This window comes from Acidisoma sp. S159 (assembly GCF_009766125.1).
GTDB lineage: Bacteria > Pseudomonadota > Alphaproteobacteria > Acetobacterales > Acetobacteraceae > Acidisoma.
The window spans coordinates 1-55,794 of the sequence record NZ_LMUG01000002.1; the positions used below are offsets into that span (position 1 = coordinate 1).

The following is a 55,794-nucleotide window of genomic DNA, read 5'->3' on the forward strand; positions in this document are numbered from 1 at the left end:
CGGTTCTCTCGGGTCCACATCCCGAGCTTGAATCATCCCTCCCCGAGCCGCCACAAGCATTTTCAAACGGTCTCTAAGGAGCGCCAACAACATAGAGTTTTCCGGCCAAGCTTCACATATGTTGGACTACCCAGGTCGTCAATCACTCAACGCCGTAGTCGGCGAGACCGCTGACCCGAGCGTACAAAAGAGAATCGAACGACTTGGGGCAGGTCTATCGGGAAAGGAGATGGGCCACTTTGACCTTTACTTCGGAAGAACAGGTCAAGAACCCGCGATTCAGATGATGCGATACATTTCAGAGCATCCGGAATCGAGGACGATTGACAACCGTAAACTCGTACCGCACCTGAAGGCCCTCGGAGAGAAAATTGGCGACAATAATATACACAAGATTCTCGCGGCAGTGCCTGAATTCTTTGAATTATCCGAGGGCAAAAAATTAACGGTCAAAGACGTGCTCATGCCTGATCACGCTTTTCGGCTCCGCGGGCAACCTTTAGCGTTGCCTTCTTTGGGACCAACGGCCAATCAGATTTCGAATGTCGCGCCGAACGATCCCATCATCATTGCGAAGCGGCGATTAGGCAGTCTCAATCTGCCGCCGGCGAAGCATTCGGCTTCGTACACGCCAAGGACGACCACCGAGCTGTTCGAAAACCCACAACCAACGACCTTAGAGACTAACCAAAGCCCCTCGCTCGTCGTTAGACCGATACCTTTGTACCATGGGAATTGGCCCAGCCGAACTGCGGAACCTGGGAATGGCCTATTGCCAATGGCTACTTCTGGGTCCACCGGCAACTCTGCTGCGAACTACTTCCCTGTGGCCAACTCCGAAACTGTCAGTACACCGGGGGCTCTGCCTCCTCCACGGATCAGCTCGATATACCAGCCCACGCTCTTCCCACCACCGATCCCGACCGCCCTGCCATTGCCGGTGCCGGTGCGGATTGCCGAAGCATCCATTCCGGTCGGGCAATCGGCTTCACCCGCGATGTTTAATCAAAGTGCTCGGCCTTTCTCGCCACCACTGCCAGCGGCCGCACCGAACGCGCCGCTCGCACCGCCAGACATACCGAAGGCGCCTGGCACAATGCAGTCCTCGACTGACGCGGTTCTCGCCGTTGCGTCGGCCATCGTCCAGCCACCTGTATCAGTCGATCCAACCGCAGCTGCGCCCGTAGTATTTCATCGACCATGGGAGTGATCCCTCACTGACCCCCCACAGTCTCCCGCACCATCCGCCAGCTTGCCTCATCGGGCGTCGCGATGATGCCGTGCGTCGTTTCGGTCGGCGTGTATTGCCGCCCGTCGAGGCGGGCGGAATAGCCGCCCGCTTCCGCATGGATGAGCAAGCCAGGCGCGTGGTCCCACGGCATCATCCGAGCAAACACCGCGACATGCGCGTGGCCCTGAGCCAACAGCCGATATTCGTGCGCGGCGTTGCGATAATCCCAGGTCGAGGCCATGCGCGGCAGCATCGCCAGAGTGTTCGTCCGGAACGGCTCGTCGAAATATCGCCAGTTGATCGCGCCGATCATTTCCTCGAGCGGCACCGGGGCGGCGACCTTCAAGTCGTGGCGCTTGCCTGAGGGCGTCTCCATCCACGCGCCCTCGCCACGCAACGCGAGCGCCGCGTCGTCGCCGATCGGATCGTGGATGACCGCCGCGATGGTCTCCCCGCGCGAAATCGCCGCCACCATCACGCCGAACAATGGCAGGCCCGCCGCGAAATTCGCGGTGCCATCGACTGGATCGACCACGAAAGCGAGATCCGCATCGCCCAGCCGGCCGAGCAAAGACGGATCCGCGGCCGTCGCCTCCTCGCCCACCACCACCGCACCGGGAAACAGCCGCGCGATGCCGGCGGTGATGAAACGCTCCGCCGCCTCGTCGGCATCCGTCACCAAATCCAGCGGGCCACTCTTGGTCCGGACGCCATCGCGGCCGAGCTTGCGGAAGCGAGGCAGAATCTCGGCTTCGGCGGCCTGCCGCATCAGCATCCAGAGGTCGTGCAGCTGCGCGGCGGTTAGTCGGCTCATGATGCGTTTCCTGAGGCCATGCCCTCGAAACGGGCACGGTCGGCGGCCAGCAGCCGCACAGTGAGGTGGATGGTCTCGTCGCCATCGGTGCGGCTGAGCACCTCGCCATGACGATAGAGCCAGGCGAGGCGCGCGCCATCCGATGGGGCAAGGTCGAAACTCGCCACATGCCGGCTTTCGGCGAGCCGCGCATCAATGGCGCGGCTCAGCACATCAAGACCCTCGCCGGTCAGCGCGGAGATGGGAATCGCCTCGTCGCCCTCGACCTGTCCGGGGACCTGGCCGATGCCGCCGAGGAGATCGGCCTTGTTGAGAACATCGATGCAGCGCTTCGGCCAATCGGCATCGAGGCTGCCATCCTTGACCATGCCGTTCAGCACGCCCAGCACATCGGCTTTCTGCGCCGTCGTATCGGGATGGGCGATGTCACGCACATGCAGAATGATATCGGCCTGCGCCACCTCCTCCAGCGTCGCCCGGAAGGCGGCGACGAGCTGGGTCGGCAGGTCGCTGATGAACCCGACTGTGTCCGACAGAATCGCCGGCGTGCCCGATGCCAGGGCGATGCCGCGCATGGTGGGATCGAGCGTCGCGAAGAGTTGATCCTCGGCCTGTACCGTGGCGCCGGTCAGCGCGTTGAACAGCGTCGACTTGCCGGCATTGGTGTAGCCCACCAGCGCGATCACCGGATGCGGCGTGCGTTTGCGCGCCGTGCGATGCAGGCCACGGGTGCGGCGAACCTCGGCGATCTCGCCCTTCAGCCGCGCCATGCGGGTCGCGATGAGGCGGCGATCCGCCTCGATCTGCGTTTCGCCAGGGCCGCCGAGGAAGCCGAAGCCGCCGCGCTGCCGCTCCAGATGGGTCCAGGACCGCACGAGGCGGGAGCGTTGGTAGTCGAGATGGGCGAGTTCCACCTGCAGCGCGCCTTCCCGCGTCCGCGCCCGCTCCCCGAAAATGTCGAGGATGAGGCCGGTGCGGTCGATTACCTTGCACTCCCAGGCGCGTTCCAGGTTGCGCTGCTGGACCGGCGACAGCGCCGTATCCATCACCACGACCGCCACCTCATGCGCCACGAGATCCGCTTTGATGGTCTCCATCTGACCCGATCCGAGCAGCGTCGAGGGCCGCCGCTGGCGCAACGGAACGATCGCCGAATGCGTGAGGATCAGGCCAATCGAGGCGGCCAGTCCCACCGCCTCGGCCAGCCTCGCTTCGGCGGAACGCTTGCTGTCAGAAGCCTCGGCACGCTCCCAAGGCAGGATGACGGCGGCCCGTGTGCCGGGGCCGGCGGCCTCCTCGTTCACGCACCGCTGACCGATAGCGTCTCCCGCGTTGGCGTGGCGGCCGTGCCCTCGACCTTGGCGGCGTCGAAGAGCTGGATCGGCGCCCCCGGCATCACCGTGCTGATGGCGTGCTTATAGACGAGCTGAGTATGTCCATCCCGCCGGAGCAGTACGGAGAAGTTGTCGAACCAGGTGATGATGCCCTGGAGCTTGACGCCATTGACGAGAAACACCGTCACGGGCGTCTTATTTTTACGCACATGGTTCAGGAACACGTCCTGGACATTCTGCGTCTTTTCAGTGGCCACGGTTCTATCCTTTTTGTTGTTGCGGTTTCCGCATAATCCCTCGCGCTATTCAATGCGTGGCAGCGCGGAGAAGCCTCTGTTTATATCAGTCGTCCCTGGGATCAACAGAGCCGGGGCCGCCGGCTCTGCACGGCACGGCTAGCCGCCCCGCGCCCGGCGCCGCTCGGCGAGAAGGATTCCCAGAATTGCCGGGTCTTCCAGAAGGTAGCGCCGGGCCAGCCGCCGAGGCTCCCGGTAGAGGCGATGCAGCCATTCGAGACCGAGCCGCCGCAGCAGCCTCGGCGCCCGAGGCTGCACGCCGGTGAGGAAGTCGAGCGCCGCGCCGATGCAGAGGCCATAGCCACTGACACCCCCGATGCCAGTGATCGCGGCGGCGAGCCGCTCCTGGGCCGGCGAACCCAGTGCGATCAGAGTAAAGCGAGCGGGATGCGCGAGTGCGAATCGCAACGCCAGATCGAAGGCGGCCGGGTCCCGCGCGAAACCCCGCGGCGGCGCGTGATGGGCGATGTGAACCGCGCCAAGCATGGCGCCTAACGCGGGCAAGGCCGCCGGGGCGAGACCAATGATCGTCAGTCGGTCACCCGCTTGAAGATGGCGGGTCAGGAGCGCCTCAACGATATCGGCTCCGGTCGCGACACGCGGCGGGCACAAGCGCAGAAGCCTGGCCAATCGGAAGACAACCACAGAATCGAGGCAGCAGAGCGTTGCCGCCTCGTAGGCCGGCCGCAACTCGGGGGAATGGAGGAGCCGTATGAGGTGATCCGCATTTGGAGTGACGAGGTATCCGAAACACGCATTCTCAGGTCGGCGCGCGATCAGGCCGGCGGCGGCCTCGGCATCCAGATCCGCGAAGCGGAGACCGAGAAAGGCCGTGTCAGACGCGCTCTCGGTCATATCCCCACCGTCATGCCGAGCAGCACCACATCCTCGCCATAGGTGCCGCCCACTCCGCCAGCATGGTCCGAAAGCTCGACCTTCGCTGACATCCGGACATTGCGATCGACCAGCCAGAGCAGGGACAGCCGGCCGGTGGTGATGGTCTGCGTCGTGCCTCCGCTGTAATTGGCGTTTTCGAAGTCGATCCCAGCGTGAAGGATGAGGTTGCGCTTGACCTCATGATCCGCGGCGACCCCGGCGATGGTCGCGACGTAACTGCCTTCGCCCTCGTCGGAGGCGTCCTCGATGCGGCGGATGAGGGCGGCGTGCCAAGTCGTCCGCTCCGTGGGCTGCCAGGTCAGCGCGGCCTCGGCCAGGGGGGCGATCCGGCTGTTATACGCCGAGCTGCTGAAGCTGCGGCCTCCAGCGCCCACAGCGACCCGCCAACCCCAAATGCCGTCGAGGTCATGCGCGGTGCCGACCAACACCGACCCGCCGGTGGAATCCCGCGAAGGCTCGGCCGTGCCACCCGGCCCCGCCGTCGGATCCGTGTACGAGGTGTCAGTGCCTCGCAGGATGAGGAGCGCGCGATCAGGATCGCCGACGCTCGTCAGGCCTGTGGAGGCGGTTAGGCCTGCCTCATAGACGTTGCGGTCTCGGAAAGATTGCGGCGCTGCGATGCCGTCGATGCTTGTGCTGCCGAAAGCGTAGCGCGTGACGTCGAAACTTGGGGTCAGGTCGAAACGCCCTGCGGGCAGCGCTCCGCCAAGCCGCAGGGTATCGACCGTGAAGGGCAGCGGCTCCGCGAAAGCTGCGGCATCCAGATCCGTATCCGTCTCGTGCAGCGAGAGATGCGCAACGGCGACAGTCATCTGCCCGAAGGACAACGGGATTGCGCTGCCAACCGCCGCCGTCCAATCAGTTTGCGACTGGGAAGGATCGCCGGTGAGTTGCTGGTGGTTGAGCGACAGGTTAGCGACGTAACCCTGATCACCCGCGAAATCAGAGAGCGAAAGCGTGCCGGAAGTATCGAGCGTGGCGCTGCCGCGTTGCCCAGCCAGCACGGCGCTGTCATAGCCGAAGCTTTGCGTCAGTTCAGGATGCAGCAAGGCCGAGCCGAGACGGATCGATTGCCAATCGGTGTCGTCATGAATGCGGGATGTGACCGAGACCCCCGGCGCACCCCCGAAACCGGGAACATCCGCCGGATAGACACCTTCGATAAGCTGAGCGGTAGCCGGCAGCGTCGTCGAGACCGCTGCGGCGACAGCCATTGCGGCGAGGCGGCAGCTGCGGCGCGATGGCAATGAGGCGTTGAGCATGCCAAGACGCTATCATTTTCGTTCTTGAAACGATACGTTATTGGTTCCTAAACCGGAACGTAACTCATGTCGCCACCGGCCCCGCTGGTCGCTTCGCCCCTCCTCTCGGTCGTTATCTGCACGCATGACCGCGTATCGTCGCTCGCCGCTTGTCTGCGGTCGCTGCCGCGCCGGGATTGGCTCGACATCATCGTCGTGGACAGCGGCTCCGACGCCAAGACGGCGCGGCAGATCGGCCGCCTCGCCGCCCGCGAGGGCGTCCGATTGCTCCGCCAGACGACACCGGGCCTCAGCATCGCCCGCAATCACGGCCTTGCCGCGGCCCGCGCCGAATGGGTCGCTTTCCTGGATGATGATGTCCGCGCCGCCCTCGGCTGGGCCGAGGCCGTGCTCGACGGCACCTCCGCCCTGCCGCCACTGGCCGCCGCCGCCGGTGGCCCGATCCGGCCGCTGCCCGGGCAGCAAATTCCGGACTGGTGGCCAGCCGAATTGCGGCCTTGCCTCTCCCTGATCGACTGTCAGAGGTCGGGGCGCATCGGAGACAGCGATTTGCCGGCCGATCTCACGGTGTTCGGTGCGAATATCGTCTTCCGCGCGGTCGCCCTTCGTGCCATCGGCGGCTTTCCCGAGCGGCTCGGTCGCAACGGCAGGTCGCTCGCCTCCGGTGAGGAGACTTTCACGCTCCACAGGCTGCTGCATTGCGGGCAGCAGATTCACTTCCTGCCACGGGCCGCGGTCGCCCATGTGATCGAGCCCGAACGTCTCACGCCGGGCTGGCTGATCGCGCGACAATTTTCCAGCGGCGCCTCGGAGGCTCAGATGCTGGAGCTTCTGGCCGAGGGCGAGCGGGCGCGGTCGAAGGCGCGTCGCCTCGCCTTTCGCGCCATCCTTCTGGCGCCGCTGGCGCTGTGGCCGAGGCGCGGGGCACGGCTTCTCCGCATGCGCTGCCGCCTCGCCTTCGCCTGGGGTTTTCTCAACGGCTACCGCGCCTGACACGCGCCCGCGCCCCAACCCCCTGTCAGCCAGCGCGCGCCGCGCCGACCTTGAACGCGGCAAGATTTTCGCGATTTTGCTCGTGGTGCTCGGGCATCTTGTGGCGCGGCAGGAGCCTGCCGGATTGCAGTGGTACGAACCGCTGCGGGCCGTGCTTTACAGCTTCCACATCGCCTTCCTCTTTTATCTCAGCGGCTACGCGACCGGGCTTTCGGGCAGCGATCGGCGAAGCGGCGGTGCCTATCGCCTGATGGTACGGCGACGCGGGGCAAGGTTGCTGCTGCCCGCTTTGCTTTTTGGCCTCGTCATTCTCACCGGCAAGCTTGTCGCGGCGCGTTTCATCATGGTCGACAATCTGCCAGCGAGCCCATGGAGCGGCGTGATTGATCTAGTTTGGCATACCGACCGCAGCCCGGCGCAATCGGTCTGGTATCTCGTGGTTCTCTTCATCTTTGTGGCCGCGACCCCGCCACTTCGTCTCGCTCTTGGAGACCGAGGCGGTTTCGCCTGCGCCCTCTCCTTGCTCGGCCTCGCCGGTCTGTCGTTGGTCTCGATGCCTCGGCTGCTCTATCTGCATGGCGTCTGCGGCAATGCCGTCTTCTTCGCGGCGGGCATCGCGGCGGCGAGCAAAGACGCGAACTGGACGCCTTGGCTTGACAGTAACCGCCGAGCACTGACCTGCGGCCTGCTCGTCGCGCTCGCCGCTATGCTCTTCCTGGATGTCGCCGCGCCGGGTGGGTTGCCGACATCTCTGCGCCGACTGGCGACGAGCCTCATTGCATTGCCCGCACTGCACGCCCTGATGCGCGGACTGCCGCCGCGCGCCGAAGCCGTACTCGATGCGCTCGCTCCCTACGGCTTCGCGATCTACCTGCTCAATACGATTTGCATCGGCCTCGCCAAGGGCGTGCTGATGCTCGCTTTGCCCTGGACCACCGCGAATTTCCCGCTCTACGCGATCCTGCTGACAATCGCTGGAATCGCCGGACCTGTGATCGCCAAGCGGCTTCTCATTCGTCCGCTGCCATTGCTCGACCGCATGACCGGCTGATCGCCCGACCGCCCGTGAGGATCATCGCCATCACCGGCAGCCAGACGATGCGGGACTGGTAGCGCGCATGCGGACCGGACAGCGCGCCAAGCAACGCGGCATTCGCGAGCAACGCCAAAAGCACCGTCGCACAGAATCCTGCCGCCAAACGATCACGTCGCCAAAACGCCACCAACGCCAGCATGCAGCCGAGGATACAAGCGACGGCGATCGCTTGCTCCGCCGCGCGCCACCAAGCGGGTAAGCCGAGCATCCCCAACGTCTGGCGCGCGGCAGTGTACGTGACCCGATCGAGCGGCAGGTCGCGCGCCACGGCACGCCCGGCGGTTAGTGGCCAGGGTTCGAGCTCGTCGCGCGTTGCCGTGCCAAAGGTCGCGAATTGGCGAAACGCATTGTTCGCCGCCGCCCGGATCACCATCCCCGGTGCCTCTTTCAGGCTCCTGCGGACGATCTCCCCCGCCTCTCGCGTCAGACGCTTCGGCCCACCCGCCGCATAAAGCGGACTATCCGCCCGCCACAGGAAATCATCGGCTGTTGCAGGTAGTGCGGTCCGAAAACGGCAGAGTTGCCATCCTGCTTCCGGGCAATCGCGCCGCAGAGCTAACCGCGCCGGCCCGTCGCCCAACAGCCGGGCGAGGAGAAACACATCGCCATAAGGCGACAACGCCAGCCGGCCATGGCCGATGAGATTGGCGCCGAGCAGCGCGCCAATACCCAGCGCCGGTCCTACCAGAAGTTGCAGCACCGCGCCGCGCTTGTGCGCGACCCGACCGCCGAACAGCCGCCGAATCAGCCACAAGCCGACGCCCAAAAGCGTTGCGATCGGCCAGTTCGCCTGATGGCAGGCGATGGCGCCAGCAATCAGCAATGCGAGTGCCCAGCTCTCGACGCGCCGAAGCCCCCCCGGCCGCACCAGCAACAACCAGAGCGCCGCCGCCATCAGTGCCGTGAGAAAGTCCGGCATGATCTCGGCCGTTACCCAGGGCAAAGCCGTGACCAAGCTGAGCACCGCCGCCAAAACCGGCAGGCTCCAAGCGTCAATCTCCGGCCATAACATCCGCCGCAGCAGATGCAGAATCCAGCCCGTCAGCAGCCCTTGCGCCAAAACCACCGGCCACAGCGAGAAACGCAGCGAAACGAGCATCACCGCCAGCGCATAAAACGGCGGCCGGTCCCAGCCGAGGTGCCGCTCCACGACCTGAGACACATACGTGCCGCTATCCGAGAAGAGCAGCGGATAGCCGTTCCACAGCGCCGGCCAGAGCAGCCAGGGCTGGCACGCCAAGATGGGCATGAGGCTCCGCCTCACGCCACACCCCGCGCCGAAGACGGAAAGCCTATTCCGCGTAACCTTCCGGATGGTCGAGCCGCCAGCGGTAGGCGGTCGCGACGATCTCGTCGAGATCCGTGAAGCGAGGCGCCCAGCCGGTGTCGCGCTGCAGCGCGGCGGCGCTCGCTACCAAAGCCGGTGGATCGCCAGCTCGCCGGCCACCTTCCACCAACGGAACCGCCCGTCCGCTCACCCGCTCCACCGCCGCGATCACCTCCCGCACCGAATGGCCATGGCCGCTGCCGAGGTTGAAGGTGGCGCTGCGCGTCTCCAGCAGATCGAGCACCGCCGAATGCGCCGTAGCGAGGTCGGAGACATGCACGTAGTCGCGGATGCAGGTGCCGTCCGGCGTGTCGTAATCCGAGCCGAAGACGGTGATCGGTGGCCGCCGCCCCAAAGCCGCGTCGATCAGCAGCGGTATGAGATGGGTTTCCGGGTCGTGATCCTCGCCCAGCCGCCCCTCCGGATCCGCCCCCGCCGCATTGAAGTAGCGGAGCGCCGCCGAGCGCAGGCCGAAAATGCGATCCGCCCAGACCAGCGCCCGCTCGATGATGTATTTGCTCTCCCCATAGGGCGAGCCTGGATCGATCGCCTCGCTCTCGTCGATCGGCAGCCGCTCGGGGGCCGCGAAAAGGTTGGCAGTCGAGGACAGCACGAAGCGCATCACCTGATGGCGGCAGGCGGCCTCGATCAGCCGCAGCGCTTGAAGGCTGTTCTCCTCGAGGTAGCGGAACGGCTGCTGCATGCTCTCGCCCACCAGCGAGAGCGAGGCGAAATGGAACACCGCGTCGAAGCGCGTGCGGCTGAAGACTTCCTCGAGCGTCGAAGGATCGCCCGCCTCCCCCACCACCAGCCGGATACCATGCGGGACAGCGGCTGCATGGCCTTGGCGCAGATTGTCCAGCACCACCACCTCCGCCCCCTGATCGGCGAGATGGGCGACGAGATGGCTGCCGACATAGCCGGCGCCCCCCGTGACCAGAAAGGCGCGGCCGTTCATCGCGGCCGGCTCCTGTGGGCCGCCGCTTGCGGACGAAAATACATCGGGTGCTATTCCCTGAAATAGGCAGCGTAGCGCCGGGAATAAACGTCCGATTCTGCCGAGCCCGTCAACGCGGCATCGTGAATCGCGACCCGCGTCAGCACCGAACCGAGCAGCCGCCCGGCCTTATGCGCCGCCGCCTCGGCGAGCAGCGCCGCCGCGCGGGCCACGACATGGCGCGGCGTATCGTGCCACCGCAGGCAGAGCACCACGCCATCGGCAAGCCCCGCGAGCAGCAGCGCATCCGGACCTGCCAGAGCGGGCGGACCGTCCAGGATCACCAGGTCAAAGTTGAGCCGCCAGGTCGCGGCGATCCGCTGGAGCTCGGGCGAGGCGAGGCCGGCCCCGGCGATCTCGCTGACTTGGCCAGCCGATATCACCACGAGCCCGGTATCGGGCTCCCGCGCCATGGCGGTGCCAGGATGCGCCTCGCCGGTGATGAGTTCTGCGAGCCCGACCTCGCTGGCGCCCATCAGCCGCGCCACGGCGGGACGCACCCAATCGCAATCAACCAGCAGAACACGCTCCCCGGCCGCCGCCGCGAGCCGTGCCAGACCGATAGCGAGTGTCGTCTTGCCCTCCTCCGGCCGCGCCGCCGTGATGAGCAGGATGCGTGAATCCGATGCCGCCGCCAGGCGCACTCGCAGCGCGCGGAGCTGCGCGGCAAACAGTGACTGCGGGTAGACCAGGGCGAAGTCCTCGGGCGCGGCCCGGCGCCGCTGCCGGCGAGTAAGTGCCGGAATCGTGCCGAGACATGGCAGGCCGAGCAGCGCCTCCGCCTCTTCCTGACTGCGCACTGTCGTGACCGTCAGCTCGCGCAACCAGCCAAGACCGAGGCCGAGCACAACGGCTGCCGCTACAGACGCGCTCATGAGCAAACCGCGCTTGGGCGAGGATGGCGACAACGGCGGCACTGCCTCGGACAGCACGCGGGCATCCGGCGCCTGAAGCAGGCTGGGCTGTGCCGATTGCTGCAGACGGGTCAGCACCGACTGCAACAGCGCCCGCGTCGCCACGGCATCCTGCTGCATCGCCGCCAAGGCCACATTGGCATGCGCCTCCACAGCACTTTTGTCCCGCAGCGTCCCGAGTTCGGCGCGGAGGGCGGCCACGCGCGCGGCCGAGGCCCGGGCATCGGCGGTGATGCCGGACAGAACGCGCGCGGTCTCGGCTCCGGCGGCGCCACGCAGCGCGTCCCGCTGGTCCCGCAACCCCCGAAGCAGCGGATGATTAGGGCCAAGCCGGGCGGCGGCCGCGTCATAGGACGCTTCGGCATTCGCCGCTGCCTCCCGCAAAATGGCGGCGCTCTGGGCAAGGCTGGCGGCGGCGGTACCGCCGGAGCCATGGAAGATCGCCTGGCGGCGCGCCTCAGCCGTGGCGAAATCATTCTCGGCCTGGATGAGGTCGGCGCTCAGCCGGCTGACCTCCTCGGTCCCAAGCGTCGCCTGCACGCCTTCCAGCAGGCCATGCCGGGCGCGATAGGTGGCGATCCCGGCGTCCTGAGCCTGTGCCCGCGCACTGAGTTCGGCGGCGCGGGTGGCGAGCCAGCCATCGGCCGCCCGCAACGCCACTTCCTTCTGGGCGAGTCCCAAGGCGATGTAACCGTCCATGGCCGAATTAACGATCGCCGCGGCCAGGGCCGGCTTGCGCGCCGTGAACGAGACCTGAAGCACGCGCGAGGAGTTCAGTGGCACGACTTCGAGGCCGCGAAGCAGCGCAAGCTCGACGACGGTCCGGCGGTGTTCGGGATCGGCGGGAGTGCGTTGTTGCAAACCGGCCGAGCGCGCGAAGTCCTGGTCGTTGGCGAGCCCAAGGGTCCGCGCGACGCCTTGCGCGACCGCAAGGCTGCCCAGGATCTCGGCCTGGCTCGCCATGACAGCATCGGTCGTGGGATCGCTGCGCAGGATGCTCTGCAGCACTTCCGGGGCGTAGCCGGACGGGTCGTAGAAAACAGTGCCCGACGCCGTATACATCGCCGGCATGCGCGACACCGCGACCGCGGCGAGCGCGGGGACGATGACCACCGGCGCCACCACAAGCCACAGATGGCGCCGCAATCCGGCCAGCGCGTTGAGCAGCGGCGACCTCGGCAGAAGCCGTTCCGGCCGGGTGTCGTGCTCGATCTCGACCGCGCCGTCGGGCAAAGGGGCGGAGGGCGGGTAGCGGCCAGCCTCCGCAGACATTCAACGCCCCCGACACCGTGTCATTCCGTTCCGGAGTCATCACGAAATCTAGGCGCGAACAAGGGAATTAGTTACTAGACCATTATGTTTTTCCTTACGCTACCGTGGCGCTACTCCACCCTCGCGGCTGCCCTCGCCGTATCACTCGCCGGCTGCGGCATGGCGGGGTCCGATCTGCCGCCGCTGCCGCCGCCTGCGGTCACGCCTTACCGGCTCGGCGCGGGCGACCGCGTCCGCGTGATGGTCTATGGCGACAAGGAACTCTCGGACAGCTTCGCCATCGCGGACGATGGCTCCGTGTCTCTGCCGCTCGCGGGCACGGTGCAGGCATCCGGGCGCAGCACCGCCGCCGTCGCCGCGGGCATCGCCACCGCGCTGAAGAGCCGCGGGATGATGCTCGACCCTTCGGTTGCAGTGGAGGTCGAGAGTTACCGTCCCATCTTCATTCTCGGCGAGGTCACGAAGCCCGGCCAATACCCTTACGAGCCTGGCATGACCGCGATCGCCGCCGTTTCGATCGCGGGCGGCTACACCTACCGCGCCATCGAGGCCTATGTGGGCATCCTACGCAAGGAGGGAACGACCGCGGTCACCGGCCGCGCGCAGCCGGAGGACAAGGTCGCACCCGGCGATGTCATCACCGTCTATGATCGTCGTTTTTAGCGCGTGCTGATCTACTATTCGACCCCGCCCAAGAGATCCGTCATGGCACGCGCAGGCGTGCCATCCACGCCTTCCCTTCGTCACGCAAGCAAAGGCATGGATGCTCGGCCTTCGCCGAGCATGACGATGGTGGAATAAGTGCGCTTCCAACCAGCAACCTGCCGCTCTAGCGTCCCGCGCATGGTTGCGCCCCGAACCGGGCTGAACGAGAAGGCAAGGACCACCAACCCGGAGCCCGTCATGTTCACCCTCGCCGTCTGCGCCGAGATGGTTTTCCGCGATCTTCCCATCACCGAGCGGGTGCGGCGCATCGCGGATCTCGGTTTCGACGTCGAGATCTGGGACTGGACGCGGCATGACATCGATGCGCTGAGCCGCACCGGCGTCACCTTTTCGTCCATGACCGGCTACGTCACCGGCACGCTCGCCGATGATGCTGGCGCCGATGAGCTGCTACGCACCGCCGAGCAATCCCTGCCGGTCGCCGCGAAGCTCGGTATCCCTCGTCTCAACCTGCACGGCACCGGCCTCGACAACCAAGGACTGCCGGTGGTCGTGGCCCATGAGACGACGCCCGCGATGTGGCTGAAGGCCCGGCACACGCTCGACCGTATCGCTGATCTTGGGGAACGCGCGGGGGTCGTGTTCTGCCTGGAGAATCTGAACAATGCCGTCGATCATCCCGGCGTCCCCTTCGCCCGCGCCGCCGATACGCTGGCGCTGGTGGAATCGGTGGGGCGGCCGGGGCTGCGGCTGATGCTCGACCTGTACCATGCGCAGATCGGCGAGGGGAATCTCATCGAGCTGCTACGCCGGGCGGCGCCCTTCATCGGCGAGATCCAGGTCGCCGATGTGCCCGGCCGCTGCGAACCAGGCACCGGCGAGATCAACTACCCGGCAATCGCCCAGGCGCTGGCGGCGATTGGCTATCGCGGCACGATCGGCCTCGAAGCCTGGGCCTCGGGCGATGACGAATTGGCGCTGCGCCGTTTCCGCGAGGCTTTCACGCTGCCAGTCGGGACCTGAGCGATGCGTCTTGCTGGGCTGGCGCCTCTCCTGTTTCTGACTCTCGCCGCAGCGGGTGGCTCACCCGCGCCCGGCCCCTTGCGGATCATCGGCGCGAGCACCGGCTGCATCGCGGGTGCCCATGCGCTGCCGCCCGAAGGCCCCGGCTATATCGTGATCCGCGCCGGGCAGAGCAGCTTCTGGGGCGCGCCCAATACGCTGCGCGGGATTTCACTGCTCGCGGCGGAGGCCCAAGCCGATGGGCTATCGGAACTCTACATCGGCGACATTTCTGGCCCGCGCGGCGGCCCGCTTGCCGGGGGTCACATCGCGCATCAGCGCGGGCTGGACGTGGACATCTACCTCGACACGGATCCCAAGCCACGCCTCGCGCCGTGGCAGATGGAGAACCTGACCCCGCCAGCCCTCGTGGCACCGGGATCGGCGATGGTCGATCCATCGCGATTCTCCGCCGCAACGGTCGAGCTCATCCGGCTGGCGACGGAGTTGCCGGGGCTCGACCGGCTCCTCGTAAACGCGGCGATCAAGCGCGAACTTTGCGAAACTGTCACGGGGGACCGCAGCTGGTTGCGTCGTGTCCGGCCCTGGTGGGGCCATCGGGCGCATATGCATCTGCATTTCGCCTGCCCGCCGGGCCAACCGCTCTGCGTCGATCAGGCGCCGGTGCCGCCGGGGGACGGATGTGGGGCGAGTCTGGCCTGGTGGTTTCCGCCCTCTGGCGGAATACAGCCGCCGCCGCCCGGCGGTGGGGTTCCGCCGGCAATGCCGGTCGCCTGTGACGCCATCATCGGGCGAAGCGCGGCGCCCCCGCCGGGTGCGGAAGCAAACTGAAACGCAAAACAAACGTCGACAGCCACGAGGCGCTTCCGCGCAGCGTGGCTGGTATTTCGGGCTCAGTGAGGCGGGTTAGGCGAAGCTTACTTAATTTTAGCTTCGCGGAACTCGACATGCTTGCGGGCGACCGGGTCGTATTTCTTCATCGCCAGCTTGCCGGTCTGGGCGCGTGTGTTCTTTTTCGTGACGTAGAAATAACCCGTATCCGCTGAGGAGACGAGTTTGATCTGAACGGTATTCGACTTGGCCATGATTCCACTTTCCGCCGCCCGGCCTCATTCCGCCGCGATAGGGCGGCGGAGAACCGGACATGATATGCCCATAACAAGGACGCCACATGGGGCATCACCCCCTGTCAGGTCAAGCTGGATCGGCGCAGAGCCGCCTCCAATCGCCGGCATCGCGTCCGCCAGTGTCTAGGACGGGCTTACTCCCCAGCCAATTCGCGTCGTCTGCGGTCAAGTTCCTCAGTGTAGCGGCGCAAAGCATGCTGCTCGGTGAGGAGCCCGATGACGTGGCGCGACTCCTTCGAATCGACCACCACCAGCGCGTCGCTCTCCGCCTCCTCGAAGATCACGATGGCGGTCTTCACTGTCATCTGCGGAGTCAGCATCTCCTTCTCGAAATGCAGGATATCGCCCACCCGGTCCACGGCGAGGTCGGGGCTATAGGCCTCCGCGGTCTGCACGATCCCGGCATAGCGATCGGCGTCATCCACCACCACCACGCGATGGGTCGAGCCGAGCGGAAAGTCCCGCCGGAAGGCGGCGAGCGTCATATCCGCGTGGATCGTCCGTATATCCCGCCGCATCATCCGCCCGACGCTCAGCGTATTGACCCAGCCGATATCGACGGCGCTGCGGATCGCCTCGCCCCGCAGATGGAAGCGCCAGGTGGCGAAGGAGTAGCCGAAGGTGCGCCGCGCCGTTACCGAGGACACGATGACCGCCGCCAGCACCGCGATGGTCAGCGGAAAGCTGCCGGTGGTTTCCAACGACAGGAAACACATGGTGAGCGGCCCGCCAATGACGGCGACCGCCATGGCGCTCATGCCGATGAGGCCATAGACCACCGGCGGCAGCACCGGTCCCACCGAGAGTAGCGTGAGGACATCCGCGAAACACTTCCCCACCAGCGAGCCCAGGAACAGCGACGCAAAGAATAACCCGCCGCGAAAACCCGAGCCAATCGACACCGCCGAAGCGAGCGACTTCAGCACCAGCGCCGTGCCGACCAGCAAAAAGGGATAGTCGATATCGAGCCCGTCCCGCAGAGCGCCATGGCCCGAGGACAGCACCATCGGCGTCACCATCCCGCAAAGACCGACGATGAGCCCCCCCACCATCGGCCGGGACCACACTGGCAGCGGACTGCGGCGGAACAGATCCTCGGCGATGGTCACGCCGCGCATGATGGCGATGCCGATCAGGGCGCAGATGATGCCGAGCGCCAGGATCGGAATGAACTGCGTCAGCGGAATATCCGTCGGCAGCGGCAGGTCAAAAGGCTGCACGCCCCCCAGCAACCAGCGCTGCACGAAGACCGCCGTCAGCGAGGCAACGACCACGGGGGCGAGGATGCCGACCGAATAGGTGCCGATGACCAGCTCAATGCCATAGAAGGCGCCGGTCAGCGGCGCGTTGAAGGCGGCGCCGATCGCCGCGGCCGCGCCGCATCCCACCATCAGCCGCAGGTCGCTTCGCCGCAGGCGGAAGCTGCGCCCGATGCGGGACGCCAGCGCCGATCCCATCTGCGTGTAGCCCGCTTCCAGACCGACGGAAGCGCCCACGCCGCAGGAAATCAGCGTCTGCCCGCAAACGACCAGGCTGTCGAGCATCGACATGCGCCCGCCATAAAGTGCATTCGCCTCGATCGGATCGATCGCCCGGCGGGGGCGCCAGCGCGCGAGCGCCAAGGCCAGCAGACCCATCACCAGCCCGCCGATTGTCGGCACTAAGAGCAGCCGAGACAGCGGAACAGAGGCCGCCGAACTCAGCCGGCCGCCGCTGGGCAGCTCGAACAAGTTTTCGTGCATCACCTGGATGATACCGTTCATCGCAACGACAACACTGCCGGCGCACACGCCAACGATCGCCGCGAGCACGGTGAGCCAGAGCTCGTCCGCGCGGACGAGGGCCCTGAGAGTTTGCGGCGCATGCAGCACCCAGTCGCCGAAGGGCCGGCGCTGGCGGTTGCTTAGGGTTCGGGTGGACATCGGCAGGCTCTCATCGCCGCGCCGGTTCTATCGCGCGTCGCGGATCCAATAGCGCAAATCTCTGTGGAGAGAATAAGGAGCGGCTGCCCGATCACCGCCTTAGAGTAAAATAATCGCCTTCCAGGTCTCGCCAGACGAAAAAGGGCCCCGCGAAACCGCGGGGCCCTTTCATCTCAGGTCGAATCCTCAGCGGAGTCGCGTCGTCACAAGTTTCGTGCGGCTGTGAACGACATGACCAGGAACACCACAAAAACGACCAGGAAGATGAAGAACAGAATCTTCGCGATGGACGCCGCGCCCGCCGCTATCCCGGTAAACCCGAAGACACCTGCGATGATGGCGATGACCGCGAAGATGAGCGCCCATTTCAGCATGACGAACACCCCATGTTTTCAATGCGGCTCACGTGGGGCGGCCCCTAGCTTTTGTCCAGGTCGCCGAACATCGTTTGGAAGCGCGGCGAATAGGTCCCCGCAGCGGCACCGTGAGGCAGCAGAGCCACCGGCGCGCCGCCCTGCCACTGGCTCGCACAAGCGAAAGCGCGCGTGTTCTGGCCCCCGGTGCCGAACACCGCGCCCCAGCCATCGGCCAGCGTGCCCTCGGGAAGGTCGAGCTTGCGCACCACGGCAATGAGCTTGTCCCGATCAGGGGAACCCGCCAGAGCCAGCGCCTCCAGGCAAAGCCGCGTGCCGGCGTAATGCGCGAGGCTCTCACCCGATCGCGGCGGACCGCCATAAGCCGCCGCATAGGCCTGGGCGACAGCAGCCGCCTGCGGCGCGAAACGCTGATCGACCCGATAGGGCGTGGCACCGATGGTGACCGTGCCATCGAAGGTGCCTCCGACCATCGTCGCGGTTTCACTCGATTGATAGGCGTCACTGGTGCCGATCAGCATGCGCGGCTTCCAATGGATGGTCTCGAGCGCGTTGTAGAACAACACCACCTGATCGACGTCGCCGTGATGGATGACGACATCGGGACGCAATGTTTGCAGGCGCCGCGCGATGCTGCTGAAATCGGCGGTGTCGGCCTGATAGGCGATCGCCTCCGGCGCGGGCATCTTGCGCGCCAGGGCCCCCGCGTTGATGAGCTGCGCCATCGTGCTGCCGTTGGTGTCGTTGCCAAAAACTACCGCTATGCCGATCGGTGTTCTCTGTGGTGGGCCGAAGCTCGGCTGAAACTCGGTCGCGACCTGCAGCGCCCGATCGGCGATCGCATTCGCCGTCTCGCAAACGCGCACCAGATAGCGAAAGCCCCGCGTGGTGATGCCGGGAGCCGTCGCGCTCAGCTCCCAATACGGAATGCCGGAACCCTCGCCGACCTCGGTGGCGCCAAGGCTGAGCGTGCTCGCTCCGGTGCCGAGGATGAGAACCGGCGGACCCTCGGTGATGAGCCGCCGCGCTTCCGCCACCGCGCGATCCGGATCCGCGGCGTTGCCAGTGACCAGTTGCACCGGCCGTCCCAAAACACCGCCAGCCTGGTTGCTGAGGGCTACCGCGAGCCGGACCCCGCGCAGGCATTCGTCACCTTGCGCCGCGAGCGGGCCGGTTGCCGGAAACAGGGCGCCGATCCGCAGCGGCTGCACCCTGCCAGCGGCATTGCGCGGCACCGTCTCGCCAGCGTGAGCCAGCAACGGCGCGGCCACGCCCGGCAGCAGGCCGAGACCCGCCAGGCCAAGACCGGCCAGCACGTCGCGCCGTGGCCTGGACATCGGGTTTCCCTTCGCGTTGAGCGCGGCGACCGAGCCGTCAAACCCGTTCATGCACGACGCCGCTCTTGACGCAACCGGCGCGCTCCGAAATCAAGGTAATGGGTGCGTGGCGAGCCGCGTCACCCGCTGGAGGACGAAGCATGACACTCCCAACCGAAATGCAATTCATTGTGGTCGAACAGCCCGGCGGGCCGGAGGCGATGCTGCTGCGGACCGCGCCCGTTCCGGTTCCCCAGGACGGCGAAGTTCTCATCCGTGTCGAGGCGGCGGGGGTCAACCGGCCGGATATCTCGCAGCGCCAGGGCCATTACCCGCCGCCGCCGGGCGCCAATCCCAATCTGGGCCTCGAAGTCGCGGGCACGGTCGCGGCTATCGGCGCCGCGGTGACGGGCTGGGCCGAGGGCGATCGGGTTTGCGCCCTCGTCAACGGCGGTGGCTATGCCGAATACTGCGTGGCGCCGGTCGGCCAATGCTTGCCCTGGCCGCGCGGGTATGACGCTTTACAGGCCGCCGCATTGCCGGAAAACTATTTCACCGTCTGGGCAAATCTGTTTCAGGCCGGTCCGTTCGGCGCCGGTGACAGCGTGCTCATCCATGGCGGCACAGGCGGCATCGGCATCACCGCCATCCAACTCGCCCAGGCTTTCGGCGCCGTGGTCTTCACTACCGTCGGCAGCGCCGACAAGGCGCGCGCCTGCGAGCGCCTCGGCGCCCATGCCGCGATCAACTACAACGAAGCCGACTTCGCCGAGGAGATCACGCGCCTGACCATGCATCGCGGCGTCGATGTCATTCTCGACATGGTCGGCGCCCCCTATTTCGCACGCAACATCGCGAGCCTCAAGAAGGATGGACGGCTCCAGATCATCGCCTTCATGCAGGGCAGCACGATCGAACGTGTCGATCTGCTGCATATCATGACAAAGCGTCTGGTCGTCACCGGCTCGACGATGCGGCCCCGCAGCGCCGCGGAAAAGGCGGCGGTGGCGCAAGGTCTGCGCGAAAAAGTTTGGCCGCTGCTGGATGAAGGCCGCTGCGCGCCAGTGATCGAAACGAGCTTTCCCTTGGCCGAGGTCGCGGCGGCGCATCGCCTGATGGAGACGCGCGGACATATCGGCAAGATCATGCTGCGCGTCCCATGAGAAGCCGGCAGGGACGGTCGCGCACCCTCGCTGTCCTGGTCGCGATGAGGTCCCGATGCGCCTGAACGCCGTAGCGCTCGGCGGAGACGGGCCGCCGATTGTCCTGCTGCATGGCCTGTTCGGTGCCTCGCGCAATCTTCATTCGCTGCAAAAAGCTCTCGCCACCGATGGCCATCGCGTCGTGGCGCTCGATCTCCGCAACCACGGCGACAGCCCGCATGCGAAGGGCATGAGCTACGACGAGATGGCCGCCGATGTGCGCGAGACGCTGGGCGCCATGAGCGCCCTGCCCTGCGCGCTGCTGGGACACTCGATGGGCGGCAAGGTCGCGATGCGCCTCGCATTGGACCAGCCGACATTGGTGTCGCGTCTGGTCGTCGCCGATATCGCGCCGCGTGGCTATCGGCACGGCAACCGAGAGATCGCGGCCGCCATGCTCGCTCTGCCGCTGCATCCGGGGATGACTCGCGCCGAAGCCAATAAGGCGCTCGCCGATGGTGTGGCCGATCCGGCTACCCGGTCGTTTCTATTGCTCAGCCTGCGCCTCGGCGGTGAGGCGATGCCCGCATGGCGTATCGGTTTGTCCGAGATCGCTGCCGGTATGGCGACCATCGAGGGGTGGGAGAATGGCGAGACATCGCCTTACGTCGGCCCGAGCCTCTTCATTTCCGGTGCTCGCTCCACCTATGTCGCGGAAACCGACCAAGGCGCGATCCGCGTCCTCTTTCCCGCGGCGCAATTCGTGGTGTTGCCGAATGCCGGGCATTGGCTGCATGCGGAGGATCCGGCGGGTTTCCTCGCAGCAGTGGCGCCCTTTCTGAAGGCGCAGCCGGTTAGCTACGGCGCCGCCGGCTTCGGTAGGAGCACGTAAACCTTTCCGCCCGCGTTCATCGCACCCGCGGGGATCGCGGCGGCCGCACCCGTGCCGAAAAAGATATCGACATGCAGCGGACCCTGGATCGCCGCTCCGAGATCCTGCGCGACCATCAGTCGCTGATACGGCGCGTGCGTCGTCGGGTCGGTCGTATCCACCCAGACCGGCGCGCCCAGGGGTAGGTATTTGCGGTCCACCGCGATAGAGCGCCCCGGCGTCAGGCTGACGCCAAGCGCACCCGGCGGTCCGGCGTCGCTCTGCAATTCCGGCGCCGTCTTGAAGAACACATAGGAGGGGTTGCGCTCCATGATGGCACGCGCGCGGTCCGGATGGGCTTCCAGCCAGGCGCGGATGCTCTGCTCCGACACGCCATCGGGGGGCAACAGCTTCTGCTCCACCATCACCCGGCCGATGGGCACATAGGGGCGGCCGTTCTTCCCCGCATAGACCACTCGCATTGTATCGCCGTTCGGCAAGTCGATGCGGCCGGAGCCTTCAATCTGCAGGAAAAAGGCATCGACCGGATCGGCTACCCAGGCAATCGCCAGTTGCTGGCCGTCCAGCGCGCCGTTGTCGATCTGAAATCGGTCGTAGTAGGGCACCACAGTGTCACCAGCGATGCGTCCGACCGCCGTTTTCCCGGCGAGCGACGGCTCGAAGCCGCCAAGGTCGAAGCTGACCAGGTCGGGCGGCAGCCCAAAGAGCGGCGTCTGAAACGAGTCAGTTTGCGTGGTGCTCCCCGCCACTTCAGGCTCGTAGTAGCCGGTGAACCGGGCGGCTGAACTGCCGGTCTCCGCGACTTCATAGGGCTGGAACTGGGCCAGGAAGAAGGCCCGCGCCGCGGCGTCATCCGAGAGCGGCGTGCCACGCGCCGCCGCGCAGACATTGCTCCAGGCCGCCGCATTGCCCCCGAGCGTCGCGGCGGTGCCGCTGCCCCCCAAACTCTGGTCCGGCGGGAAATACTGAATTCGCTGGCAGCTCGTCACGAAGGCCGCCAAAGCGCCGGACGGCTGGGTGGCATTCCAGCCGGGCAGCGCGGCGAAAGCCACGGGCGTCAGGGTCATGCCTGCGCCACTCACCGCGACCGTGCCTTTGGGCGGAACGACGCATCCCGCGAGCGCAAGGGCTACCGACGCGGCTCCCGCCAGGCGTCTCCAAAGAGCGAACGGCAAGCGGAGTTTATGCGCTGCGCGCGGCGGCGAGGCGCCAGACGGGGTCACGCAGCGCGAGGTCACGCTCGAAGGTCCAGAGATCGGCGATCTCGGTCACCGCGTCGGTGCCGGCCTTGGGCTGATTGTCGCGCCCAAGCGTAAGGTTGATTTGATCCGACACGAAGCGAACCGTGATTTCCCCGATCTTCTCGTGCAGCTCGGCATCCTGGATCGACGCGACGGTGACTTCCTTGATCTCGGTGCGCTGCGTCTCGCTCGCCGTCTCGCGCGCCGCGATCGCGGTTTCGAAGGCCCGATAGGTCTCGTCCGTCAGCATGCCGCGCAATGTCACCCGGTCGCCCGCCGCAAAGGCCGAGACGATGGTGCGGAAGGACGTCTCGGCGGTGTCCAGAAATCGCGTTGGATCGAAGCCGCGATCGATGTCCCGCATCATGCGAAGGGTGGTGCCGATAGGGCCAGCGGGATCCGGCATCGGCCGCGCGGGTCGAGCGGGCGGCGGTTCCGCACGCCCTTCGATGACCGGCGCCTCGGGGCGTCCCGCATTGGCACGCCCGGCGGGACGGACAGGAGACGCGGTTTGGCCGCGACCCTCGAAGCCGATTCGCCGGCCGAGGATGCTGCGCAAGCGCAAGATCAGAAAGGCCGCGATCAACCCGAAGAGTATGAGGTCGATCGGAAAGCCGCCGGGGAAGTTCATGAGAGAGGTCCGCTGGGAGCGACGATTCTGGCCGCCACACCCTTCCTTCCAGGCCAGACATAAGGCCATGGCCACTACGCCGCAACAACAGCCGACACGCACCCCTTAACGTGATCACCGCAAACGACGCCCGCACGGGTGTTTTCGTTCCTCACCGTCTTTATACTCGGCGGATGATTCTTCTCCGCCACGGCCAGAGCGAGTTCAACCTGCATTTCAGCGCAACCCGAATCGACCCAGGGATTCCCGACCCCAAGCTCACGCCGCTAGGGCACGAGCAGGCCGCCGCCGCTGCGGAAGCGCTGTCCGGCGTTCCCATCAAACGCATCATCGCCTCGCCCTATACCCGGGCGATGGAGACCGCCGCGCCCTTCGCTAAGCGCCTCGGCCTGCCGGTGACGATCACCCCCCTCATCCGCGAGCGCTACAAATTCGCCTGCGATATCGGCTCGCCGCCCGATGTCCTCGCCGGAGCCTGGCCGCAGCACGACTTCAGCGATCTCGCCGAGACCTGGTGGCCGGCCCATACCGAAACCGAGGAAGCCGTGCTGGAACGCGCGGGGCATTTCCGCCAGGAAATGGCCGGCCGCCCGGATCACGCGGAAACCCTGGTGGTGACGCATTGGGCCTTCATCCTGGCCGTAACAGGAGAGAGCCTGGGCAACTGTGAATGGATCGTGGTCGATCCCGAGGCAGGCGATCCGCCGCTCGAATGAAGACGCGCGGCGCGCTGGCGTGGCCCCGGCCGTAATGCTAACGCAGCGCCGAAGCAGTCCGGAGTTACCCTAGGATGTCCGACCAAGCCCCGCAGACCCCGCCGGAAGCCGCGGCTCCGAGCCAGGGTCCGCTCGTGATCAACGCGCAATACGTGAAGGATTTGTCCTTCGAGGTTCCCGGCGCGCCGCAGATCTACGCGACCCTCCGCACCGCGCCGCAGGTCGCCGTCAACCTAGACGTCCAGGTCAAGCGGTTGCAGGAGGATCAGCTGGTCTTCGAGGTGGCGCTGGTCTGCCGGGTCGAGGCGACCCAGGTGCCCGAGGGGAATAATGGCGCCCAGCAATCCGGTATCGTCTTCCTCGCTGAGCTTACCTATGCCGGCATCTTCACCCTCTCCGGCATCCCCGAGAACCAGATCGAGCCAGTCCTTGTGGTCGAGGGCCCGCGCCTGCTCTTCCCCTTCGCCCGCAATATCCTGGCCGATGTGACGCGCGACGGTGGCTTCCCGCCGGTCATGCTCGGACCGATCGACTTCCTCGCCTTGTGGCAGGCGCGCCGCGCCCAGGCCACGGTGCAGCCCGTCAACTGAGACGGCGGCGGCGTAGCACAGCAACCCGGCACATCGCTCGATGCCAATCCTCACGGGGCATACGCGGCTTGCCGGCGTGCTGGGCTGGCCGGTCAGCCACTCCCGCTCGCCGCGCCTGCACGGCTTTTGGCTCGAACGCTACGGCATCGACGGCGTTTACCTGCCCCTCCCCGTTCGCCCCGAGGATTTTTCGGTGGCCGTGCGCGGGTTGATGGCCGCAGGCTTCGCGGGCGCCAATGTGACACTTCCGCATAAGCAGGCGGCTTTCGCCTGTTGCGATGCGCTGGAAGACGCCGCGCGCGCGACGGGCGCCGTCAATACGCTGAAATTCGAGGGCGGCCGCGTGATCGGCGACAACACGGATGGCGCCGGATTCATCGCCAATCTGGCGGCACACAAGGTTGAGCCGAAGTCCGGCCCCGCGCTGATCCTCGGCGCGGGCGGCGCGGCGAGCGCGATCGGCGCGGCACTTCGTGATAAAGATATAAACATATCGATATGTAATCGAAGCGAGAACCGGGCGGAGGCCTTGGCCAGGCGCATTCCCGGTGCTCGGGTAATTGACTGGGAAGCGCGGCATGATGCGCTCGCCGATCACACATTGCTGGTGAACACGACCTCTCTGGGCATGACAGGGCAGCCGCCGCTCGATCTCGACTTGTCCCATGCCGCGCCCGGCATGGCCGTCGCCGATATCGTCTATGCGCCACTCGAGACGCCGCTGCTGGCCGCCGCCTGCGCAGCCGGTCTGCTGGCGGTCGGGGGCCTTGGCATGCTGCTGCACCAGGCGGCGCCAGGCTTCGCCGCCTGGTTCGGCGTGACGCCGGTGGTGGATGAGGCGCTGTATCGCTTCGTCGCCGCCGATCTTCTGCCCGCGGCACCACTGGCGGGGTGAAGGTCATCGGCCTCACCGGCGGGATTGCCATGGGCAAATCCACCGTCGCCGCCGCCTTCCGCCGCGCCCGCATCCCCGTTTTCGACGCCGACGCCGAAGTCCACCACCTCCAAGCACGCGGAGGCGCCGCGGTCCCGGCCATCGCGGCCGCCTTTCCCGGCACGGTCCGGGAAGGCGCGGTCGATCGCGCCAGGTTACGTGCGTCGCTGCTGGCGGATCCCGCCGGCTGGCCTGTGCTGGAGGCGATCATCCATCCGCGCATCAATACCGCGCGCAAAGCCTTCCTCGCCCGCAATCGCCGGCGTGGTGCGCGTCTCGTTGTCCTGGATATTCCGCTGTTACTGGAAACCGAGCCTCGCCCTGCCGTCGACATGATCGTGGTCGTCTCGGCGCCTCGCGCGGTGCAGCGCGCACGCCTTAAGCGCCGGAGGCGAATGACACCGCCCGAGGCCGCCGCGATCGTCGCGCGGCAGATGCCCGACCGGGAGAAACGACGCCGCGCCGATCGCGTGATTGAAACCGGCCTCTCCCGCCGCTATTCCCAGGCCGCGATCCGCCGGCTGATCCAGGAGATTCGCGGATGACCCGCTCCGTTCTATTCGACACCGAGACCACCGGCCTGGAGCATGGTGACGGCCACCGCATCATCGAGATCGCGGCCCTCGAACTCTTCAACGAATTGCCGACCGGCCGCCAGTTCCACCACCTCATCCATCCCGAACGCGATGTTCCCGAGGACTCCACGCGGATCCACGGCATCACGCTGCTGCACCTCAAGGAAAAGCCGATCTTCCGGATCATCGCCGAGGAACTGATCGCCTTCTTCGGCGCCGACGAGATGTTGGTCGCCCACAACGCGCCATTCGACTTCGGCTTCGTCAATGCGGAGCTCAAGCGGCTCGGCATGCCGCATCTGCCGCCGCATCGCATGGTCGATACGCTGGCGCTCGCCAAGACGCGGTTCCCCGGCATGCCTAATAGCCTGGACGCCCTCTGCCGCCGCTACGGCATCGACCTCTCCGAACGCACCTCGCACAACGCGTTGCTCGACTGCCGTTTGCTGGCCGAGGTCTATATCGAGCTGACCGGCGGCCGTCAGCGCGGCCTATCCTTGGCTGTGGAGGCGGCGGCCGCATCGGTCGCCCGTTACGAGATGCGCGCCGACCGTGCCGTACGGCCAATCCTGGTGTCGGAGGAGGAGGAGGCCCGCCACGCTGCGTTCGTCGCGCAGATCAAGAACCCGATCTGGCAAGCCACGGCCACGGCCAACTAGTTCCTGGCCGCAATGGATAAGATCACACGCCGGGCAGCGATCTTCGTTAAAGATTTGTAGTTGAAGGCCACCGGATCACCGTTGGTCCGGGGCCGAACCCTTGTGACAGCAGAACCTGCCCGGTTCGACCGGCGGTCATACTTGGGGCCATCGACACGGGCGGCTCAACAATGCCCTGAGCCTTCGGCGCCACGCTTGTCGGAAGAAGCTGTCCGAGCGGCAATTGCGCCGTCGTTCCATGAGCACATTGGATTGGGCACACCTGCTTCGCCGGCCGGCCCGGCCTCCGTGTCCCAACGGTCGAAGGAGTCGCCGCAGGTGCCCCAGAACCGCCCAGAGTTTTGATTGCTCTTTGAACCTGGCGAGGGGTCAACGTCGGGTACGGCACTTCGCTCCCAGAGACCAGCGGCTACTGCAGATCTAATCGAGTTGTTCCGGTGATCTTCGGCAAGGCTTCCTCCAACGAGACAAGCGCTTGCCTTATCATCCGTGTCTAAACAAGAGGTTATCAGAAATCCGTGCAGCGACCCTTCTGCTCCCAGTCGCCATAGCGCGTCGGCTCGGGCCCAGCGGGGCCACCTATCTCCTTCGGCATTGGCTTAGTCGCCGGAGTTTCGATCGGCTTCTCGCCAGCTGAGGGTTCGGGCTTCGCGGTAGACTCGCTCATTGGTAATTCCTTCACACGCCGCCAACAATATCTGGCGTCGCCGGGCATAAATCACCCACGCAACCGCGCCGCTGCCATGAGTTTCACGGCGCGGGCGCGCCCCCCTTTGCCGTCTGCGCGATGAAAGCATCCGCCTGCGCCTTGAGCGCTGCAAGCTTGGGGTCCGAACGGATCGCCAGGGCGCGGCCCCAGGCAGCGGAGGCCGCCGGGGCATCGCCGATGCCCGCCTCCGCATTGCCCAGGAGAACGAATCCCTGGCGCGCCTGCTCGCTCTGTGGATCGAGCGTGGCGATCTTGGCGCGTAGTATGTCGAGCATCGCGGCATCCTGGCGGGCCTGTTCCTCCGCCGCCGCGATGCGCGGGGCGAGCGGCGCCCCCGGCAAATTCGGCGCACCCTGCGGCAAATAGAGCGCGATCGCCGCCAGCGGCACCAGCAGGATCATCGCAGGCAGCAGCCAGCCGCCTCGCGCGGCGGGGAGAGCCTCGTCCGGGGAGTCCGCCATGGCCAGCAGCCGGCGCTCGATCTCGAGCTTCGCCTGCGCCTGCTCAGCGGGCAGGATGCGGCCGCGCGCGCCCTCCTGCTCCAGCTCAGCGAGCTGGGCGCGGTAAAGTGTCAGCGCCGCCTCGCGCCGGCCGCGCAGACGGATGCGGCGTTGCGCGAACCATAGCGGCGCCAGCACCACCAGGCAGAGGCCAAGGATCGCCAGCCAGATCATGGGTGGAGGATCGTCTCCAGCCGCTTGCGTTCAGCCGCCGTCAAGGGCGGCGAGGTCTCGGCGCGCTTGCCGTGGCGGCGCCAAGCGGCTCCCACAGCGATGATAAGTCCGAGCGCGATCGCCAGGAACGGCGTTGCCCAAAGCGCGAAGGTCATCGCGTTGAAGGGCGGCTTCAGCAGGATGAAGTTGCCGTAGCGCTGGACCATGTAGCCAACGATCTCGCGGTTACTCCGCCCCGCCACGACCTGCTGGCGGATTATGGTGCGGATGTCGCGGGCCAGGTCGGCGTTGCTGTCCTCGATGCTCTCATTTTGGCAGACGAGGCAGCGCAGCCGGGCGCCGATGGCCTCGGCCCGCGCCTCCTGCGCAGGATTCGACAGCAACTCGGCGGGATCGCTGACGGCCCAGGCCGGAGCGGCTGCGAGCGCCACGAGGACAGCGGCGACGAGGGGCGCGCGGCGCGACATTTATGAAGCGGTCCGCAGCAGCGGCACGAGGTCGCGGTCGATCACCGTGTTCGTGAGCGCCCCAGCGAAACGCCAGCGCACGATGCCCGCCGCGTCGATGAGATAGGTCTCCGGCACGCCATAAACGCCCCAATCGATCGCGACCCGGCCCGGGCGATCGACAGCTATACGAGCGTAAGGATTGCCATGACTGGCGAGATACGCCGCGGTGGCGTCGGGCGCGTCCTTATAGGTTATGCCCCAGAGCGGCAGCCCCTGATGCGCCAGCTGCGCGAGTACCGGCGCTTCCTCGACACAGGGCACGCACCAGGAGGCGAAGAAGTTCACCAGCATCGGGCGGCCGGGTTTCTGGAGTTCGGTGCCAGTGATGCCGCTGGCGAACGACCCGCCGCCAAGGCCGGGAAGCGAGAAGTCGGGGACGTGGCGGCCGATGAGCGGGCTCGGCAGCGTATGCGGGTCGAACTCTCCTTCGCGCATGCGGGCCAGCATGACGCCCCAGCCGGTTGCGGCGACCGCGACGACGCCGAGCGGTAATCCAAGCAGGAGGCGGCGGCGGTTCATTCGGCGGGAACGACAGGCCCGCGCCGGGCCGTGGCGACGCGACGCAGCGGCGCGCCGATCCGCAGGCGGCGGTCGGACAGCGAGAGCCAGCCGCCGATCGCCATGATCAGCGCGCCGAACCAGATCCATGGCGCCAGCGGATTGACGTGTAGCCGCAGCACGACGCCTCCGCCCCGCTCGTCGCCCATCGCCACATAGAGATCGCGCAGGCCGTTGGTCTTGATCGAGACATCGGTGGTCGTCGTTTGCTGCAGCGGGAAGGATCGCTTGCCCGGATGCATGATCGCGACCAGCCGCCCGCTGGCGGCGTCGTTGACCTGGAGGGTCGCGACCCGCCCCATCCAGTTCGGCCCCGGCTGGTCATGCAGCGAGACAAGCATCCAGCGATAGCCGCCCAAAGCCACCGTCTGGCCCGGCTTGACCAGCTGAATCGAATGCACCGCCAGCGACATGCCGACCATGCCGGCAACGGTCACGCCAAGACCTGCGTGGCCGATGGCGGCGCCATAGCTCGCACGCGGCAATTGCCGCAGCCGCGCCCAGCTCACCGAGAGCGGCACGCGGAACAACCGCCCGCGCTCGACCAGCTCGGCGGCGGCGGAGAGCACCATCCAGAGGGCGAAGCCGAAGCCCAATGCCGGAATGGCACCCAAGCCGTGCGCCGCGATCAGGCCGACGACGAGCGCCGCCAAGGCCGCCCACCAAAGCCGGATGAGCGCGGGAGCCAATGCCGCGCGCTTCCAGGACAAGACGGGACCCAGCCCCATCGCTGCCATCACGGGAGCGGCGAGCGGAATCACGGTGGAGTCGAAGAAGGGCTTGCCCACGCTGATTTGCTGGCCGAACAGCAACTGCACGAAGGGCGGATACATCGTGCCCACCAGCACCACCGCCGCGATGGCGCAGAGCAGGATGTTGTTGAGCACCAGCGCGCCCTCGCGCGAGATCGGAGCGAAGATACCCGCCGGCACCAATACCGGCGCACGAAGGGCAAAGAGCAGCAGCGAACCGCCGATCACGATGCCGAGCAACGCGAGAATGAAAATCCCGCGCGTCGGGTCATTGGCGAAGGCATGCACACTGTTCAGCAGCCCCGAGCGCACCAGGAAGGTGCCGGAGAGGCTCAGCGAGAAGGTGATGATCGCGAGCAGCACGGACCAGATCTTCAGCGCCTCCCGCTTCTCCACCACGATGGCGGAATGCAGCAGCGCCGTGCCGGTCAGCCACGGGAGAAGAGACGCGTTCTCGACCGGGTCCCAGAACCAGTAGCCGCCCCAGCCAAGCTCGTAATAGCTCCACCAGGACCCGAGGGCGATGCCGCAGGTCAGGAAACACCAGGCGGCCAGGGTCCATGGCCGGACCCAGCGCCCCCAGGCGGCATCGACCCGGCCCTCGATCAGCGAGGCGACGGCGAAGGCGAAGGCGATCGAGAAGCCGACATAGCCGGCATAGAGAATCGGCGGATGGAAGGCGAGACCGGGATCCTGCAGCAGCGGATTGACCCCCTGCCCGTCCGGCGGCGGCGGCCAGATGCGGTTGAAGGGGTCGGATGCGGTCAGGGTGAAGAGCAGAAACCCGCAGGACACTGCGCCGAGCACGCCGATCACCCGCGCCCGCAAGGCCGAAGGCAGGCCGCGGCCGAACACCGCGATGGTCGCGCCGCAGAGCGACAGGATGAGGCACCAGAGGAGGATGGAACCCTCGTGGTTTCCCCAGGTGCCGGTGATTTTGTAGAGCAGAGGCGTCAGCGCGCTCGAATACTCGGCGACGTTCATCACCGAGAAATCGGAAACGACACCGCTCCAGACCAGCGCCAAGAAGGACAGCCCGACGGCAATGAACTGGCCGAGCGCCAGCGCGGGCGCCGCCGCGATCAGCCGCGCATCGCCGCGATGCGCGCCCCAGATCGACAGCACCGCCTGCGCGGCAGCGATGACGCAGGCGAGCGCGATCGCGAAGTGGCCGAGTTCTGGGATCATGGTGAGGCGCCGCCGCGAGAGGAACCCACCCCCGGCCCCTCCCTTGCAGGGAGAGGAGAAACCTCGGTCGTGTCCATTCTATCCACCGGCCAGCTTCGCCCCAGTGCCATTCCATGCCGCGGCGGGCGGAGGCGCACCGGTCGCCGGGTTCCACATGTGGTTTTTCTTGAGCGCTGCCTCGACCTCGGGCGGCATGTAATCGGCGCTGTGCTTGGCCAGCACCTCAGTGGCGCGGAAGTCGCCATCCGGCGTCATCGCGCCCATGGCGACGACTCCCTGGCCCTCGCGGAACAGATCCGGCAGCACGCCCTGATACTCAGCCGGCACGACATGGCCATGGCCATCGGTCACGCCGAAGACCGCTCCGGGCGCGCCGTCCACCATGGTCTGCTTCAAGGTGCCCTCGGCCACCATGCCGCCCAGGCGGAAAGCGCGGCCGGGTGCCGGGTGCTTCGTCAGCACGTCACCGGGGAGCATGAAGAAGACGATATCGCTAGTGAAGGCCGACAGGGTAAGCGCCGTGGCGCTCCCGAAACCCAGTCCGCACGCCACCAATACCCAGAGCCGGCGCCGCTTGCGGGTCATCGGTCGCCGCCTCGGCCGCCGGTCTCGGCTGCCGGTCGGCGAGATCGGAGGCGGCGAAGTGGCCGGGATGATGGATGGGTTTGCACCTGCCCTCTCTACCGAAAAGCGGACGGTGTTAGAAGTCAGCCTGTGATCGCCGCCAAGAGCGTGACTTACACTTAATGAACACCCCACTGCGGGCTTCGTTTTTGGCGAGAATTTACGTTTCGGAAACATTCTCGCGCTACGAAGAACCGTCGCATTTCCGTAGCTCGATATCCGTTTTCAACAAGTGCTGTCAGCGAGACGGTTCCTTGGGCGATCGGTCAAAAGTCGAGTGACGCGGCACCGCTCACCCAATGATGGAGGAACCGCTATGCCCAATGGCTTCCACTCCGGCGGCTGGCCCGCAAGAGACAGCATCCAGGGCCACACATACGACCCAGTCATACCTTTCACCACCACCCAGCCGACGTTCCTTCAGCATGTGGTCGAGAGCGTCCCTCCCGCTGGAGTGGCCAGCTTCCTCGGCGTCAGCGCTCTCGCATTGTACGCAATTGCCTATCGTAGGCAAATCGCGAACGCCGCCCTTACCTATGTCGCGGGAGGCACCCGAGTATTGGAGCCGCCTGCCCAAGAAATGCAGCAGCAGCAATTGCTTCACGAGATTCTGGTCCCGGCGGACAACAGACAAGCCTTTCTGCCAGCCAGGCCCCTTACCCCTTGATACGGCACACTCTGGCAGCATCGCTGTAACTGCTCTGGAAGTCCCGCTGCGTCTTGCCAGAGTTAGCCACGGCGGCGGCGGCCCGAGGTCGCTTCCAGCACTGCGAGTCGGCGGCGCGCGAGGCGGTGACGACGCCATGCATCCCCTGCCAGACCGAGCACCGCGATTGCCGCCAGACCGTAAGATGCCGCGATATAGGCGAGGTTGGTCACGCCGACACCTCCGCCTGCCGCGCCCTGGCGCTGAGCAGTGAGCGTATCCGCCGCTCCATCACTGCCGACCGCAGACGCGCCAGCACCAAAGCCGCGAAGACAAGCGTGAAACCCAGCGCCGAGACGAGCAAAGGGTCAAGCATCGAGGCGGACATGGTGGTCCGGCCGAAGAGATGGATGGTGTCGGGCTGGTGCAGCGTGTTCCACCAATCGACGCTGAACTTGATGATCGGCAGGTTCACCGCGCCGACCAGAGCCAGGATGGCGGCCGCGCGATAGCCGCGTTCGGGATTGTCGAAGGCGCGGATCAGCGCGATCTGGCCGAGATAGAGGAAGAACAGCACAAGAACGGAAGTCAGCCGTGCGTCCCAGACCCACCAGGCACCCCACATAGGCTTGCCCCAAAGACTGCCGGTGGCGAGGCAAAGCGCGGTGAAGGCGGCGCCCACCGGCCCGATCTCCAGCGCCGCGAGATCCGCCAAAGGATGGCGCCAGACGATCGAGATGACGGCGCAGACGGCGAGCGCCGCATAGCCCATCGAAGCGAGCCAGGCGGCGGGGACATGGACATACATGATCCGCACCGCGTCGCCCTGCTGCCAGTCCGGTGGCGCGACGAACAGGCCCCAGGCGAGACCGGCCAGGGTGAAGACCGCGCCGCAGATCGCGAGCCAAGGCAACACGCGGCCCGACAGCCGCAGAAACCGCCCCGGATTGGCGAAGCGGTGCAGGTTGCGGCCCCGTTTAGGCGCGACCGACGGAAGGGCTGGGCTGGTGGCGTCCACACGTCTCCTTAGCGAAGGATGGGCCCGGTTTGAAGTCGCCCGCGCGCAAAGCGGGGTTAGAATTGTTGGTTGGCTATCTCGGCCATCGCTGAATTGGATCGGGTTGCGGCAATCGCCGCGCGAGCCGGTTTGGCCGGCGGAAATCGGGGCACGGAGGCCTGAGGAAAGATCAAGGAAAGGCATGTGGGTCAGGCGTGGTGTGGCTGTTGTTAATATTGTGGATACCGATGGCTCGATAAGGTCCCGACATTCACGAGGATGCTTTCTATGCCGTTGTGTCCATTTGGGCCATTTTACATCGTGGGCAGTTGGTCCAACTGCGGAATATCCGGCCCAAAACAATTCGTGGCCCCAATCGGTTCAGGCTCGCCCGGTCGAGCAGGCTACGGGGACGGCTTCCTCGATGGTATGCCGAGTGTCTACTTGGGAGCTGGCCTAACACTAGCGGCGTTTAGTGCTGCGGCGGTCATCGCCGGGTATCGCTACGTTTATCCGCCGCGAGCCGCTACCGCGGTTCCGGTCCCTTCTGCGAATCAACCCTTCCTGCCGGCAGTGCCTCAGGTGGAGGCCGTCTAATCCACCACGTGGAACTGGCCCGCTCAGCTTGACCCTGACCTTAGCCCCTCCGCCCGGCTTGGGTTTGAAGCCCCGGCGGCCTGCGGTAGGGTCCGCGACCTTCGCGTCGCGGGCTGGCGACGCAGGGTCAAGGAGTTGCCGCGATGCTCTTCGCCATCACCCATACCGACAAGCCCGAGAGCCAGGCGCTGCGAGCGAGCACGCGCGAGGCGCATCTCGCCTATCTCGAGGGTGTCGTCGCGAATATCCGCCTCGCCGGGCCGGTGCTGAACGACGCGGGACAACCGACCGGCAGCCTGCTGATTGTGGAGGCGGCGGACCGCGCGGCGGCGGAGGCCTTCGCGGTGGCCGACCCCTATACCAAAAGCGGGCTCTTCGCGCGCACGACCATCCAGCCCTACCGCGAAGTCTTCGCGGATGGCGCGCGCGTCGGCTGAGGGCGCCGCCAATGACCGCCTATTGGCTCGTGAAGAGCGAGCCGGATGCTTTCTCCTGGGACCAGCAGGTCGCGCACGAAGTCGAGCCCTGGACCGGCGTGCGCAATCACATGGCGAAGAACAATCTGGCGGCGATGCGCAAGGGCGATCTCGCTTTCTTTTACCATTCGAATATCGGCAAGGAGATCGTCGGCATCGTGCGCGTAAAGCGCGAGGCTTATCCCGATCCGACGGCGGAAAGCGGCGGCTGGGTCTGTGTCGATATGGAGGCGGTGAAACCGGTACCCAAACCGGTCACGCTCGCTGCCATGAAAGCGGATCCCAAGCTCGAGGGATTGTCGTTGCTGCGGCTCTCGCGGCTTTCCGTGGCACCCATCAGTGCCGAACATTGGCGCTACATCTGCAAGCTGGGTGGTGTCCGCAGCGTTTAAGATTTCGGCTCTGCGGACGGCGCGCGGTCAATACTGGTGATTGGCGCTGAGTTTTCGACGAGGCCGCCGGTTTCGCGGACGGAACAGAACGTGCGACGTTTCATTTAGTCAAAGTTAACGACGTCATGCTTAGCTTGCCTCGTCAACGGAGCGGAGGCGTTTATGGGTAACGTGTACGGGCCTTTCGGCGACTTTGGTCCTACGAATCGGTATCCCGGAGGCAGCGACGATATAACCTGGTGGCAGTACCTTTTCGGGTCCACGCAGGAGCGCCTTGGAGAGACTTTGGCGCACCCGACCATGCGTGGTACCCTCCCGTATGTAGCTGTAGTAACGGCCGGCCTGGGCCTGGCAGGCTACGTGACATACTCTCTGGCGTCACATGGTCGACGAAGCTATTTGCCGGTCGTCAATGCTTCCCAGCAAGTTCAGCTTGAGAGCGGGCCCGAGGCACTCGGCCTTTCCGAGACTTCAGTTTAGCCAAAGATCCACTAACGATCGATATCCTGACACCGCATCGAAACAGATTGTTAGTCGTTGATTAATGGTACTCCGCTAAGCTCCCAATTCAATAACAGCGGGAGAACTCCATGTCCGGTGGGAGTAGTTAATATGTGCGTGGGAGCATGCGCTAGAGCCGTCGTGGAGTGGTCGGCCAACAATAATGGTGTAGGGCCCGCTGGCACGGGAACGAGGTTCACCCCAGGCGCGGTCACAGCGGCGGCCGTCCCATTGGCTCTCGTCCTGTCAGCGTGGAGCCTATGGCGTCTCAATCGCGCGCCAGGCCCTCGGTCAGGGACCCAGCAGCCAAGCTATCTGCCGATAGCCAATCAGCCCTCGAATGCTACCACCGACTCGTTCGGAGTTTTCGTTACGCGGGTCTAACCCTGCCAGGATTGTCATCTATCGAACGACTCAAGGGCTGACTCGCCGAGATCTCGACCGACCCGAGGTCTCGGCCGGGATCCTTCGAGCTTGACGATACCGACCGCCGGGAAGGCCTTCAGTCAAAGCTATCGGGATTCACAGCGAAAACGGCTTGCCGCGGCTTCCACTCCTCAATGACGTCCGCCTCGCGAACCAAAGTGACGTGGCTAAAACTCCACGTCACCGCGGTATCTGCAAGCTGCCTGCACCACTACGCTTCGAGCCAAAGCGCGGCCGCCATCCGCCTCATTCTTTGCCGAGCACCGCGATCACGGCGCGTTTGACTTGCTCCGCGGTGATCAGCCGTGTGCATTCGAATTGCCGGTCTGTATCCTTGTGGCGCGGACACCACAGGAAATCCTTGTGGTCGAAGCGATGACGCGGGTCGTTCCAGCAGCTATTGCAAGCGTGCCAATTGATGACGCGGCCGTCGGTCGCGAATTCATTCGTCGGATGGGTGAAGCCCGAGATCATCACAGTGGGGCATTGAGCCGCCCAGGCGAGCCAGACGAGGCCCGAGGAGGGGCCGATGAAACATTTGGCGTGACGTAGCCAGCGTGCGCGTTCGGCGAGCGGACGGTCCCCCGTCTGATCCTCGGCGCCATGCGGAATATGGGTCCAGGCAAGCCCTTGGCCGTGAGTCGATTCCTTGTCGATGCAGATGACACGGTAGCCGCGATCCTTGAGAAACCGGATAACCTCCGCCCAGCCGTGCGGATTGTTCCACTTCTTCGCCTGGGTGCTCGCTTGCACCGCGATGCAGACATAGGGTTCGGCGATCGGCGGCCTGTCATCGGGAAGAGCGAGCTTCGGCGGCAGTTCCTCGGGATCGACGCCGAGGATATAGGCCGCCGTGCGATGCAATCCAACAAGCCGGAAATCCGTCGGTTGATAGACAAAGCCGGAATCATCGAAGAACAGCCCGATATTGTAGGTGGCGTAGTAGAGCGCCGGATTGATGTCATCCATCGGCACGAAGGTAATCTCGGGGTATGCGGGCTGTAGCAGCGGAATGATGACTGGGTTCATGCCGCAGCTCATGCGGCAACCAAGTTTTACGCGCATCTTCTCCACATAGGGGAACCAGCCGAGCGTGTCGCCCAAGGTTCCGACCGGCAGATTGACCAGCACCTCCTTTCCGCGCGCATCGTATTCGTGACGAAAGACACTGACCTCATTCTGCCAAACCTCGACCCCGAAGCGTACATAAAAGCGTTTCGAGCTGACGACGAAGGACGCCTTGGTGGGGGAGTTGAAGAGGATGTTGTTGGTATCCAGATCGCGGAGCTGGATACGCCAATCGCCATCGGGCACCTTGACCCGAACGCCTTGGTTGAAGTCGAAACGGATGCCGAGCGGCCCCTCCTGAGTCGGCACCGGAGGCGGCTCGGGGAAGCTGCCTTTGACTTTCGCGGGAACCGCAGCCACCGGCTCGACAGCCGGCGGCGTTACGGATTTCGTTACTTGACTGGTCTCGCTGTTCGGGATGGTAATACTGATAGTGCCGTCCACGGCCTCCACCTTTCGATCTGCTCTGGCCCCGCGGAATTGTCGACGCGACGGCCTCATGAGGGTCATTCTGTTACGATTTGGTATCGTCATGGCTAAGGTTCCACCTGGCGGAGACCTCCCCACCTCGCCCGCACAATCTGCGGGATGAAGCCTTATCGTTTAGTAAACGACAGCCTTATAATGATCTTTCGCACAACAGCATCATTGATTGCCGAGAAAACCAGGGATCTGGCGAATACGCCCTTTCACTTGCTCGGCCGTGATGAGGCGCGAGCATTCGAACATCCGCGGCGTGTCTTTTTGCCGCGGGCACCACAAGAAATCGGTACGGCTGAAATGGCAGCGCACATCGTTCCAGCAGGAATTGCAGCTATGCCAGTTAATGACACGGTAGGGCGTGTGGAACTCGTTGTGAGGATGGGTAAAGCCGCTGATCAGCACGACAGGCGTCCCGACTGCCCAGCCTAGCCAGGAAAGCCCGGAGGAGACACAGACGAAGAACTCAGCATGTTTCAGCCAACGGGCTCGTTCAGGAAAGGGCTTGTCACCGGTCTGGTCCTCGGCGCCACGGGGCATGGACGTGAGGACATGCTCCCGCCCATCGACCGCATTGCGATCAATGCAGATCACGCGATAGCCAGAAGCCTTGAGGAAGCCGACGACGTCGTCCCAACCCGTCGGATTGTTCCACTTCTTAAGCTGCGCGGAACCCTGTACCGCGATGCAAACATAAGGCTCCAAAAGCGGCCGGCCGGGATCGTCATAGGCGAGACGCGGACGCGCTTCCCGCCTTGGGAGGCCGAGGATGGCGCCCGCCATGTGATGCAGTGCGTCCGCCCGATAGTCATAGGGCTGCCAATCATTCTTCACGTCGTTGAAGAAGACCATCACCTTGTACGTCGCATAGAATTGGTCAGGATCCGGGGTGCCGAGCGGAACCAAGGTGATATGCGGATAGGCCCCCTGGAATAGCGGAATGAGACTTGGGACCATTTCGCAGGTCATCCGGCATCCATGCCGTTCCTGAAACTGCACGGCATAGGAGAACCAGGCGATGGTATCGCCTATCGCCCGGTCGAAGCGCAGCAGAACGGGCTTGTCCCGCGCGTCATATTCATGGCGGAAGATGCTGACGCCGTGCTCCCACACTTCCATTTCGAACCGAATGAACCAGTGCTTCGTGCTGGCGACGACGCCGCCCTCCGATGGTCCGTCGAAAAGGACATTGGCCGTATCGAGGTCCCGCAGCCGCACACGCCATTGCCCTGGTGGCAAAGCGATGCGGGCGCCGTCGTTGAAGTCGAAGCGGATGCCGCGCGGTCCCTCCTGCGTCAGGATTTGCGGAACCTCCGGCCCCACGGTCGCTGGGACCTTCGGATGTGGCGAGGCCGCGGGGTCGAGAGCGGGGCTCGCATTATCGGCGATACGCGGTAGCGGAAAGCTTCCATCCATGGCGGCGTCTCCGGATGCGAGGGGTTATGCTTGGCTCCCCACTCTTCGCCGCTCTCGCCGTCACCTGTCCACAACGAAACGATACCAGATCGTTCTCTATTCGTTCCTAACTCGCCGCTCCTGTGTTAAGCCTGAATAAGAGTTTCGACTCAGCGTGGCTGCGGTGCGGATGGCGGAACCGGCGGCTTAGCGGGAGAAGACCGATGCCAGAACTGCCAGTTCATCCACCGCTGCGCCTGGCTACCGTGCCGATGCGCATAGACCTTGGTGAACTCCGCCCCCAACAGAAAGATCTGCGCCGAGTAATAGACCCATAGAAGCAAGATCACCAACGCACTGGCAGCGCCATAGGAAGAAGCGACGTGGCTGCTGCCGATGTAGAGAGCGATGCCCGTCTTGCCAATGACGTAGAGCACAGCGGTGAACAGCGAGCCGATGATGACGTCTCGCCATTCGAGTTTCTTGTCCGGCAAGACCTTATAGACCGCGGCGAAGAGCACCGCGGTGATCGCGAAGGAAATGCCGATATTAATGAAGCGCAACAGAAAACTTACGCCGGGAACGACTTGGTTGACGCGGTTCCAGGCCGCGGTGAGGGCGGCGCTGATCGCGAGCGACACCAGTAACAGGAAGCCCAGGCTCGCGACCAGGCCCAGGCTCTGCGCGCGCGCCTTGACCAGCCGCGTCACGGTCGAGTGTTCCGCCGAGGGATCGGCTTTCCAGATCGCGTTCAGGGAGGACTGCAGCTCCCCAAAGACGCCGCTCGCCGATATCAGCAAGATGACAACGGAGGAGACCGTCGCGATAACGCCGGACTTCTTGTTCGACGCGCTCTGGATCATCGACTGGATGAGGCCGGCGGCGTCCGGACCCAGCATGCCCTTGAGCTTGCCGAATAGCACGCCGCGTGCGGCATCCTCGCCGAACACAAAGCCGGCGATGGCGATCATCACCAGCAAGATAGGAGCCAGCGAGAACACGGTGAAATAGGCGATCGACGCGCCACGGCTGAGGCAATTGTCCTCGATATAGCCGCTGATCGTGTCTTTCGTCATGGCCCAGACTGCCCAAGGCTTTTTCTCGGTGGCGGCCGGCGCATCCATCCGATGTCCTCCTTACTCCCGTGTCTTCGAGAGAAGGGGGCCGCCGCCGTTGGGTCAAGGCGCAGATGGGCTCTTCAGTTCATACGCTGCGCCATCAAATCGCGGTTGATGGCGGCCATTGTTCCAGGCTCCGGACGCCGGAGGACTGTCGCAATGGGCAGGCGATCCCTCACCCAATTCTGAAAGTTGTGGACGATGACTTCTTTCTCTGAAAGCACGCCGACGCTGTAGGCGCTCGAACTAAGGCCGCCTTGAACCGAAGTCACAAGCGCGTCATCCTCGCCTTGCACGCGATTGTTGATGCGCGCGTTGAGCCAGCGCTCCGCCCGCGCCTGCCGCCCCTCGAGTTGCTCGGGCAGACAGAAATTCTGGTAACGAAGCTGAGAGGTTCCAGGGCCGGTCGGCAGAACCTGAAAATGGCCGATCATCTCAGGATAGACGTCGAAGGAAAGCAGCGGGAAGAAGAAGAGATAGGTCCAGTTTTCCCGCATATGCTCCGGCAGATGCTCCGGCCTGCGCCTCAGCGACTGATACATCCGGCCCGACCAGCTCGTGCCCGCCTTTTGCCGCAGCGAGTGGCCCAGCCTCGCTACCCGGCGCGCGGGATCGGCTGCGAGATCGTAGCGGTTGCCCATGAGGCTGAAGAGTTCCGGGTGGCCTTTGGCGAAGTGATAGCCCTCCAGGTAATTGTCCCAGACGGTCTTCCAGTCCGCGTGATTCTCCTGAACGGTGAGTTCGCTCGCTGGAACCAGTTCGTCGAAACGATACGCCTTCATCTCCTCCGCATAGGGCGCCAGGCGTTCGGCAACCGAGGGGCCGTCGCCGCCGAAGCGGATGAAGACGAAGCCCATGAAGACTTCGGTCTCGACGCCGAAGAGGCCGTAATCCAGGCGTTCGAACTCCGCGAAGCTATGAGGCGCCGCCACGGTGTTCAGCGCGCCATCCAGCTTGAAGGACCAGCCATGATACGGGCAGACAATGGCGCCGGGGCAATTGCCGCCCTCTCCCGTCACCACCGCATGCGCGCGATGACGGCAGACGTTGTTGAAGCCGCGCACCACGCCATCCTTGCCGCGAATGACAAAGGCGCGCTCCCCGAGCAAGGAGAAGCTGCGGTAGTCGCCGGGATTCTGGAGCTGGCTGATGTGGCAGACGATGTGCCACTCCTTGAGGAAGATCTCCTGCCGCTCGAGGGCGAAGAACTCCTCGCTCACATAGGTCCAGCTCGGCAGCGTCTCGGGCGGGCCTGCCGGTTTTTCCGGGGCACCGTCGGTTGTCTCGCCGCCTGGGAAGGCGATGATGGTCGCGGGGGATTTGGCGGCTGGAGGGTCGGCGGGGAAGCCGGGCAGGATCACCGCGAGGAAACGCAGGCAGCCCGCCACAGCCGCCTGCCGGTCAAAGGCCGGCTCGTCGAAGAGGATATCCTGCCAATAGCTATCCAGCAGGCCGATCAGCGACCGCGCCAGCACATCCGAATCACATTTCGGGCCCCCCACGGCGCCGATCAGATCGCGGATCGCGGCCATTTGGAAACGGTCATGCTCGCCGCAGAGGGTCGTGTAGGAGGCTCGCCAGCGCGCCTCGGACTGAAACGCGTACCAGACAGCGACATGCCGGGCGCTTGCAAGGTCACGGTCGAAATGCAGCAGGACCAGACCCCGCAACCCATCCACCGCATTATCACCCGCCTCGGACAGCACCGTCTCCACCCGCCGTCCAAATTCCTCGGACAGGGTTCGCAGGGTTTCGAGCAGCAAGGTGTCCTTGGTCGCGAAATGATGGTTGACGATGCCTGCCGACAGACCCGCCTCGGCCGCGACGCGCGCCAGCGTCGTGCCGGCAAGCCCATGTTCGGCGATCACCCCGGTTGCCGCCTCGATGAGCTCGCGGCGCCGTCCCTCTCGTGTGCCCCGATCGACCCGCACCAAACCATCCGACATCGGCTTCTCCTGCCTCGCCCTGACCGTGTTATACGGCCATTCAACAATATGGGCAAGATTGTTGAATGGCCGTATTATTCGGCGAGAGGATGTGGCGGCTAATCCCAGAAACCGCCATTGGCTCGTGTTTCAACGATGTCCGGTGTTTGCCAGGCGCTCCGGATGCCCCACCAGAAGAAGCCCAGCGCCACCACGATGACCAAGACCATGTCCCAGCCAAAAGGCACGTAATTTGCGCCGCCGAAGCGTTTGCTGCCGCCCCAGGACACCAGGCACATCACCAGAAAATACCCGACGAACCACCAGCCGGCACGCAACTGGGGGCGGAAGCTACTCCAGCCGACGCGGCTCTGGTAGAAGGCGTAGATTGGTACGGCGGCCAATAGAAGCAGGATGATCTTCCCGGTCAGCGGCCAGCGCGCCCAGTAGAGCAACAGGGACGCGAAGACAAAGCCCGTCGGTGCGAGAATCTCCATGGCCGGCAGCTTGATCGGGCGCCGTAGATCGGGCGCGATACGGCGCAAGCTGAGAGCGCAGACCGGCATCATGAGGAAGCTGATGACGGTGGCGACCGAAATGACCGCCGCCAGCGCGCTCCAGCCGCGAAAGAAACAAAGGAAAACGATGGACACGACGAAGTTGAACCAAAGCGCCGGGCGCGGCGCGCCGGTAATGGGATGAAGCCGGGAGAACATCGCGGGCAATATGCCGCCTCGGCTCGTCGCGTAAACCATGCGGCTCGTTGCCGCGACATAGGCGATACCCGTGCCGCTGGGGCTCAAGAAAGCGTCGAAATAGAGCAGCATCGCGAGCCAGGAGAGTCCGAAGGACATCGCGAGTTGCGCGAAGGGTGAGCTGAACTTTATCCCACTCCAGCCATGAATCACCAAACGCGGATCGACGGCGCCGAGATAGGCGATCTGCAGAAGCAGATAGATCACACCCGAGATAAGCACCGAGCCGACGACCGAGAACAGAATATCGCGTGCGGGGTTTTGCGCTTCTCCTGCCAAATTAAGCGGACTTTGGAAGCCGTTAAAAGCGAAGATGATGCCGGACGTCGCGACGGCGGTCAGCACGCTGGCGGCGCCATAGGGCATGAAACCGCCGCCCGTCGCTCCCGTCACATTGCCCGGATGGAAGCCTGTGGAGAGCAATGCGACCGCCGTCATCGCCGGCACCAGCAGCTTGAAGATGGTGATGAGCGTGTTGACCCGGGCAAAGAGCCGGACGCCCCAATAGTTCAGCAGGAAATAGCCAATGATGAGGAAACCTGAGAGCACGATCGCGAGAAACGTCAGGTGTCCATTCTGAAACAGCCGGTGGCACCACGCGAAAGGCCAGGAGCTCATATATTGGATCGAGGCTTCCGCCTCGATTGGAATGACGGTGACGATCGCCAGCCAATTAGCCCAGGCCGAAAGAAAACCGACAAGCGAGCCGTGGGTGTAATAGGCGTAGCGCACCGTACCGCCGGTCTCCGGAAACATGCCGCCCAACTCGGAAGCGACGCCCGCAATGGTCAGGACGACGAGACCGCCGACGATCCATGCCAGAATGGCGGCGGGTCCGGCGATCGCGGCCGCGCGTCCCGCGCCGAAGAGCCAACCCGAACCAATAATCGATCCGATGCCTGTAAACAGCAGCGGCCAGGCGCCGACCTCGCGCCTTAAGTGACCCTTCATCAATTACCCCTCGGTTAATCGTGTCGTCGCCGTAGCGACTTTTCGAGAGGGAAGCTAAAGACTTGTGATTACCGAAGCATTTAATCCAAGCGTCTCGTTTCGCGTATATCCTCGCGGTTAGGCGTGGACCGCCTTAGTGGGCGGCCACGGGTGCCCGAGAGTAGGTGGTAGGGAAAGAGTCAAGGAATGGTTCGTTCAACAATAGCGGATAGCCACGCGCGTTGAGCAAGTCGACACGCGCTTCGGCAAGCTTCGACATAAGGCTATAGAAGGTTTTGAAAAGGTGCCGGCCCTCCTTAGTCTTCGTGAAAAAGTCGAACTGCTCCTTCGGCGTCCAATCCGCCTGCTGTACGAAAAGTTCCCTGATGCGTGCGAGAAGCTCAGGTTCGTCCCGCCTCAGGCGCCGGCACTGCTTGAAGAGTTCAAGTACCGCGGACTCCTTACCCGGACCCGCGCTCGCGATCTTACCGGAACCCGGCGAGAAGTGGTTCGCCGCGGCGCTCGACCTGAACACGCGCATCCGATCCTCATCCACATAGAACGCCATCGGATTGAAACTGTTGCGTGTCTTCCAGTCGATATCGACGAAGGGCGCGAACGGACGCTTTGGATCGAACTGGATAATCTGATTCAAGACATCGAGAATAGCACCCTCATCGGAGAACAATGCCTCCAGAAGCATAGGATCTTTCGCGAAGGCTTGTGCGGTGGCGGCGATATCGAGTTCGCCATTGGGATCGGCAATAAAGAGCTTGGAGAATTGCCCAGTGAAGTGAAGCAAGGCGTTCTGCAGATCGCCGCCGAGTTTGAAGCTGCTCACCTTCTGGGTTCCGGAGGACATACCCCCGGTGATGTTGAGCACCGCTGGGATACCATGGGCCATAGCCGCCGACGCCAGGTTTGGTGTGGGAAAGCTGGTGCTGTTGGTGTGGCCCCGGTAGACGGTCCTGGTCTCGAGCTTCTCCACAAGCGAATGACGGGCGACGTCAGGCAGACGATGATAGACTTTGGTTACATTGAAAAACCAATTATTGTTGATCAAGCTTTGAAATCCATGGAGCTTGATCTCTTTTAGAAGATCTTCATCCACATCTTCTGGCGGGATTTCATTGCGCCCTTTCCCGAATAGTTTCTGAAAAAATCGCTTCGCCACACCAAGTCCATGCAGCGTTTGCGCCGACATGCCATGCGTCCAGTAGGTTCCGACACGACCCGGATCCGAGTGAAGTTTGACCACGTCCCTCTCGAAAAAGAGCGTGACCTCGGCTTGGCCCTGGGGCTGGAAAGGCAGGACTGGGAGAACCGCGCTGTTGACGTTAGCGAGCATCTGGCCGAGGTTTAAGAAGTTTAGCGCGAAATCGAATTCCCCATAGGTTGTCAGTTTCGTCGAAGCAGCCGCGGTCCGAAAGACAGCCCGGCGGCGGGAATCGCGGCGCGGCATCGCAAATGACTCGCTACTCAATAACTTGGCGACGTCCTTGTACCGCGCGTCGAGCGCCTGTCCAAGCTTATCCGCCTCAGGATTGGGTTCGCGGAGAGACCCCTCGTGCTTCGCGGCAGCAATCGATAACGCCAGGTCCGACAGCGCCAGAGAAAAGCTGTTGACGCCATCGGCCTGGATCTTGAGCGTTGCCTCCGGCGTTCCATCCAGCGGATAGTCGCCCCCAAAAATGTTCTGGTTGATCCGGTCCAGCGCTGGCTCGGGCGAAAAGAAGTTGCCCGGCATCGCATCGTCGACGTCGGACATGAAGCCCTTGTACGTCTCGACGAGACGATCCAGATTGCGATCGATCTGTTTCATGAGCTCGACCGGATCGCCGCCATCCCTGAGCTCGGCCGCCACGTGGAAATGATGGTCCGCCATCGCTGCCGGATCGCCGTAAAATCTGCGTCGCGCGTCGTCAAAATACCGAGCATGAGGTTTGTTCTGTCCGAACATTGGCCAGAATTTCTTGGAAAGGCGCAAAGCCGGATGCGTGGCGCGCGGCCCGGAGGGGGCGGTGCCGGCCTCGCCATAATCATGCCAAAGACGTCCCAAGAATTTAAAGCCCTCGTCGCTCTCTTTCAGGTAGCCAATGTTCATCATCTCGGCGATGGGCCTGTTAGTTCGTGAGAGCCGGACACTTCGTTTTTTGATGTAAAGCTGCCCGAGCAGATCGGCATTCCCGGCGATCCGAGTATTAAAAACATTCTTGAGCGTTCCGCCGGTGACTGCCTCCGCCGAGAGGGGTGTAAATCGGAGATCGGCATTGACGGCTGCGGTGAACTGCTGCCAGGCGCGCGGGTCTCCCTTCAATTTCGCATCTGTCACATTGTCCGGCCCGGAAATCCTCTGGTTGTAATTGTCGAGGTAAAGCGCTGCGAGCGCGTTCTCAGGATTCTCCTGTCGTTCAGCAATCCGCTCGAAATCTTTATTACGCGGGAGGTATTTGCGCAGCATGCGATCGATTGCATTTGTATGATGATGCCCACCTCTCGCTGCATCGAGATAAGCGCCCACCTGGCTGCCGGCCTGATGAATGCCGACCCTGCTCACCCCTTTTCCCATTTTTTCGGCGTTCATGAAGTATGGCAGCTTGTTTGGCAGCGGATCACGATGACCGCTAAAAAAGAGCCTCCAGAAACTCTTGAAGCTTCGTGTCGCCTCATGCCTTTCGCGCGCGCCGCGATTTGCTCGGTGGGAGAAGAGATTGCCGATGGGCCCTTGGAAAACACTATATTGCGAGGCCGCGACTGCCATGCCCGGCGCATCCATGCTTGATTCGAGATAACGGCCCCATTCAGCCAAAACGGAAAAGCCCAGACTAGCTGAGACCGCCGCAAAAACGCCGAAGCTTGCCTTCAACCCGGCCTTGAAGCCCGTTAGCTTGTAGCGGTTGAGGTCGCCGTCCTTGTCGCGTGACCAACTGATGGTTCGCTGCAGGCCCACCGGAAGGAGGGCGCTAATATTGAAGATGCCACTATTTCCTTTGGTAAGGCCAACACCGCCCTGCACGCCGACATTGTCGCCATAAGTAACGGAATGCCCGGATCTGGGAATTCCATGCTGATGAGCCGTTTTCTTGAGTGCTGCGAAGCCCTCCACCCCCGCAAGTTCGATCAGTGGAATGATCGAGTTGGTGCGCGCCATCCGCTTAGATGCCAGCATCATGGCGGCAAGCCAGCCGATAAGCGCCTTGCCGTCCTCCGTCGACGCGTTCTTCTTGGCTTGATTACAGGCCAACAGCATGTCGTCAAACAGGTCGGCGAGGTGTTCGATCGCCAGCGCCGGATCGAGAGGCTCGCCCGGCGTTTTGGCGGCAAGCCCGACGCAATCCTGGTAGAGACGGCCCGGCAGTCCTTCGAGTTTCGCGATAAGTGGTGCAAGGGCGTCCCTATCCGCGCCGGGCGGCAGTGACTTTAACTCCTTGGCGAAGTCCCGCGTAAAACCCTCGAGCGCACGAGGGTTGATGATCCCGTTTCGGAAGATTTCGTTGGCAACCGCTGTTTTGGGTTCCTTATTGTGGAGCTCGATCAGGAAGTGACGAACCGCCTCTGGATCGCTCCAATCGATCGTTGAAACAGGTTCGCCTTCAACCTTGGCTGGGGAGGGCTCATGCGCTTTCCGCGCGACGCGTGGTCTTAAGGATGGTGGCGGACCGCGAAGCTTCGGTTCAGAGATATCCTTCGGCACCGAACGAGCCTCTTTGAGGCCGGCATCAAAGGCAGCCGAATTTCTTGTGTCCTCGGGCCTATGCTGGCGTGTGAACGGGGCAGGATCATGCCCCCAGAGATGCGCGGTAACCATTTTTGCTTTCCTCCGCACCGACAGTGGAGCAGCAAAAAGCTTTTGGTTTCGTGAAGATCTTTCCTCAAATTTTCGACATCGTATTGATTTAAGTGTTGTAAACCTGCGCGTCAAATTATGGGTTTGGTAATCGCCGCTTCATAAAAACTCGGTGCCACTCGAGCAATCCGCCCGGATCGTACGACCGTCATGATCGCGGCCAGCCTATCCTTTAATGACGCGATCGATGGCCTTCAGCCGCGCCAGCACCGCCGGCATCTCGCGTAGCGGGATCATGTTCGGTCCGTCGGACGGCGCATGATCCGGATCGGGATGCGTTTCCATGAAGATCGCGGCGCAACCCACCGCCAAAGCCGCGCGTGCGAGCACCGGCGCATATTCGCGCTGCCCGCCGGAGGCACCGCCCTGCCCGCCCGGCTGCTGCACCGAATGCGTGGCATCGAAGACCACGGGGTAGCCGGTGCGCGCCATCTCGGGCAGGCCGCGGAAGTCCGTCACCAATGTGTTGTAGCCGAAGCTCGCACCACGTTCCGTCAGCAGAATGCGCTCGTTGCCGGTGGAAGCGATCTTGGCGGCGACATGCTTCATGTCCCAGGGCGCCAGGAACTGGCCTTTCTTGACGTTGACGGCGGCACCCGTCTCGCCAGCCGCCAGCAGCAGATCCGTCTGGCGGCAGAGAAACGCCGGGATCTGCAACACGTCCACGGCTTCGGCGACGGGGCGGCACTGCGCCGCATCATGCACGTCGGTCAGAACCGGCACACCGAAACGCTCGCGCACGCCAGCGAGGATGGCGAGGCCCTTGGACAAACCCACGCCACGCTCCGCGCCGCCGGAGGTGCGGTTCGCCTTGTCGAAGCTGCTCTTATAGATGAGCGGAATGCCGGCGGCCGCGCAGATCGCCACTAGCGCCTCGGCCACTTCCAGCGCATGTGCCTCGGATTCGATCTGGCAGGGACCGGCGATGAGGACGAAGGGAAGGGCGTTGCCGACCGCCACGTTACGGATGCGCACGACCGCCATCAGACGAGCCGCGCCTGGCGCACGCAGGCCGCGACGAAGCCCTCGAACAACGGATGCGGATCGAAGGGTTTCGACTTGAGTTCCGGGTGATACTGGACGCCGATGAACCAGGGGTGATCGGGATACTCGATGATCTCAGGGAGGATGCCGTCCGGCGACAGCCCTGAGAACCTCAAGCCCGCCGCTTCGAGCTGTTCGCGGAAATGGATATTGACCTCGTAGCGATGGCGATGCCGTTCCTCGATCGAGGCCGCGCCGTCATAGACCTCGCGCACCAGCGATCCGGCCGCCAGCGTCGCCGGATAGGCCCCGAGTCGCATCGTGCCGCCCAGATCGCCGCCGGCCTCGCGCCGCACCAACTCATTGCCCTGCGCCCATTCGGTGAGCAGCCCCACCACCGCCGTCTCGCAAGGGCCGAATTCGGTGGAAGAGGCACCCGGCAGGCCGGCGAGGTTTCGCGCCGCCTCGATCACCGCCATCTGCATGCCGAAGCAGATGCCGAGGAAGGGCAGCTTGCGTTCGCGGGCAAATCGAACCGCCTCGATCTTGCCCTCGGTGCCACGCTCGCCGAAGCCGCCGGGCACCAGGATGCCGTGGACATCTTCCAGCCGGTGCACGGCGTCGGGCTGCTCGAAGACCTGGCTATCGACCCATTCCAGCCGCACCTTCACGCGGTTGCTGATGCCGCCATGGGCCAAAGCCTCGGCGAGCGACTTATAGCTGTCGAGCAGGTTGGTGTACTTTCCAACGATGGCGACCCGCACCTCGCCTTCCGGCGCGCGAATGGCGTCGAGGATGCCGTGCCAGCGCGAGAGGTCGGGCGCGGGCTCGGTCGGCAGGTGGAAGTGCCGCAGCACCTCCCGGTCCATGCCTTCCTCATGATAGCGCAGCGGCACGGCATAGATCGTATCCACATCCAGCGCCGCGATGACCGCGGAGGGCCGCACGTTGCAGAACAATGCGATCTTGCGCCGCTCGGTTTCGGGAATCGGACGGTCGCAGCGGCATAGCAGCATCTGCGGCTGGATGCCGACATTCAGCAGCTCTTTGACGGAATGCTGCGTCGGCTTGGTCTTCAGCTCTCCGGCCGAGGGGATATAGGGCACCAGCGTGAGGTGAACGAACATGACCTGCTCGGGCCCCAGTTCGTTGCCGAGCTGGCGGATGGCTTCCAGGAAGGGCAGGCTCTCGATGTCGCCGACCGTGCCACCGATCTCGATAAGCACGAAATCCAGCCCCTCGGTGCCCTTCAGGATGGTTTCCTTGATGGCATCCGTGATGTGGGGAATGACCTGGACAGTACCGCCCAAATAGTCGCCGCGACGCTCCTTCGCGATGACTTCGGAATAAATCCGGCCGGTGGTGGCGTTGTCGAGCTTGCCGGCATGGACGCCAGTAAAACGCTCGTAATGGCCGAGGTCGAGGTCGGTTTCGGCCCCATCATCGGTGACGAAGACCTCGCCATGCTGATAGGGGCTCATGGTCCCCGGATCGACGTTGAGGTAGGGGTCGAGCTTGCGCAGCCGCACGGAATAGCCGCGCGTTTGCAGGAGCGCTGCGAGCGCTGCCGCCGCGATGCCTTTGCCGAGAGAGGAAACCACGCCGCCGGTCACAAAGATGAAACGCGTCATGGACGGTCCTCATACACGTCCGCCGCCGGCCGAGGAAACCCCGGCCGGGCGTGACGCAGCCACGCGGCGGTTAAGGTGTTGAGGGCGCTGCGGGAGTCGTGGGAACGGACGGCGCGGCCGGCGCGGCTTTCGCCGCCTTGGAGGCGGGCGCCGCGGGAATAGCCGGAGTCGCGGCCGTTGAGATCGGCGGCGGCGCGCTGAAGATCGAGTTCGCGCCGCCGGAATTGCCGCGGCTCATCAGCGCCAGCACCAGCGATAGCGCGAGAAAGACGGTGGCGAGCGCCGCCGTGGTGCGGGTGAGCAGATTCGCCGTGCCGCGCCCGGTCATGAAGCTGCCCATGCCTTGAGCGCCGCCGATGCCCAATCCGCCGCCCTCACTGCGCTGGATGAGCACGGAGCCGATCAGCGCCAGGGTGACGAGGACATGCACGACCAGCAGGACGGTAAACATAGGAGGCCTTTCGGGGTAGACGGGCGCCTTCTAGAGCATCGGCGCCCGCTTGCAAAACCCGGGCTTCATTATCGTCTTTGGTTTGCCCCTGGTGCCGGCTGGCCACCTGGCTGCGCCGGCCAGAGCCGGTGCCTGATCCAATTCATAGCGGCGGCGCCCATAGCCAAACCAAGGAAGGTATCGCCAACGTTCAAACCGAAATCCGGTAGATACGAGTAGCCCGTATTTTGCTGATTCCCACTTCCGCCCGTTTGCCTAGGCACTAAGCCGGTCTGCCCGGCCACATTCGCGGGAAGTCGCGAGCTGGGGGGCGGGTTCGCCGAAATTCCAAACCTCTCGGCGTTCTGTAGTCCAGCATTGATGACCCCGCGGTTCGGGTCGAAGCGATTTACTTGAGGCAAGTGTCGTCTCCTTCTTCGAAGAAGTTCGACATTGCGAGACAAAAGGTTAACTTAGCGTAGCTTGCCCGGGCGATGCGACAGAGCGGAGTAGTGCCGCATCGCCCAGTACAGTTCCAGTGCCGACGAAGAATTCGCGCCTAGTCGTCGCGGTGCACACGCTCCATGCGCTCATGGCGCTCTTGTGCCTCGATCGAGAGCGTAGCGATCGGCCGCGCCTCCAACCGTCGGAGGCCGATCGGCTCGCCGGTATCCTCGCAATAGCCGTAGGATCCGTTTTCGATCCGCTGCAGCGCCTGGTCGATCTTGGCGATGAGCTTGCGCGCGCGGTCCCGCGTGCGGAGTTCCAGGGCGCGGTCTGTCTCCACACTCGCGCGGTCGGTTATATCGGCCTCGTGGATTCCTCCTTCGGACAGGCTAGCCAGGGTGCCATTTGCCTCTTTGAGGAGGTCGGAACGCCAGCGCAGCAGCTTGCGGCGGAAATACTCGGTATGGAGGGGGTTCATGAACTCCTCCTCCTCGAGCGGCTGGTAGTCTTGTGGCAGCGTCACCATCATGCGGGCTTGATCTCCGCTATCGCACGGCAACCGTTTACGGAATGTATCCGGCCGAGCGAGGCGGCTTATAGCTGCGCCCTCCGGCGCCGCCAAGCAGATTGGCGTAAGTTCAACGTTCTGCAATCTCCCGCCCCCGCGTCATCTCAGAGACCGGGCGGAAGGCGGCGTCCGATCTAGCTCCTGTCGCCTAGAAAACTCTCCAATTTGTCGCGGTCCGGCATGGCGTCCATGCCGCCGGCGGCGGTGGTGGTGATGGCGCCGAAAGCACAGGCCTCGATGCCGATCTTCTCCAGCGAGACCCGCGAGAGATCGAAGCCTGAGTCGAGCAGCCCGGCCAGGAAGGCGGCCATGAAGGCATCACCGGCCCCGGTGGTATCGACGACGCGGACCGGCATGCCCTGCACCGTCACTCGCTCATCAGGCGTCACGATGGTCGCACCCCGCGCGCCGGCCGTGATGGCGGCGACCTGAAGGCCGGGGTGCCACAGGGACCTCAGAGCCTCATGCGGGTCGCTGATCCCGGTGATGGTCGCAAGTTCGTCCTCGCCGATCTTGAGGATATTGGCGGTTCCCACCACTTCCCGCGCCGCCGCGACCATCGCCGCGCGATCGGCCCAGAGGAGCGGGCGAAGATTGGGGTCGGCCGAGATCAGAATCCCCGCCTTGTGCGCGACGGAGATCGCGTGCCGCTGCGCGTCGGCGGAGATCGGGCTGGCCAGCACCAGGCTGTTCACATGGAGAATTCCGGCGGCTCGGATGAGATCCTCCCGCACCTCCTCGACCGAGAAGTTCACGTCGGCGCAGTTCTCCCGATAGAACAGGAAGTCCCGGTCACCGCCGGCATCCAGAGTCACCACTGCCAAGCCGGTGCGATGGACCGGCGAGACGGCGATACCAGCGATGGAGACGCCCGCCGCCTCGACGGTCGAGGTCAGCAAGCGGCCGAAGGCGTCGGCACCGACCTTGCTCAGCATCGCGACCGAGCGGCCGAGCTTGGCGAGACCGACGGCGGCATTGCCCGGCGCGCCACCGGGCTTCGCGACAAAGCTCAGCCCCTGGCCTTCGTCGGGCAGCGGCACGAGGTCGATCAGCAATTCTCCCAACGAGACAACGTCATGGGCCATGTGCGGTCCCCTCCCATCCACCGCCGCTTAAGTTGCGCCGGTGGGACAGGTAACATGAGCGACCTCGTGCCAGACGCCAAGCCGCCCGACCCTGCGCCATGGCCGCGCGGATCAAACTCTCCGGCGGCTGAGGAGCCCACAGGCGACCAGCGCCAGAAGCGCAGCGCGGCGCGGTCCGGGCTTGGCGCGCAGACCTCGGCGCAAGCTGGAAACGCCTGCCCGGCGGCGGCCCCGCCGCAGCAGTTCCCATCCAACGGTCCAGCTCACCTCCGCCGCCGCGACGCGAACGAGACGCTCGAGCCTGGCCGGGCCTAGCCGGATCGCGAGCTGGCGGTTGGTGGCGATCGCCGCCAAAGCCGGACGATAGGCGGCGGGATCAGCCGCGAAGCGTCGCATGGCGCTGCCGTCGCGGCGACGCACGAAGAGGACGGGCGGACCGCTGACCGCGACGAAACGTCCGCGCAGCGCCAGTCTCGTCCAGAATTCCCAGTCCTCGCCAAAGCTCAGCTCCCGGCGGAAGTGGCCTGCCTTCATCCAGGCCGAGCTGCGGATGAGCACATGGCCGCCATTCACGAATATATTGCCGCGTATGAGCCTGGGCAGCAGATCGGCCGGAGCGGCCGGCGCATGCCGCTCCACTTTCCCCGGCCGCCGAGGTGTCGCGCCTTCCGCGACAAAGGCATAGGGCGCGTGGGCGGCGACAGCGGACGGATCCGCCATCAGGGCAGCAGCGAGCCGCGCCAGAGCGTTTGGCGCGAGCCAGTCATCCGCATCCAGAAACAGCAGCGCATCGGGCGCCCCCGCCCCCGCTGAAGCCGCGTTGCGGGCCGCGGAGACACCCTGGGCCGCCTGTCTTAGCTGAAGGATACGGGGATCGTTGTAGCGCGCTGTGACCTCTCCGGTGCGATCGGTCGAGCCGTCATCGACAACGACAAGCGTCCAGTTGCGATGAGTTTGAGCCATGACCGACTCGATCGCATAAGCCACATAGGCGGCGACGTTCCGCGCAGCGATGAGGACGGCGATGTGCACTGCCATATCGATACGATATAGCAACGTAACGTCACAGCAAAGGTTTCCGGAGGGTCGCCTAGCTGCCGGGGATCATGGAGCAGCCTGGGCGGACCACACGTTCCGCCCAGTGCGAATGTCAGGCGCTGACGGCTTGAGGGGCGGCCTCGGGCTCGACCAGACCCTTCTCGGCGAAAAGGGTCGCCAGCTCGCCGGCCTGGAACATCTCGGTAATAATGTCGCAGCCCCCGATGAATTCGCCCTGGACGTAGAGCTGCGGCACGGTCGGCCAGTTCGAGAACTGCTTGATGCCGTCGCGCAGAGCAGGGTCTTCGAGCACATTCGCGGTCTTGAACGGCACGTTCATGTGGCTGAGGATCTGCACTACGCGGGCGGAGAATCCGCATTGCGGAAACATCGCGGTGCCCTTCATGAACAGCATGACGGGGTTCTCGGCGATATCCTTTTGGATCCGCTCCGTAACGAGGCTCTGGGACATTGTCTGATCTTCCTTATTCGGGCGCCGAGGTCTGCAAGGCCAAGGCATGCAATTCGCCGCCCATGCGTCCTTGCAAGGCGGCGTAAATCAGCTGGTGCTGCTTCAGGCGGGATAAGCCACGAAACTGCTCACTGACCACTGTAGCAGCGTAGTGGTCACCATCCCCCGCCAAATCCTCGACGGTCACCCGCGCGTCGGGAATAGCCGCCAGAATGAGGCTCTCGATCGCGCCGGCCGACATCGCCATCGTGTTTTCCTCGGTTCACGCCATCCATTCGGCAAAGAAGCGCCCATGCGCCTCCCGTAGTGTAGCCAAGGATATCGAAACGCCGCCAGGCAAAGTCAAATCCCGGCCGCCGGATCGGCCGATGAGCCGGGCGGAAATACCGGCCGTATGCGCCGCCGAGAGTAGCGGTGTGCCATCGGCGAGCGCCACCACATACCGGGCCTGATCCTCGCCGAACCAAAAGCCATGCGCCGTGACGGCGTCCGGCTGGTCGAGCAGCGCCACGCCCGTATCGCCCGCCAGCGCCATCTCGGCGACCGCGATCAGCAGGCCGCCATCCGAGACGTCGTGGCAGGCAGCCACATCGCCCGCCGCGATCTGGTGGCGCACGAAGTCACCATGCCGACGTTCCCGCACCAGATCGACAGGCGGCGGCGCGCCTTCCTCCCGCCCGGCGATCTCGCGCAGCCAAAGAGATTGGCCGAGCCAGCCGCCATCCTCGCCGACCACGACCAGGTCGAGCCCCGGCGTCAGCGCGATGCCCCGCGCCCGGGCCGCATCCTCGATCACGCCCAGGCCGCCGATGGCCGGTGTCGGCAAAATGCCGCGGCCCTCAGTTTCGTTGTAAAGGCTTACGTTTCCGGAAACGACGGGGAAGTCGAGCGCGGTGCAGGCCGCCGCCATGCCCTGGATGGCCGCCGCGAACTGGCCCATGATCTCGGGCTTCTCGGGATTGCCGAAGTTCATGTTGTCGGTCACGGCCAGCGGGCGAGCACCCGTCGCGGTGATGTTGCGCCAGGCCTCAGCCACCGCCTGAGCGCCGCCGGTGCGGGGATCCGCCTGGCAATAGCGCGGCGTACAGTCGGTGGTGAGCGCCAGCGCGCGGCGGGAACCCTCGATCCGGACGATGGCGGCATCGGCGGCGCCCGGCCGCTTCACCGTCTGGCCGCCCACCGCCGCGTCATACTGGTTCCAGATCCAGGCGCGCGAGCACAGGTCCGGGCAGGCGATGAGCGTCAGCAGCGCGTCCTTCAATGAGACAGGGCTTTCGATCGCCGCGTGATCGAGTACTGCTGGTGCCACTGGCAGGATGAAGGGCCGCCGGTACAGCGGCGCCTCATCGGCCAGCGGCTGTAGCGGGATATCGGCCTCGATCTGGCCCTTATGGGAGACCACGATGTGGCCGGTATCCGTGATACGGCCGATCACCGCGAAGTCGAGATCCCATTTCTCGAAAATCGCCCGCGCCACGCCTTCCCGCGCCGGGTCCAGCACCATGAGCATGCGTTCCTGGCTCTCGGACAGCATCATCTCATAGGCCGTCATGGCGGTCTCGCGCTGCGGCACCGCATCGAGGTCGAGCGAAATGCCGACGCCACCCTTGCCTGCCATCTCGACCGCCGAACTGGTGAGGCCGGCAGCGCCCATGTCCTGGATGGCGATGATCGCATCGGTCGCCATGAGTTCGAGACAAGCCTCGATGAGCAGCTTCTCGGTGAAAGGATCGCCGACCTGCACGGTCGGGCGCTTCTCCTCAGAATCGGCGGCGAATTCGGCCGAGGCCATGGTCGCGCCGTGGATGCCGTCCCGCCCGGTCTTGGAGCCGACATAGACCACGGGGTTGCCCTGGCCTGCGGCGGCCGAGAGGAAGATGCGGTCGCGCGGGGCGATGCCAACGGTCATCGCATTGACCAGCGGATTGCCGTCATAGGCGGCGTGGAAATTCACCTCGCCGCCCACGGTGGGCACGCCGACGCAATTGCCGTAGCCGCCGATACCGCGCACGACGCCATCGACCACGCGCTTGGTGCGGGGATTCTCGGGGCGCCCAAAACGCAACGCGTTGAGATTGGCGATCGGCCGCGCGCCCATCGTGAAGACATCGCGCAGGATGCCGCCGACGCCGGTGGCGGCGCCCTGGTAGGGTTCGATGAAGCTCGGGTGGTTGTGGCTCTCCATCTTGAAGATGGCGGTGAGGTTGTCACCGATATCGACCACGCCCGCGTTCTCTCCAGGGCCGTGGACGACCCAGGCGGCCTTGGTCGGCAATTCCTTCAGCCAGACGCGGGACGATTTGTAGGAGCAATGCTCCGACCACATCACAC

At 64.6% G+C, this 55,794-nt stretch carries 52 protein-coding genes (1 of these 52 only partly in view); 15 read left to right on the forward strand and 37 right to left on the reverse strand.

Features of this window, described 5'->3' with window-relative positions:
• Window positions 1-1,214 precede the first annotated feature (1,214 nt).
• The 5 genes from GSQ92_RS00225 to GSQ92_RS00245 all read right to left on the reverse strand — a co-directional run bounded on the left by GSQ92_RS00225 (window position 1,215) and on the right by GSQ92_RS00245 (window position 5,834).
• Entirely contained in the window at window positions 1,215-2,045 is an 831-nt protein-coding gene (locus tag GSQ92_RS00225; protein WP_174246634.1) for an inositol monophosphatase family protein, read from the reverse strand.
• Window positions 2,042-3,349: a GTPase HflX gene (hflX, locus tag GSQ92_RS00230; RefSeq protein ID WP_158802020.1), complete on the reverse strand. Its 1,308-nt coding sequence runs from the start codon at window positions 3,347-3,349 to the stop codon at window positions 2,042-2,044. The genes GSQ92_RS00225 and hflX overlap by 4 nt, the downstream gene beginning before the upstream one ends.
• Entirely contained in the window at window positions 3,346-3,636 is a 291-nt protein-coding gene (gene hfq / locus GSQ92_RS00235; protein WP_158802019.1) for an RNA chaperone Hfq, read from the reverse strand. The genes hflX and hfq overlap by 4 nt, the downstream gene beginning before the upstream one ends.
• A gap of 138 nt (window positions 3,637-3,774) precedes the next feature.
• A complete protein-coding gene (locus tag GSQ92_RS00240; RefSeq protein WP_158802018.1) occupies window positions 3,775-4,530 on the reverse strand; it encodes a WecB/TagA/CpsF family glycosyltransferase in 756 nt (251 codons plus the stop codon).
• Window positions 4,527-5,834 (reverse strand): outer membrane beta-barrel protein, encoded by a 1,308-nt coding sequence (locus GSQ92_RS00245; protein WP_158802017.1) that lies wholly within the window; start codon window positions 5,832-5,834, stop codon window positions 4,527-4,529. Before GSQ92_RS00245 ends, GSQ92_RS00240 begins: the two co-directional genes overlap by 4 nt.
• Window positions 5,835-5,900: 66 nt before the next feature.
• Here GSQ92_RS00245 and GSQ92_RS00250 point away from each other — a divergent pair, with 66 nt between their 5' ends.
• Both GSQ92_RS00250 and GSQ92_RS00255 read left to right on the forward strand, forming a co-directional pair.
• On the forward strand, window positions 5,901-6,827 hold the full coding sequence (locus tag GSQ92_RS00250) for a glycosyltransferase family 2 protein (RefSeq protein WP_158802016.1): 927 nt from the start codon (window positions 5,901-5,903) through the stop codon (window positions 6,825-6,827).
• A gap of 22 nt (window positions 6,828-6,849) precedes the next feature.
• Entirely contained in the window at window positions 6,850-7,878 is a 1,029-nt protein-coding gene (locus GSQ92_RS00255) for an acyltransferase (RefSeq protein ID WP_256367065.1), read from the forward strand.
• Here GSQ92_RS00255 and GSQ92_RS00260 read toward each other — a convergent pair.
• The 3 genes from GSQ92_RS00260 to GSQ92_RS00270 are packed head-to-tail and all read right to left on the reverse strand — an operon-like array spanning window position 7,838 to window position 12,433.
• On the reverse strand, window positions 7,838-9,172 hold the full coding sequence (locus GSQ92_RS00260) for a hypothetical protein (protein WP_158802014.1): 1,335 nt from the start codon (window positions 9,170-9,172) through the stop codon (window positions 7,838-7,840). The two genes, GSQ92_RS00255 and GSQ92_RS00260, sit on opposite strands and share 41 nt — an antisense overlap.
• A gap of 43 nt (window positions 9,173-9,215) precedes the next feature.
• On the reverse strand, window positions 9,216-10,208 hold the full coding sequence (gene galE / locus GSQ92_RS00265) for a UDP-glucose 4-epimerase GalE (RefSeq protein WP_158802013.1): 993 nt from the start codon (window positions 10,206-10,208) through the stop codon (window positions 9,216-9,218).
• 50 nt (window positions 10,209-10,258) lie between these two features.
• The gene (locus tag GSQ92_RS00270) at window positions 10,259-12,433 is read right to left on the reverse strand and encodes a hypothetical protein (protein ID WP_158802012.1); all 2,175 of its coding nucleotides are present in this window, start codon (window positions 12,431-12,433) and stop codon (window positions 10,259-10,261) included.
• A gap of 84 nt (window positions 12,434-12,517) precedes the next feature.
• On the opposite strand from GSQ92_RS00270, the gene GSQ92_RS00275 reads away from it, so the two are divergent.
• From GSQ92_RS00275 to GSQ92_RS00285, 3 genes are all read left to right on the forward strand, one after another.
• The gene (locus GSQ92_RS00275; RefSeq protein WP_158802011.1) at window positions 12,518-13,096 is read left to right on the forward strand and encodes a polysaccharide biosynthesis/export family protein; all 579 of its coding nucleotides are present in this window, start codon (window positions 12,518-12,520) and stop codon (window positions 13,094-13,096) included.
• 240 nt (window positions 13,097-13,336) lie between these two features.
• Complete coding sequence (locus GSQ92_RS00280; RefSeq protein ID WP_158802010.1) at window positions 13,337-14,122, forward strand: TIM barrel protein; 786 nt, start codon at window positions 13,337-13,339, stop codon at window positions 14,120-14,122.
• A gap of 3 nt (window positions 14,123-14,125) precedes the next feature.
• Window positions 14,126-14,953, forward strand: a complete 828-nt coding sequence (locus tag GSQ92_RS00285) for a penicillin-insensitive murein endopeptidase (protein WP_158802009.1) — start codon at window positions 14,126-14,128, stop codon at window positions 14,951-14,953.
• A gap of 86 nt (window positions 14,954-15,039) precedes the next feature.
• On the opposite strand, the gene rpmG is transcribed toward GSQ92_RS00285, so the two are convergent.
• The 4 genes from rpmG to GSQ92_RS00305 all read right to left on the reverse strand — a co-directional run bounded on the left by rpmG (window position 15,040) and on the right by GSQ92_RS00305 (window position 18,933).
• A complete protein-coding gene (gene rpmG / locus GSQ92_RS00290) occupies window positions 15,040-15,207 on the reverse strand; it encodes a 50S ribosomal protein L33 (protein ID WP_158802008.1) in 168 nt (55 codons plus the stop codon).
• A gap of 176 nt (window positions 15,208-15,383) precedes the next feature.
• Window positions 15,384-17,171, reverse strand: a complete 1,788-nt coding sequence (locus tag GSQ92_RS00295; RefSeq protein WP_158802007.1) for a chloride channel protein — start codon at window positions 17,169-17,171, stop codon at window positions 15,384-15,386.
• Between the two features lie 203 nt (window positions 17,172-17,374).
• Window positions 17,375-17,545, reverse strand: coding sequence for a DUF1328 family protein (locus GSQ92_RS00300; RefSeq protein ID WP_158802384.1), 171 nt, complete (start codon window positions 17,543-17,545; stop codon window positions 17,375-17,377).
• A gap of 44 nt (window positions 17,546-17,589) precedes the next feature.
• Window positions 17,590-18,933, reverse strand: a complete 1,344-nt coding sequence (locus GSQ92_RS00305) for an ABC transporter substrate-binding protein (RefSeq protein WP_159012811.1) — start codon at window positions 18,931-18,933, stop codon at window positions 17,590-17,592.
• A gap of 89 nt (window positions 18,934-19,022) precedes the next feature.
• Here GSQ92_RS00305 and GSQ92_RS00310 point away from each other — a divergent pair, with 89 nt between their 5' ends.
• Window positions 19,023-20,024, forward strand: a complete 1,002-nt coding sequence (locus GSQ92_RS00310; RefSeq protein WP_158802005.1) for an NAD(P)H-quinone oxidoreductase — start codon at window positions 19,023-19,025, stop codon at window positions 20,022-20,024.
• 55 nt (window positions 20,025-20,079) lie between these two features.
• Window positions 20,080-20,895 carry an alpha/beta fold hydrolase gene (locus tag GSQ92_RS00315; protein WP_159012812.1) on the forward strand — a complete coding sequence of 272 codons (816 nt, stop codon included), beginning with the start codon at window positions 20,080-20,082 and terminating at the stop codon, window positions 20,893-20,895.
• Here the strand turns inward: GSQ92_RS00315 and GSQ92_RS00320 are convergent.
• Entirely contained in the window at window positions 20,862-21,962 is a 1,101-nt protein-coding gene (locus GSQ92_RS00320; protein ID WP_158802003.1) for a murein transglycosylase A, read from the reverse strand. The genes GSQ92_RS00315 and GSQ92_RS00320 overlap by 34 nt on opposite strands.
• A gap of 115 nt (window positions 21,963-22,077) precedes the next feature.
• Window positions 22,078-22,767: a Tim44/TimA family putative adaptor protein gene (locus GSQ92_RS00325; protein WP_158802002.1), complete on the reverse strand. Its 690-nt coding sequence runs from the start codon at window positions 22,765-22,767 to the stop codon at window positions 22,078-22,080.
• Window positions 22,768-22,940: 173 nt separating this feature from the next.
• Between GSQ92_RS00325 and GSQ92_RS00330 the strand changes: the two genes are divergently transcribed.
• The 5 genes from GSQ92_RS00330 to dnaQ all read left to right on the forward strand — a co-directional run bounded on the left by GSQ92_RS00330 (window position 22,941) and on the right by dnaQ (window position 26,241).
• A complete protein-coding gene (locus GSQ92_RS00330; protein ID WP_158802383.1) occupies window positions 22,941-23,483 on the forward strand; it encodes a histidine phosphatase family protein in 543 nt (180 codons plus the stop codon).
• A gap of 74 nt (window positions 23,484-23,557) precedes the next feature.
• Window positions 23,558-24,073, forward strand: a complete 516-nt coding sequence (gene secB, locus GSQ92_RS00335) for a protein-export chaperone SecB (RefSeq protein WP_158802001.1) — start codon at window positions 23,558-23,560, stop codon at window positions 24,071-24,073.
• Between the two features lie 40 nt (window positions 24,074-24,113).
• Window positions 24,114-24,968: a shikimate dehydrogenase gene (locus tag GSQ92_RS00340; protein WP_159012813.1), complete on the forward strand. Its 855-nt coding sequence runs from the start codon at window positions 24,114-24,116 to the stop codon at window positions 24,966-24,968.
• Complete coding sequence (coaE, locus tag GSQ92_RS00345; protein ID WP_158801999.1) at window positions 24,965-25,552, forward strand: dephospho-CoA kinase; 588 nt, start codon at window positions 24,965-24,967, stop codon at window positions 25,550-25,552. The genes GSQ92_RS00340 and coaE overlap by 4 nt, the downstream gene beginning before the upstream one ends.
• Window positions 25,549-26,241 carry a DNA polymerase III subunit epsilon gene (dnaQ, locus tag GSQ92_RS00350; protein ID WP_158801998.1) on the forward strand — a complete coding sequence of 231 codons (693 nt, stop codon included), beginning with the start codon at window positions 25,549-25,551 and terminating at the stop codon, window positions 26,239-26,241. The genes coaE and dnaQ overlap by 4 nt, the downstream gene beginning before the upstream one ends.
• A gap of 508 nt (window positions 26,242-26,749) precedes the next feature.
• Here dnaQ and GSQ92_RS00355 read toward each other — a convergent pair.
• From GSQ92_RS00355 to ccmE, 6 genes are all read right to left on the reverse strand, one after another.
• Window positions 26,750-26,908, reverse strand: a complete 159-nt coding sequence (locus tag GSQ92_RS00355) for a DUF1674 domain-containing protein (protein WP_174246633.1) — start codon at window positions 26,906-26,908, stop codon at window positions 26,750-26,752.
• An 83-nt stretch (window positions 26,909-26,991) separates the two neighbouring features.
• Complete coding sequence (ccmI, locus tag GSQ92_RS00360) at window positions 26,992-27,624, reverse strand: c-type cytochrome biogenesis protein CcmI (protein ID WP_158801996.1); 633 nt, start codon at window positions 27,622-27,624, stop codon at window positions 26,992-26,994.
• On the reverse strand, window positions 27,621-28,091 hold the full coding sequence (locus tag GSQ92_RS00365) for a cytochrome c-type biogenesis protein (protein ID WP_158801995.1): 471 nt from the start codon (window positions 28,089-28,091) through the stop codon (window positions 27,621-27,623). The genes ccmI and GSQ92_RS00365 overlap by 4 nt, the downstream gene beginning before the upstream one ends.
• A complete protein-coding gene (locus tag GSQ92_RS00370; protein ID WP_158801994.1) occupies window positions 28,092-28,652 on the reverse strand; it encodes a DsbE family thiol:disulfide interchange protein in 561 nt (186 codons plus the stop codon). It abuts the gene before it with no gap.
• Window positions 28,649-30,631, reverse strand: coding sequence for a heme lyase CcmF/NrfE family subunit (locus tag GSQ92_RS00375; protein ID WP_158801993.1), 1,983 nt, complete (start codon window positions 30,629-30,631; stop codon window positions 28,649-28,651). The genes GSQ92_RS00370 and GSQ92_RS00375 overlap by 4 nt, the downstream gene beginning before the upstream one ends.
• A 78-nt stretch (window positions 30,632-30,709) precedes the next feature.
• Window positions 30,710-31,216 carry a cytochrome c maturation protein CcmE gene (ccmE, locus tag GSQ92_RS00380; protein WP_158801992.1) on the reverse strand — a complete coding sequence of 169 codons (507 nt, stop codon included), beginning with the start codon at window positions 31,214-31,216 and terminating at the stop codon, window positions 30,710-30,712.
• Window positions 31,217-31,571: 355 nt separating this feature from the next.
• Between ccmE and GSQ92_RS00385 the strand changes: the two genes are divergently transcribed.
• The gene (locus tag GSQ92_RS00385; RefSeq protein WP_158801991.1) at window positions 31,572-31,922 is read left to right on the forward strand and encodes a hypothetical protein; all 351 of its coding nucleotides are present in this window, start codon (window positions 31,572-31,574) and stop codon (window positions 31,920-31,922) included.
• A gap of 62 nt (window positions 31,923-31,984) precedes the next feature.
• On the opposite strand, the gene ccmD is transcribed toward GSQ92_RS00385, so the two are convergent.
• Together ccmD and GSQ92_RS00395 are read right to left on the reverse strand one after the other, a co-directional pair.
• Window positions 31,985-32,134, reverse strand: a complete 150-nt coding sequence (gene ccmD / locus GSQ92_RS00390) for a heme exporter protein CcmD (RefSeq protein WP_158801990.1) — start codon at window positions 32,132-32,134, stop codon at window positions 31,985-31,987.
• Window positions 32,131-32,919 carry a heme ABC transporter permease gene (locus GSQ92_RS00395; protein WP_254065521.1) on the reverse strand — a complete coding sequence of 263 codons (789 nt, stop codon included), beginning with the start codon at window positions 32,917-32,919 and terminating at the stop codon, window positions 32,131-32,133. The genes ccmD and GSQ92_RS00395 overlap by 4 nt, the downstream gene beginning before the upstream one ends.
• Before the next feature lie 719 nt (window positions 32,920-33,638).
• Here GSQ92_RS00395 and GSQ92_RS00400 point away from each other — a divergent pair.
• The gene (locus GSQ92_RS00400) at window positions 33,639-33,932 is read left to right on the forward strand and encodes a YciI family protein (protein WP_158801988.1); all 294 of its coding nucleotides are present in this window, start codon (window positions 33,639-33,641) and stop codon (window positions 33,930-33,932) included.
• Between the two features lie 11 nt (window positions 33,933-33,943).
• Window positions 33,944-34,363 carry an EVE domain-containing protein gene (locus GSQ92_RS00405; RefSeq protein WP_158801987.1) on the forward strand — a complete coding sequence of 140 codons (420 nt, stop codon included), beginning with the start codon at window positions 33,944-33,946 and terminating at the stop codon, window positions 34,361-34,363.
• 1,173 nt (window positions 34,364-35,536) lie between these two features.
• Here GSQ92_RS00405 and GSQ92_RS00410 read toward each other — a convergent pair.
• The 15 genes from GSQ92_RS00410 to purL all read right to left on the reverse strand — a co-directional run.
• Entirely contained in the window at window positions 35,537-36,784 is a 1,248-nt protein-coding gene (locus GSQ92_RS00410) for an autotransporter strand-loop-strand O-heptosyltransferase (protein WP_371417980.1), read from the reverse strand.
• Between the two features lie 219 nt (window positions 36,785-37,003).
• Window positions 37,004-38,254, reverse strand: coding sequence for an autotransporter strand-loop-strand O-heptosyltransferase (locus GSQ92_RS00415; RefSeq protein ID WP_158801985.1), 1,251 nt, complete (start codon window positions 38,252-38,254; stop codon window positions 37,004-37,006).
• 149 nt (window positions 38,255-38,403) lie between these two features.
• The gene (locus GSQ92_RS00420) at window positions 38,404-39,357 is read right to left on the reverse strand and encodes a YihY/virulence factor BrkB family protein (RefSeq protein ID WP_158801984.1); all 954 of its coding nucleotides are present in this window, start codon (window positions 39,355-39,357) and stop codon (window positions 38,404-38,406) included.
• 74 nt (window positions 39,358-39,431) lie between these two features.
• Window positions 39,432-41,297 (reverse strand): SRPBCC family protein, encoded by a 1,866-nt coding sequence (locus tag GSQ92_RS00425; RefSeq protein ID WP_158801983.1) that lies wholly within the window; start codon window positions 41,295-41,297, stop codon window positions 39,432-39,434.
• Between the two features lie 98 nt (window positions 41,298-41,395).
• Complete coding sequence (locus tag GSQ92_RS00430) at window positions 41,396-42,982, reverse strand: APC family permease (protein WP_158801982.1); 1,587 nt, start codon at window positions 42,980-42,982, stop codon at window positions 41,396-41,398.
• A 133-nt stretch (window positions 42,983-43,115) separates the two neighbouring features.
• Entirely contained in the window at window positions 43,116-46,769 is a 3,654-nt protein-coding gene (locus GSQ92_RS00435) for a hypothetical protein (protein WP_158801981.1), read from the reverse strand.
• A gap of 204 nt (window positions 46,770-46,973) precedes the next feature.
• On the reverse strand, window positions 46,974-47,792 hold the full coding sequence (gene kdsA, locus GSQ92_RS00440; RefSeq protein WP_159012814.1) for a 3-deoxy-8-phosphooctulonate synthase: 819 nt from the start codon (window positions 47,790-47,792) through the stop codon (window positions 46,974-46,976).
• The gene (locus GSQ92_RS00445) at window positions 47,792-49,423 is read right to left on the reverse strand and encodes a CTP synthase (protein ID WP_158801979.1); all 1,632 of its coding nucleotides are present in this window, start codon (window positions 49,421-49,423) and stop codon (window positions 47,792-47,794) included. Before GSQ92_RS00445 ends, kdsA begins: the two co-directional genes overlap by 1 nt.
• 70 nt (window positions 49,424-49,493) lie before the next feature.
• Complete coding sequence (gene secG, locus GSQ92_RS00450) at window positions 49,494-49,874, reverse strand: preprotein translocase subunit SecG (RefSeq protein WP_158801978.1); 381 nt, start codon at window positions 49,872-49,874, stop codon at window positions 49,494-49,496.
• A gap of 538 nt (window positions 49,875-50,412) precedes the next feature.
• Complete coding sequence (gene dksA, locus GSQ92_RS00455) at window positions 50,413-50,826, reverse strand: RNA polymerase-binding protein DksA (protein WP_158802382.1); 414 nt, start codon at window positions 50,824-50,826, stop codon at window positions 50,413-50,415.
• Window positions 50,827-51,002: 176 nt separating this feature from the next.
• On the reverse strand, window positions 51,003-51,953 hold the full coding sequence (locus tag GSQ92_RS00460) for a carbohydrate kinase (protein WP_158801977.1): 951 nt from the start codon (window positions 51,951-51,953) through the stop codon (window positions 51,003-51,005).
• Between the two features lie 111 nt (window positions 51,954-52,064).
• Window positions 52,065-52,985, reverse strand: coding sequence for a glycosyltransferase family A protein (locus tag GSQ92_RS00465; protein ID WP_158801976.1), 921 nt, complete (start codon window positions 52,983-52,985; stop codon window positions 52,065-52,067).
• Between the two features lie 118 nt (window positions 52,986-53,103).
• Complete coding sequence (grxD, locus tag GSQ92_RS00470) at window positions 53,104-53,463, reverse strand: Grx4 family monothiol glutaredoxin (RefSeq protein WP_158801975.1); 360 nt, start codon at window positions 53,461-53,463, stop codon at window positions 53,104-53,106.
• 13 nt (window positions 53,464-53,476) lie between these two features.
• Window positions 53,477-53,710: a BolA family protein gene (locus GSQ92_RS00475; RefSeq protein WP_158801974.1), complete on the reverse strand. Its 234-nt coding sequence runs from the start codon at window positions 53,708-53,710 to the stop codon at window positions 53,477-53,479.
• Window positions 53,711-53,725: 15 nt separating this feature from the next.
• A protein-coding gene (gene purL, locus GSQ92_RS00480; RefSeq protein WP_158801973.1) for a phosphoribosylformylglycinamidine synthase subunit PurL crosses the window boundary here: on the reverse strand, window positions 53,726-55,794 show its 3' portion. It continues 121 nt past the right edge of the window; only the last 2,069 of its 2,190 coding nucleotides appear in the window; the start codon falls outside the window, past its right edge; it ends in the stop codon at window positions 53,726-53,728.

What these genes read in the sequence shown, in the direction of transcription:
- GSQ92_RS00435 (WP_158801981.1), bottom strand. Translation starts at nt 46,769, where the DNA reads ATGGTTACCGCGCATCTCTGGGGGCATGATCCTGCCCCGTTCACACGC.
- GSQ92_RS00260 (WP_158802014.1), bottom strand. Translation starts at nt 9,172, where the DNA reads ATGCCCATCTTGGCGTGCCAGCCCTGGCTGCTCTGGCCGGCGCTGTGG.
- GSQ92_RS00385 (WP_158801991.1), top strand. Translation starts at nt 31,572, where the DNA reads ATGCCCAATGGCTTCCACTCCGGCGGCTGGCCCGCAAGAGACAGCATC.
- GSQ92_RS00250 (WP_158802016.1), top strand. Translation starts at nt 5,901, where the DNA reads ATGTCGCCACCGGCCCCGCTGGTCGCTTCGCCCCTCCTCTCGGTCGTT.
- GSQ92_RS00425 (WP_158801983.1), bottom strand. Translation starts at nt 41,297, where the DNA reads ATGTCGGATGGTTTGGTGCGGGTCGATCGGGGCACACGAGAGGGACGG.
- GSQ92_RS00280 (WP_158802010.1), top strand. Translation starts at nt 13,337, where the DNA reads ATGTTCACCCTCGCCGTCTGCGCCGAGATGGTTTTCCGCGATCTTCCC.
- GSQ92_RS00275 (WP_158802011.1), top strand. Translation starts at nt 12,518, where the DNA reads ATGTTTTTCCTTACGCTACCGTGGCGCTACTCCACCCTCGCGGCTGCC.
- dnaQ (WP_158801998.1), top strand. Translation starts at nt 25,549, where the DNA reads ATGACCCGCTCCGTTCTATTCGACACCGAGACCACCGGCCTGGAGCAT.
- GSQ92_RS00355 (WP_174246633.1), bottom strand. Translation starts at nt 26,908, where the DNA reads ATGAGCGAGTCTACCGCGAAGCCCGAACCCTCAGCTGGCGAGAAGCCG.
- GSQ92_RS00445 (WP_158801979.1), bottom strand. Translation starts at nt 49,423, where the DNA reads ATGACGCGTTTCATCTTTGTGACCGGCGGCGTGGTTTCCTCTCTCGGC.
- GSQ92_RS00320 (WP_158802003.1), bottom strand. Translation starts at nt 21,962, where the DNA reads ATGACCCTGACGCCCGTGGCTTTCGCCGCGCTGCCCGGCTGGAATGCC.
- GSQ92_RS00325 (WP_158802002.1), bottom strand. Translation starts at nt 22,767, where the DNA reads ATGAACTTCCCCGGCGGCTTTCCGATCGACCTCATACTCTTCGGGTTG.
- GSQ92_RS00330 (WP_158802383.1), top strand. Translation starts at nt 22,941, where the DNA reads ATGATTCTTCTCCGCCACGGCCAGAGCGAGTTCAACCTGCATTTCAGC.
- GSQ92_RS00430 (WP_158801982.1), bottom strand. Translation starts at nt 42,982, where the DNA reads ATGAAGGGTCACTTAAGGCGCGAGGTCGGCGCCTGGCCGCTGCTGTTT.
- GSQ92_RS00270 (WP_158802012.1), bottom strand. Translation starts at nt 12,433, where the DNA reads ATGTCTGCGGAGGCTGGCCGCTACCCGCCCTCCGCCCCTTTGCCCGAC.
- kdsA (WP_159012814.1), bottom strand. Translation starts at nt 47,792, where the DNA reads ATGGCGGTCGTGCGCATCCGTAACGTGGCGGTCGGCAACGCCCTTCCC.
- GSQ92_RS00405 (WP_158801987.1), top strand. Translation starts at nt 33,944, where the DNA reads ATGACCGCCTATTGGCTCGTGAAGAGCGAGCCGGATGCTTTCTCCTGG.
- GSQ92_RS00415 (WP_158801985.1), bottom strand. Translation starts at nt 38,254, where the DNA reads ATGGATGGAAGCTTTCCGCTACCGCGTATCGCCGATAATGCGAGCCCC.
- secB (WP_158802001.1), top strand. Translation starts at nt 23,558, where the DNA reads ATGTCCGACCAAGCCCCGCAGACCCCGCCGGAAGCCGCGGCTCCGAGC.
- GSQ92_RS00305 (WP_159012811.1), bottom strand. Translation starts at nt 18,933, where the DNA reads ATGAACGGGTTTGACGGCTCGGTCGCCGCGCTCAACGCGAAGGGAAAC.
- secG (WP_158801978.1), bottom strand. Translation starts at nt 49,874, where the DNA reads ATGTTTACCGTCCTGCTGGTCGTGCATGTCCTCGTCACCCTGGCGCTG.
- ccmI (WP_158801996.1), bottom strand. Translation starts at nt 27,624, where the DNA reads ATGATCTGGCTGGCGATCCTTGGCCTCTGCCTGGTGGTGCTGGCGCCG.
- GSQ92_RS00240 (WP_158802018.1), bottom strand. Translation starts at nt 4,530, where the DNA reads ATGACCGAGAGCGCGTCTGACACGGCCTTTCTCGGTCTCCGCTTCGCG.
- GSQ92_RS00475 (WP_158801974.1), bottom strand. Translation starts at nt 53,710, where the DNA reads ATGGCGATGTCGGCCGGCGCGATCGAGAGCCTCATTCTGGCGGCTATT.
- GSQ92_RS00245 (WP_158802017.1), bottom strand. Translation starts at nt 5,834, where the DNA reads ATGCTCAACGCCTCATTGCCATCGCGCCGCAGCTGCCGCCTCGCCGCA.
- dksA (WP_158802382.1), bottom strand. Translation starts at nt 50,826, where the DNA reads ATGGTGACGCTGCCACAAGACTACCAGCCGCTCGAGGAGGAGGAGTTC.
- GSQ92_RS00420 (WP_158801984.1), bottom strand. Translation starts at nt 39,357, where the DNA reads ATGGATGCGCCGGCCGCCACCGAGAAAAAGCCTTGGGCAGTCTGGGCC.
- GSQ92_RS00375 (WP_158801993.1), bottom strand. Translation starts at nt 30,631, where the DNA reads ATGATCCCAGAACTCGGCCACTTCGCGATCGCGCTCGCCTGCGTCATC.
- GSQ92_RS00295 (WP_158802007.1), bottom strand. Translation starts at nt 17,171, where the DNA reads ATGTCCACCCGAACCCTAAGCAACCGCCAGCGCCGGCCCTTCGGCGAC.
- GSQ92_RS00310 (WP_158802005.1), top strand. Translation starts at nt 19,023, where the DNA reads ATGACACTCCCAACCGAAATGCAATTCATTGTGGTCGAACAGCCCGGC.
- GSQ92_RS00370 (WP_158801994.1), bottom strand. Translation starts at nt 28,652, where the DNA reads ATGAACCGCCGCCGCCTCCTGCTTGGATTACCGCTCGGCGTCGTCGCG.
- rpmG (WP_158802008.1), bottom strand. Translation starts at nt 15,207, where the DNA reads ATGGCCAAGTCGAATACCGTTCAGATCAAACTCGTCTCCTCAGCGGAT.
- GSQ92_RS00315 (WP_159012812.1), top strand. Translation starts at nt 20,080, where the DNA reads ATGCGCCTGAACGCCGTAGCGCTCGGCGGAGACGGGCCGCCGATTGTC.
- ccmE (WP_158801992.1), bottom strand. Translation starts at nt 31,216, where the DNA reads ATGACCCGCAAGCGGCGCCGGCTCTGGGTATTGGTGGCGTGCGGACTG.
- GSQ92_RS00340 (WP_159012813.1), top strand. Translation starts at nt 24,114, where the DNA reads ATGCCAATCCTCACGGGGCATACGCGGCTTGCCGGCGTGCTGGGCTGG.
- GSQ92_RS00460 (WP_158801977.1), bottom strand. Translation starts at nt 51,953, where the DNA reads ATGGCCCATGACGTTGTCTCGTTGGGAGAATTGCTGATCGACCTCGTG.
- grxD (WP_158801975.1), bottom strand. Translation starts at nt 53,463, where the DNA reads ATGTCCCAGAGCCTCGTTACGGAGCGGATCCAAAAGGATATCGCCGAG.
- GSQ92_RS00365 (WP_158801995.1), bottom strand. Translation starts at nt 28,091, where the DNA reads ATGTCGCGCCGCGCGCCCCTCGTCGCCGCTGTCCTCGTGGCGCTCGCA.
- GSQ92_RS00400 (WP_158801988.1), top strand. Translation starts at nt 33,639, where the DNA reads ATGCTCTTCGCCATCACCCATACCGACAAGCCCGAGAGCCAGGCGCTG.
- GSQ92_RS00285 (WP_158802009.1), top strand. Translation starts at nt 14,126, where the DNA reads ATGCGTCTTGCTGGGCTGGCGCCTCTCCTGTTTCTGACTCTCGCCGCA.
- GSQ92_RS00300 (WP_158802384.1), bottom strand. Translation starts at nt 17,545, where the DNA reads ATGCTGAAATGGGCGCTCATCTTCGCGGTCATCGCCATCATCGCAGGT.
- galE (WP_158802013.1), bottom strand. Translation starts at nt 10,208, where the DNA reads ATGAACGGCCGCGCCTTTCTGGTCACGGGGGGCGCCGGCTATGTCGGC.
- GSQ92_RS00225 (WP_174246634.1), bottom strand. Translation starts at nt 2,045, where the DNA reads ATGAGCCGACTAACCGCCGCGCAGCTGCACGACCTCTGGATGCTGATG.